The following is a 55105-nucleotide window of genomic DNA, read 5'->3' on the forward strand; positions in this document are numbered from 1 at the left end:
AAGAGTGCGGCCTCCGGTTAACCGGACGCGCGCTGCAATTCGGCGGAGCTGGCGGCTTCGAAGTTGCCGGGCGCGGTCGTCGCGGCAGTCTTGCGGACCAACGGCACCTCGAGCCGGCACAACAGACCCTCGGCGCGCCAATCGAATCGCGCCTGCCCGCCGAGCTGGGACTCGACGCTCGCAAGCAGGCTCCGCGTACCAAAGCCGCGGGATTTCGGCGTCATGACGAGCGGGCCGCCGGACTCCTCCCAGGTCAGCGTGAGCAGCTCATCCTTGACCTGCCAGCCGATCGCGAGCCGTCCCGTTCGCGTCGAGAGCGCGCCATACTTCGCCGAGTTGGTGAAAAGCTCATGCAGGGCCAGCGCCAGCGTCTGGGCGGTTGCCGGCAGCAACTGAACTTCAGAGCCTGCCAATTTGATCTGGCCGCCGAGGGAATAGGGCGCAAGCTCCTCGTCGATCAGCTTCGAGAGTTCGGCGCCCTGCCAGCTCGACAGCGACAAGATCGTATGCACGCGCGCCAGTGCATTGATGCGTCCCTCTACGGCGCTGACATAGGCTTTGACTTCGTCGGCGCGGGTGAGGCGCACGATCGATTGCGCCAGCGCCAGCGCATTCTTGGCGCGATGATCGACTTCCCGCGCCAGGAGAGTCTGCCGTTCCTCGGCGCGCTTGCGTTCGGTGATGTCCACCGTCACGCCGCTGACGCGCATCACCCGACCGCTCTCGTCAACCGTGGCGGCGGCCGTGCCGACACACCAGCGCACATCGCCGTCGGGCCGCACGATGCGGAACTCCGTTTCATAGGAGCGTGTGCCCTTGTTGAATTCGGCGATCGCCTTGCGCAACTGATCGACGTCGTCCGCATGCAACAGCGCCTGAACGTTGGCCGGATTCACCTCGAAGCTCTCCGGGCCAACACCAAAGATGCGGTATTGCCCCTCGTCCCACATCCAGTCGCCGGTGATCCAGTCCCAGTCCCACGAACCCATCTTGCCGGCGGCGATCGCCATGCTGCGCCGCTCTTCGCTCTCGCGGAGCTTTGCGGTGGAATTCTCCAGCTCGGCGGTGCGTGCACGCACGCGGTCCTCGAGATCCTGGTTCAGCCGTTCGAGTTCGCGCGTCTTGCGATAGAGCTCTGCAAACACCTTGACCTTGGCGCGCAGCACCTCCGGCACGACCGGCACCGGGACGTAGTCGACAGCGCCCATCTCGTAGCCGCGCAGGCGGTCGATGTCGCTGACTTGAATAGCCGAGATGAAGATCATCGCGGTCTTCTGGAAGCGCGGGTGCTCGCGGATCATCGCGGCGAGCTCGAAGCCGTCGAGCTCGGGCATGCAGACGTCGACCAGGATCACCGCGATCTCGGTCTTGAGCAGCACCTCCAGAGCCTCGCGACCGGACGAGGCGATCACGAGGTTCTGGCCGAGATCCTTCAGGATCACCTCATAGGCGAGCAGCTTGGCCGGCTGGTCGTCGACGAGGAGGATGTTGACCTTTTCGTGGTCCATACGGGCATCCAACTCAGCGGTGCAGCCACATGCGGATTGCAAGCAGCAATTGATCGGTGTTGACGGGTTTGGCGAGGTAGTCGGACGCGCCGGCCTCGAGGCATTTCTCGCGGTCGCCTTTCATGGCCTTGGCCGTCAACGCAATGATCGGAAGACGGGCGAAGGTCGGATTTTCACGAATGACGCCGATGGTTTGATAGCCATCCATCTGCGGCATCATGATGTCCATCAGCACGATGGCGATCTCCGGATTGGATTCAACCAGGGCCACCGCCTCGTTGCCGGTCGTGGCCGTCAGCACCTTCATGCCGCGTCGCTCCAGCACGCTCGACAGCGCGAAGATGTTGCGGGCGTCGTCGTCGACGAGCAGGGCGGTCTTGCCAATCAGGTCTTCGTCGGAACTGTTCAGCTTCTCGAGCATGCGCTGCTTCTCGACCGGCAACTCCGTGATGACGCGGTGCAGGAACAGCGCGGTCTCGTCAAGAAGGCGCTCCGGCGATTCCACACCCTTAACCACGATGCTTCGCGCCATGGTGTGGAGCTCCGCATCTTCCTCGGCCGACAACTCGCGGCCGGTGAAAACGACGACCGGGACATTCGACAGCGCCTCGTCGTTGCGGATCTGGTCCAGCACCTCGAAGCCGGTCATGTCGGGCAGGCGCAGGTCGAGCACGACGCAATCACAGGGGTTCTCACGCAGCATCGAGAGCGCGTCGGCACCGGTGCCGGTCGTCACGATCTCGATGTCGTCGTGGTGCAGGAGCTCGCGGATCGAGAGCTGCTCGGCCTCGTTGTCCTCGACGATCAGCAGCCGCTTGCGCCGCGGCCGCGCATATTCCTTGATCTGCGTCAGCGCGGCCGAGACGCCCTCGGTCGTCGTCGGCTTGTTGACGAAGGAGAAGGCGCCGCGCGCCAGCGCATGCTGGCGGTCCTCGTCGAGCGTGATGATCTGCACGGGGATGTGGCGGGTCAGCGGATTGTGCTTGAGCTGGCTCAGCACGGTCCAGCCGAGCATATCAGGCAGGAATACGTCGAGGGAGACGGCCCGCGGCTGGTACTGCTTTGCAAGCTCCAGCGCCTCCGCGCCGCGGGCGGCGACCAGCACCTTGAAGCCCTTGTCGCGCGCGAGATCGACCAGCACACGCGCGTAATGCGGGTCGTCCTCGACGATCAGGAGGATGCTGTCGCCGGGTTCGAGGTTGAGCCGGTCGTCGGGAAGCTGCTCGATCACGCGCTGCGGTTCGGCTGTCGCGGGCTGCAGCGCCGGCGGCTGGCTTTGTTGAGGCGTCGCGCGGGGCGCGAGCGTCGGTCCGGAATATTTCAGCGGCAAGTAAAGCGTGAAGCACGAGCCCGTGCCCGGCAAGCTGCGCAGGTGGATCTCGCCGCCGAGCAGGCTTGCGAGCTCGCGGCTGATCGCGAGGCCGAGGCCGGTGCCGCCATATTTGCGGCTGGTGCCGGCATCCGCTTGCTGGAACGCCTCGAAGATCAGCTTCTGCTTCTCCAGGGGAATGCCGATGCCGGTGTCGGACACTTCGAATGCGATCACCGCCGGCGCCGAGTTCAGCACGGGATGATCCGTGCCCCAGCCGCCGACCGCGGCGGCGACCTTGAGGCGCACCTCGCCCTCGGCGGTGAACTTGAAGGCGTTGGAGAGCAGGTTCTTCAAAACCTGCTGCAGGCGCTTGGAGTCGGTGACGAGGCTGCGCGCGAGGTTCGGATCGACGTCGATCTTGAACGAAAGGTTGCGGTTCTCCGCCTCGTGACGGAACGGCCGCCCGACCGTTTCGAGCAGGTTCGCGGTCAGGATTTCCTCGGCGTCGACCGTCACCGTACCGGATTCGATCTTGGAGAGATCGAGAATGTCGCTGATGAGATTGAGCAGGTCGGTGCCGGCGCCGTGGATGGTGCGGGCGAATTCGACCTGCTTGCCGGTAAGATTGCCGTCCGGATTGTCGGTGAGCTGCTGGCCGAGGATCAGGATCGAGTTCAGCGGCGTGCGCAGCTCGTGGCTCATATTGGCCAGGAACTCGGACTTGTACTTCGAGGTCAGCGCGAGCTCGGTCGCCTTTTCCTCAAGTGCGCGGCGGGCCTGCTCGATCTCCTGGTTCTTGCGCTCGACTTCGACGTTGCGCTCGGCGAGCTGCTGCGCCTTCTGTTCGAGCTGATCGTTGGTCTGCTGCAATTCGCGCTGCTGGGTCTGGAGCTCGCCAGCGAGCTGCTGCGACTGCTTGAGTAGGCCTTCGGTCTGCATCGTCGCCTCGATCGAGTTGAGCACGATGCCGATCGAGTCCGTGAGCTGCTCCAGGAAGGTCATCTGTGAGGTCGTGAAGGAGGTCAGCGAGGCGAGCTCGATGACCGCCTTGACTTGGCCTTCGAACAGCACCGGCAGCACCACGAGGTTCTTCGGCGCGACGCGAAGCAATGCCGAATTGATCGGCACCACGTCGGGCGGAATGTCCGCAATCACGCGCGGGCGCCGGTCGAGCGCGCATTGGCCGATCAGGCCGTCGCCTAATGGCAGCACGCGCGGATACGGATAGACGCCGTCGCCGGCATAGGAGGCAAGCAGCAGGAGCCGCGGACTGTCTTCGTTCTCGACCTGATAGATCACGCCGGTATGCGCGTTCACCAGCGGCGACAATTCGGTCAGCAGCAGGCGACCGACGGTGGTGAGGTCGCGCTGGCCCTGAAGCATGTTGGTGAATTTCGCCAGATTGGTCTTCAGCCAATCCTGCTCGGTGTTCACGTCCGTCGTGAGACGGAGGTTCGTGATCATCGTGTTGATGTTGTCTTTCAGCTCCGCGACCTCGCCGCGGGCGTCGACCTGGATCGACCGCGTCAGGTCGCCCTTGGTCACGGCGGTCGCCACTTCCGCGATCGCGCGCACCTGCGAGGTGAGGTTGGCCGCCAGCAAATTGACGTTGCCGGTGAGATCCTTCCAGGTGCCGGCGGCGCCGGGCACGTCGGCCTGACCGCCGAGCCGGCCCTCGACGCCGACCTCGCGCGCCACCGACGTCACCTGGTCGGCGAACGTCGCGAGCGTCTCGGTCATGTTGTTGATGGTATCGGCGAGCGCCGCGACCTCGCCCTTCGATTTCACGGTGAGGTTCTGCTTGAGGTCGCCATTGGCGACCGCGGTCACCACCTTGACGATGCCGCGGACCTGCTCGGTCAGGTTCGCCGCCATGAAGTTGACGGTGTCGGTGAGATCCTTCCAGGTGCCGGCGACGCCGGGCACCTGGGCCTGGCCACCGAGTTCGCCTTCGGTGCCGACCTCGCGCGCAACGCGCGTGACTTCGCCGGCGAACGCATTGAGCTGGTCCACCATGGTGTTGATGGTGTTCTTGAGCTCGAGAATTTCGCCCTTCACGTCGACGGTGATCTTGCGCGACAGGTCGCCGCGCGCGACGGCGGTGGTGACTTCGGCGATGTTGCGGACCTGGGTGGTGAGGTTCGCGGCCAGCAGGTTGACGTTATCGGTGAGGTCCTTCCAGGTGCCGCCGACGCCGGGCACGACGGCCTGGCCGCCGAGCCGGCCCTCGGTGCCGACCTCGCGCGCGACGCGCGTCACTTCCGCGGCGAAGGAGCGGAGCTGCTCGACCATGGTGTTCAAGGTATCCTTGAGCAGCAGAATTTCGCCGCGCACGTCCACCGTGATCTTCTTCGACAGGTCGCCGCCGGCGATCGCGGTTGCGACCTCGGCGATGTTGCGGACCTGCGCGGTGAGGTTCGATGCCATGAAGTTGACGTTGTCGGTGAGATCCTTCCAGGTGCCGGCAACGCCGGGCACTTCGGCCTGGCCGCCAAGCTTGCCTTCGGTGCCGACCTCGCGGGCGACGCGCGTGACTTCACCGGCAAAGCCGTTGAGCTGGTCCACCATGGTGTTGATGGTGTTCTTCAGCTCCAAAATCTCACCCCGGACGTCGACGGTGATCTTGCGCGAGAGGTCGCCGCGCGCCACGGCAGTGGTGACTTCGGCAATGTTGCGGACCTGGGCGGTGAGGTTGCCCGCCATCGAGTTGACGCTGTCGGTGAGGTCTTTCCAGGTGCCGGCGACGCCGGGCACGTTGGCCTGACCGCCGAGCCGGCCTTCGGTGCCGACCTCGCGCGCGACGCGCGTCACCTCGCCCGCGAAGCGGTTGAGCTGGTCGACCATCGTGTTCAGCGTGTCCTTGAGCTGAAGGATCTCGCCGCGCACGTCCACGGTGATCTTGCGCGACAAGTCGCCACCGGCGATCGCAGTCGCGACTTCGGCGATGTTGCGGACCTGGGCGGTGAGGTTGCCCGCCATCGAGTTGACGCTGTCGGTGAGGTCCTTCCAGGTGCCGGCGACGCCGGGGACTTCGGCCTGGCCGCCGAGCTTGCCTTCGGTGCCGACCTCGCGCGCGACGCGTGTGACTTCGCCGGCGAAGGCGTTGAGCTGGTCGACCATGGTGTTGAGCGTTTCCTTCAGCTGAAGGATTTCGCCTGACACGTTGACGGTGATCTTCTTCGACAAATCGCCCTTGGCCACCGCGGTCGCGACTTCGGCGATGTTGCGGACCTGGCCGGTCAGGTTCGAGGCCATCGAGTTGACGCTGTCGGTGAGATCCTTCCAGGTGCCGGCGACGCCGCGCACCTGGGCCTGGCCGCCGAGCTTGCCTTCGGTGCCGACCTCGCGGGCGACGCGCGTGACTTCGCCGGCAAAGGCGTTGAGCTGGTCCACCATGGTGTTGATGGTGTCTTTCAGCTCCAGGATTTCGCCGCGGACATCGACGGTGATCTTTTTCGACAAATCGCCACCCGCGACCGCGGTCGTCACCTCGGCGATGTTGCGGACCTGTGCGGTCAGGTTCGAGGCCATCGAGTTGACGCTCTCGGTCAGGTCCTTCCAGGTGCCGGCGACGCCGAGCACGTTGGCCTGACCGCCGAGCCGGCCCTCGGTGCCGACCTCGCGCGCGACGCGCGTGACTTCGCCGGCGAAGGCGTTGAGCTGGTCGACCATGGTGTTGAGCGTTTCCTTCAATTGAAGGATTTCGCCCGAGACGTTCACCGTGATCTTCTTCGACAGGTCGCCGCTCGCGATGGCGGTGGCAACATCGGCGATGTTGCGGACCTGCGCGGTGAGGTTCGACGCCATGAAGTTGACGTTGTCGGTGAGGTCCTTCCAGGTACCGGCCACGCCCGGCACCTGGGCCTGGCCGCCGAGTTTGCCTTCGGTGCCGACCTCGCGCGCGACGCGCGTCACTTCCGAGGCGAACGAGTTGAGCTGGTCCACCATGGTGTTGATGGTGTCTTTCAGCTCCAGGATTTCTCCCCGTACGTCCACCGTGATCTTGCGCGACAGGTCGCCGCGCGCCACGGCGGTGGTGACGTTGGCGATGTTGCGCACCTGCGCGGTGAGGTTGCCGCACATGGCGTTGACGCTGTCAGTGAGATCCTTCCAGGTGCCGGCGACGCCGGGCACGATGGCCTGGCCGCCAAGCTTGCCGTCGGTGCCGACCTCGCGCGCCACGCGCGTCACTTCCGATGCAAAGGAACGGAGCTGGTCCACCATCGTGTTGATGGCTTCCTTGAGCTGAAGGATCTCGCCGCGGACGTCGACCGTGATCTTCTTCGAGAGGTCGCCGTTCGCAACTGCGATCGTCACCTCGGCGATGTTGCGAACCTGGTTGGTCAAATTGTTCGCCATCGAGTTGACGCTCTCGGTCAGATCCTTCCAGACGCCGGTCACTTCCGGCACCTGGGCCTGGCCGCCGAGCTTGCCTTCGGTGCCGACCTCGCGCGCCACGCGCGTCACTTCGGAGGTGAACACGCCGAGCTGCTTGATCATGGTGTTGACGATGGTCGCCGACTGCAGGAATTCGCCGCGCAGGGGACGCCCATCGACGTCGAGCTTGACGGTCTGGAGCAGGTCGCCCTGTGCCACGGCTGCGACCGCGCGCGTCACCTCGCGGGTCGGCCACAGCAAATCGTCGATCAGCGTGTTGACCGAGCCTTCCATGTCGGCCCAGGAGCCGGAGGCCAGCCCGAACTTCACGCGCTGGCGCGTCTTGCCCTCGCGGCCCACCACCTGGCCGACCAGCTCGAGCTGCTGCGCCATGCGCTGATTGGCGGCGATGATGTCGTTGAAAGTGTCGGCGAGCTTGCCGTCGATGCCGAGATAGTCGCCGCTCATGCGCACGGAGAAATCGCCGTTGCGCATGGCCTGCAGGGCGAGCAGCAATTCTGCCCGGGAATCGGGCTCCGACATGCCGTTGGTTTTTGGCTTTGGAACGCGACGACCGGAACGTGATGCAGATCCGGGATCGAGGTCGCTCATAATTTGTCCCCCGCAGGCGTCGGCCGATTCCCAGGCAAGACGCGATTGTCAAAATAGAGCGTCAGCCAAATTCGAAATCAAGCGCCAACGTGACGGCGCCAGGAAGTGGAACCTGCTTTGCTCAGCCCGATTAACACAAGTGCGATCCCTCGGAATGGTTCCATCCGGTTCCCAGTTTTTCCGGGCGGAAGAGAAGATACGAGGCCGCTTTTGGGCCACCGTCATCTGCCTTCCGGAACGGAGCGCCGGGCGTGCCGTTAGCCCGCAGATACAGGGAGAGCGCACATGAAAGCAGGATTCGCCGTCATCGGCACAGTGATGTTGTTGGCTGGATCGGCGTTGGCGCAGGGCGGCGCGCCCAGCGGCCGTGGTGCCGTGACCGGCGATCCAGCCGCTAGCTCCGCCACCCCACGCGCGGACACACCAACCACGGGTACGTCGAGCCGGTCCAATCCTAGCGGTAGCGGCACGTCGAGTTCGGGCGGCAAGGATGACAATGGGGATGCCGGCCGAGACAAGATGCTGGAGGGTAACCGCAGCGCGCAGCCGGAGAGCCGGCAAAAGTAAGGGGCTACTTGGCAGTCCTACTTGTCTGCCATGGTGCGCTCGGCGTCCCTGACCTGTGAACGCAACATCGGGAGCTGCTCCCGCGCGAAGGCTGCAAGCGCGGCATTGTCGGGCGCCTTGAGATAGCGTTCGAGCAGCTCGATCACAGATTCATACTCGGGAATTTGCGCGGCATAGAAGCTTCTGACGAAAGTCGGTCCGTCCGAGGTTTCGGGCTCGACCAGGCTCGCGCTCGCCGGGGTTGTCTTTGTGACGCGCGGTTCGGTGCCGATCGCCTCCTGAATCTCCTTCAGGGCTTTGTCCCGCCGGGCCGCTTCTTCGGCGCGCAGGGCGGCGAGGTTCTTGACCTCGGCATTACCCTTGAGGTCGGTGCTCTCCAGCAGACCCTGCTGGAAGCGGCTGAAGCTGTAGAGGTCGCTGATGGTCTCGGTTGCGGTCGGCGTGCGGCCGGCCGGCCTTCGCTCCCCGGTGCTGTCGGCAAGCGCTGCAGTGCTGATGAACGCCAAAACTACCGCGAGAAGAATCCGCATGGATATCCAATGGCGGATGGCGGGCGAAGTTCCGCAGATGTTACGATCCGGTAAGGGCGGTTGCGACGCGACGGTTCCGTCCCCAATTCATATTGATGAAACAGTCCGAGATCTTCAGAGATAACGCCGATAACTGCCTCCAGCTCGCTGAGCGAGCTGAAGGACAGCCGTCACACAATCGTTTTTTGCGCATGGCGAACGCGTGGACGGCACTCGCCAACGAGCAGGATTGGCTCGATGGCGAGGTGCCGCCCGTTCCAGCCCGCATCCGTCAAAAGCAGGATGCGTAACGCTCTCGTTTCGTGGATCTGCGTGTGAGACTGCTCACGGACGGCAAGCAGGATCATTCATAATAGTCGATCGCGTTGATTTCCTATTCCGGGAGGTTTTTGCAATGGCTCCACGTCTGGCTCTTCTCTCGCTCATTCTCGCCTTTGGCGTGTCGGTCGCGTTCGCCACCGTGACGACGGTGCGGCAGGTGCATCATGAAAATGCATCGGGCCCGGTGCACTCGGCGCACAGTTAGCAGTCTGATCTCGCGGGTCGGAACCTTCGACGCTCCGGCGCGTAAGCGCTTCGAGACAGCAAAGAGGCGAGAGCTATCATGGCCCATTCCGACCAAGGCATCATCAGAGATCAGCGCGGTGAACAGCAGCCGCGGGACAAGCAGCGCGCGCAGACCGTACACAAGTCGGAGCCAAAGGGCTCGCCCTCTCGTGAGGCCACGCGCGATCCCAAGCTGAACGACAATAGCAAGACGCCCGGCTCCGGCATGGCGCCGGATGATTCCGGCGACGCGCCGAGCGGCTAATCCATAGGAACGAAACCGCTCGCAAAGAGTCGAGAGATTGCTTCCGGTTGTCATGCCCCCGGTGATCCGGAAGTAATCTCCAAGGACGGCCCCGGCACCCCGTGCCGGGGCCGTTTGCTTGAGCATCAGGCTGGACTAATCCTCGGCATCGCGCTGCGAATGGGGTTGCGTATGGCCGTCCGGGCCGCGGCCGAAAACTCCGAACCTGCTCGATTTGACATTCGCCCCTGCATCGACCGCTGCGGTGGCGAGTCCGAGCTTCAGGAGCTCGCGCACGGCTGCGGCTCGCGTCGGCATGCGATGTTTGAACCGGAAGTCATCCACCGCGGCCAGTTCTTCCGGTGATAGCATGACCTGAAGCCGCTCGGCGCGAAGGTCGTTCATGATCAATCACCCAAAATGAGCAAGTTGAGTAGTTTACTCAACGAACTCATTCGCCCGCGGTTCCACAAGATGCGGCTATGGCGCCAAGTTAGCAAAAAAATATAACAGAATCAATAAGTTATATGATGCAAAAGCCATTGGGCAGGGGTATGCTCCCGGCAAATGGGAGAGACGTCATGACGAGCGAAGTCAGATTGCCCCGCATACATATCGAAGACAGCGAGGCACCCAAGCCGGTGCGCCTCAGCCACCAGAAGGTCATCGAGCAGGTCGAGCGCTGGGCCAACAGCCCGGGCCTTCAACCGCCGAGATTGCAGCCGTCAACGCATGCCAAGGCGGGCTAGCGCTTCGCAAGGGAAGAGCCCTTGGCCGATAGCGAATGGGCTGACCGGTGCGGTTTGCGAGAGACGATGCGCAGCTTCCGCCTGAGCCACCAGGCCAACACCGAAACGAAGGCCCAGGCTATCAACGCGGCAGCGAAGGTGCCCGGAACGCTCGCAGCCACGGTGAAGTGAAAGACGGCGGCGAATGCTAGGAGACCGATGCTTCCCCAGGCGGCGCCGGCCGCGTCCAGCGCGGCGGCCTCTTGCCCGCGGCGCGTGCCGCTGAGGCCGGCCTTCTCCTTGGTGCGGCGTTCATGGCTTTCGACCAGCGTGGCGCTCGCGCAGAAGATAGCGGGAAGCGCAAGGAAGAGTCCGCCGACGGACACACCGAAGCGCGCCCCCAGAAACCCCGTGAGCACGGTCGCGAGGCCGCCGAGCAGGAAACGAATGCCGTATTCGTACCAGCGTGTCTGCTTCAGCGCGGAGAGCGACAGCTTGACCGGCATCAGGCCGCACCTCCAAAGCCGGCGAGCAGGCCGAAGGCAACCGCCAACCACACGATCACAGCGAGGACGGTCGCGGGCAGCGCGGACACACGGTATCTGATCAGCAGATGGCAGACGACGACGCTGTAGCAGCCGAGCGCGACCGCGCCATAGATCATCGTCCAGCTTTCGGCCGCAGCATATTGCAGGCCGTGCTGGACAACGGCGATGCCGAGCGTCGCCAATGCGACCGACGGTGCCGCGCCGAGCAACCCCGCAAAGCTTTTGGGTTTGAGCATATCCCCCAAGATCGCAAAGGCCGAGACGATGATGCCACCGGCGATGAAGCGCACGATATATTCGGTCACGGCTTTTCTCGTCGATTGACTTGCTTGCGAAACGATTGCGTCAGTGTCCATGGCCGCACGAGTCTCTCTACGGCCGCGCCCAGCGCAAAGCCTGCGACCACGTCGCTTGCCCAGTGCGCGAACACCGCAATCCGTGTCAGCGACAGCGCGATCGCTGCCGTGCGCAGCAATCGGCGCGGCGTCTTCGGCAGCAAGCCCGCCGCCGAGGCAAGTGCGCCCATATGGACCGCGTGACCGGACGGGAAGGCGTCGCGCGCCTGTCCTGAGATGGGTACTCCATGTCGGTGTCCGCGTATGGTCAGCCGGTCTGGCCTGGTCTGATCGAATACGGATTTCAGGACATGCGGCAGGACGGCCGTCGCCAGCGACACGGCCAGAATGTGATTTGCCACGGGCCGCTGTTGCGCCTGCCGAATGTGAGTATAGAGCCATCCTATTGCGGCCAGCGCGAGCAGCACGTGCTCGTCGGCGGCCCAGGTCAATGTCTGCGCCGTGTGCTCGACGCCTGAATTGGTGTGATCAGCGATCGTATCCGCGATCGCGGTATCGATCCGGCTGGGTTTGACCTCTACTAATGCCATCGGTCTGCAAGCGTGATGTCCTTTGTGACAGGTTTGTAAAGCCGGGAGACAAAGAAGGTTCCTGGGCTTTGCCTCGTGGCATCAACCTGCAGCGCCGGACTACGGCTGTCCCGATCCACCCGCTGACCCATACACCTGGCCGGTCGCATAGCTCGCGTCGGCTGCGGCAAGCTGCACGTAAATGGAGGCCAGTTCGGCGGGCTGGCCGGGACGGCCGAGCGGCGTCATGCCGCCGAATTTTTCGAGCTTCTCCATAGTGGCGCCGCCGGAGACCTGGAGCGGCGTCCAGATCGGTCCCGGTGCGACGCCATTGACGCGGATGCCCTTCGGACCCAACTGCTTTGCCAGCGATTTGACATAGTTCATCGTCGCTGCCTTGGTCTGCGCGTAGTCGTAGAGCTCCGGCGACGGGTCGTACGCCTGCTCCGATGTCGTGCCGATGATGCACGAACCGGGCTTCAAATGCGGCAGCGCCGCCTTGATGATCCAGAACGGCGCATAGATGTTGGTCTTCATCGTCGCGTCGAAATCTTCGGAGGAGACGTCGAGGATCGATTCACGGCTCTGCTGGCGTGCGGCATTGCAGACGATGATATCGAGGCCGCCCAGCCCCTGCGTGGCCTGCTCGACCAGCTTCTTGCAGAAAGCCTCATCCTTGAGGTCGCCGGGGATCGCGAGCCCGATACGCCCTTCCTTCTTGATCAGCGCGATAACGTCCTGCGCATCGGGCTCTTCCGCCGGAAGATAGTTGATGGCGACGTCGGCACCTTCGCGTGCGTGGCTATCGCGGCGGCGCGGCCCATACCGGAATCGCCGCCGGTGATCAGCGCCTTGCGGCCGGCGAGCCGGCCGGAGCCCTTGTAGCTGGTCTCGCCGTGATCCGGAGGCGGCTCCATCTTGCCGGCGAGGCCAGGCCAGGGCTGCGACTGTTTTTTGAACGGCGGCTTTGGAAAGCGAGTGACGGGATCGACCAGTTTCTGCTCGGCCATTTTCTGCTCGGCCATGGAGGCGTCTCCTTTCGCTGTCGAAGAGGCCAGCGAAGCAGCAGCAAGCGTTGCGCTCGCCGCTTGGACGACGTGCCGGCGGGATACTGAAGTCTTGTCTGGATGCGTCATGACGGTCTCCGCGATATCGCGATCTCAATGCGCGGAGAGAGGCATCGTTGCAAACGGGAGGACGCCGACCAGGAGGCCGGCGTCCTCGGAAGATGTTTACTTGGTCTGGCCGACGCTCGGCGCCTTGCCGAGCTCCTTGGCCATGTCGAGATGGTGCTTGAGCGCGGGCAGCGTCTTGCCGGCCCAATCCTTCAGGTCGGAATTGTCGCCGCCCTTGGCGTAACGCTCGAACAGCGAGACCGCGTCCTCGTGGGCACTGACCTGGTACGAGTTGTAATCCGAGCTGAAGTCCTTGCCATTCGCGCTCTTGAGCTTGTCGAGCTTGCTCTGATGCGAGCTGTCGAGCGCTGTCGGCAGGGTCGCCTGCACCTTGCCGCCGCTGACCAGGCCCTTCAGTTCGCTGCTGGTCTTGGTGTGGTCAGTCACCATCTGCTGCGCAAAAGTCTTCTCCTGCGCGTTGCCCTTCTGCTCCGCAAGTTTGCTCGATTCGATCTCGAACATGTCGCTGATGGCGACTTCCTTGACGAAGTCGGCGGTGGCAGGCGCGACGCCGAGCGCCGAGTTGACGCCGGTTTTCTCGCCGAGCGACTGGGCGAGTGCGGGGCCTGCGAGCAGCACGCAGGCAGCTGCGATGATGGTACGTTTCATGGTCCGATCCCTTTGAATGGGCGCGCAGCCTCTGGCCGCGCGACGTTGCGCCCACCAACACGCTGCAGGGGCCGGGGTTCCTAACGGTTAATCCGTCGGTCTCCTCCCGGTCCGTGGATTGATCGGATCGGTCGGTTTGCGCCGAAGCCGTTCGGGCAGAAACGGCTCGGTCGGCGTGGCGGTCGCCTCGGCACGTACGTCTGCATGGCGTTGTGCCCGCTCATGCGGCGTCCGGTTGTCGTTGATCTGCCGCTTCACGTCGAGACCATCGACGGGATCGTTGACGCCGTGCTGGATATCGCGGAAATCGCTCATGCTTCACCTCATTCGCTTCCAGGCAGGATCTTTGCCAGCACCTGCCGCGCCGCGCCCTTGATCACTCCGCTCTCGTTGGGATCGCCCTTCATCAGCGCAAGAGAGAAGTTCTTGGCCTGCTGCAAGGTGATGTGCGGCGGCAGCGGCGGCACTTCGGGGTCGGTCTTCACCTCCAGCACCACCGGCATCTGGCTCGCGAGCGCTTGGTCCCAAGCCGAGCCTAGTAGCTGCGGGCTGTCGACGTAGATGCCGGAGAGGCCGATCAGCTCGGCAAACCGCGAATAGGACACGTTCGGGATGCGCTGCGATGCCTCGAATTTCGGATCGCCGTTGATGATGCGTTGCTCCCAGGTCACCTGGTTGAGGTCTTCGTTGTTGAAGACGCAGACGATGAAGCGCGGATCCGTCCAGTCGCGCCAATACTTGGCGGCGGTAATCAGCTCCGCCATGTTGTTCATCTGCATCGCGCCGTCGCCGACGAGGGCGATCACCGGCCGGTCGGAATGGGCGTATTTCGCGGCGAGCGCATAGGGCACCGCGGCACCCATCGAGGCGAGGCCGCCTGAGAGCGAGGCCGTCATGCCGCGGCGCATCTTCAGGTCGCGCGCGAACCAGTTGGCGCAGGAGCCGGAATCGCTGGTGATGACGGCACGGTCCGGCAGGCGCGGAGACAGCTCCCAGGCGACGAGCTGCGGATTGACCGGTGCCGCAGGCTGATGTGCACGATCATCCAGCGTCTTCCACCATTTCCCGACGTCGTCCTGGATGCCCTGACGCCAGGCACCGTCACTCTTCGGTTTCAGTCGCGGCAGCAGGGCGCGCAGCGTCTCGGCGGCATCGCCGACGAGACCGACCTCCATGGGAAAGCGGATCGACATCATGCTGGCGTCGATGTCGATCTGCACGCCGCGCGCCGCGCCTTCCTTCGGCAGGAATTCGGCATAGGGAAAGGCGGAGCCGACCATCAGCAGCGTGTCGCATTCCATCATCATGTTGTAGCTGGGCTCGGTGCCGAGCAGGCCGATCGAGCCGGTGACCCACGGCAGATCGTCCGGGAGCGCTGCCTTGCCGAGCAGCGCCTTGGCGCAGCCGGCGGACAAGCGGTCGGCGACCGCGATCACCTCCTCGGTGGCGTGGAGCGCGCCGGCGCCGATGAGCATCGCGACCTTCTTGCCGGCGTTGAGCACCTGGGCGGCGCGGTCGAGGTCAGCGTCACGAGGCTTGATGCTTGGCGCGCTATAGCCGATGCCGGAGTGCAGGGTGCCGTGAGCGCGCGGCGGATCCTCGTAGGGCTCCTCCTGGATATCGTTGGGCAGGATGATCACCGTTGGCGTCCGCCGAGCCAACGCGATCCGGATCGACCGATCGATCAGATGCCGGATCTGCGCCGGCGAGGATGCTTGCATGACGTAGGCGCCAGCCACGTCCTTGAACATCGAGACGAGGTCGAGTTCCTGCTGATAGTGCCCGCCGAGCGCATTGCGTGCCTGCTGACCGACGATCGCGAGCACCGGTTGGTGATCCAGCAGGGCATCATAGAGCCCGGTGATCAGATGCGAGGCGCCGGGGCCCGAAGTTGCGATACAGACCCCGATCTGGCCTGAGAACTTCGCATAGGCCGTCGCCATGAAGGCGGCCATTTCCTCGTGCCGCGCCTGGACGAAACCGATCTTGCCCTCAGCGCGCTGGAGGGCGCCGAATACGCCGTTGATGCCGTCGCCGGGATAGCCAAAGAGGTGGCGCACGCCCCATTGATGCAGACGTTGAACGATGAAGTCGGAGACGGTCTGGGACATCGAGGGCGGCCCTTGGTTTTCCGGTATTTGGTTTCCGGGATTGGAAGTTGAGAGAACCGCCCGTTTCCGGCGATGTTCCTCAAGTCTCTGGGAACATGCCGGAACGATCGCGCACCTCTTCGGGTTGTCTCCACACTGGCTGAGTGGAGAATTGAGATGTTGAATCAGGGTGAACTGGACCAAGACGAGATGGGTCGGTTGATCGGTAGCGACAAGGTCGAGGGAACATCGGTCTACGGCGCCGATGGCAACAAAATCGGCTCGATCGAACGCGTGATGATCGACAAGGTCAGCGGCAAGGTGTCCTACGCCGTGCTCGGCTTCGGCGGATTTCTGGGCCTCGGCAACGACCATTATCCGCTGCCGTGGCAGTCGCTGAAATACGACACGGAGCTCGGCGGTTACGTCACGGGCATCACTACCAAGGAACTGGAAGGCGCGCCGAGATACGGCGAACGGAGTGATTGGAACTGGGGTGATGACGCCGCGGTTCGCGGCATCAACTCCTATTACGGCGTCCCCTTCGCGTAAGCGTTTCCACCGAAAGGAAGCTCGATGAGCAAGGAACGGCCTAACGACGATCCTCGGCAGCAGAGCGACTGGGGTTCGCACAAGCAGACGGACAAGCCCTGGAAGGGCACTCCGGAAAAGGAGCAGGGATCGGACGAGGTGAAGCCCGATCTCGAGAAGTGGCACGCGACGAAGACGCACTGACTCCAGGTGCATTCCCACGAGATATGGAGGCGGGCGCGGCACCCGGTGCCGCGCTCGCTTTTTGGGCAGGCGTTCACGAACGCGATGGTGCCCGCGACAAGCGGAACCATGATCAGGAGTTGCAGTTGGGCTCGCGGCGCGTGTGTCGGCTTTGGCGGCTCTGCCGCCAGTTTGATCCCCGAGAAAGGTGTTCACCGTGGATGCTCAAACACGGGAGCGTGGACCGTCCGCGGAGCAGCCGCAGAGGGCGAAGCAAGCTCCGAAGACATCTCCTGATCAGGCCCCCGACGCCCAGGACGCGAAGCCGGCGCAGGCGCCGTCGCTGCGAGACCGGATTCGCGAGCATTGGTTGGTGGCAAGCGTTGGCGCGATCGTCTTGTTCGCGGCGCTGATCGGCGGATTGCTCTATTGGCTTCAGATACGCCACTATGAATCCACCGACGATGCCTTCGTCGCCGCGCGCAGCTTTTCCGTGGCCTCCAAGGTCGGCGGCTACGTGACCGACATCCCGGTCACGGACAACCAGCATGTCAACGCCGGGGACCTTCTCGCCAAGATCGACGAGCGCGACTATCGCATCGCCATCGATCAGGCCAATGCGCAGGTCGCGGTCGCCAGGGCGAACATCGCCAATGTCGAGGCGCAGATCGTCTCGCAGCAGGAGCAGATCAAGCAGGCGGAGGCGCAGCTCGAACAGGCCCAGGCCCAGCTTCAGTTCTCGCAGGAAGAATTCGCGCGCGCCCAGGATCTGGTCGAGAAGGGCGCCGGCACCGTGCAGCGCCAGCAGCAGACCCGCTCCGATCTTCAGGCGCAGCAGGCCAACACTGAACGCGCGAAGACCGCTGTGACGGCCGCGCAGGTCGGCATCAAGACGCTGCAGGCGCAGCTCGAGGGCGCCCGGGCGCAGCTCGAGCAGTCGCAGGCGCAGCTCGATCAGGCCAAGCTGAACCTGCAATACACCAGTGTCGTTGCGGCGCAGTCCGGCCGCGTCGTCAAACTCAGCGGCGCCAAGGGCACCTTCGTCAACGCGGGCCAGAGCCTGATGATGTTCGTGCCCGACGAGGTCTGGATCGTCGCCAACTACAAGGAGACGCAGCTCAGCGACATGCGGCCGGGCCAGCCGGTCGAGATCCGCATCGACGCCTATCCCGGGCACAAGCTCACCGGCCATATCGAGTCCGTGCAGCCGGGCTCCGGCACCGCGTTCAGCCTGCTGCCGGCAGAGAACGCCACCGGCAATTACGTCAAGGTGGTACAGCGCGTGCCGGTGAAGATCGTGGTCGACAGCTGGCCGGCCGATTTGCCCGTTGGTCCCGGCATGTCGGTCGTACCCTGGACCAGGGTGCGATGACCGACACGGCGCAGGGCGGCGCGTCCGCGGGCGGCTGGTCGCCCGAGCGCTCGGCGGCGGGCGGTCATAATCCCTACCTCATCGCATTCGTCGTCTCGATCGCGACCTTCATGGAGGTGCTCGACACCACCATCGCCAACGTTGCCTTGCGCCACATCGCCGGTGGGCTCGCCGTCGGCATCGACGAGAGCACCTACGTCATCACCAGCTATCTCGTCGCCAACGCCATCGTGCTGTCGATCTCGGGCTGGCTGTCGACCGTGATCGGTCGCAAGCGCTTCTACATGATCTGCGTTGCGATCTTCACGGTCTCCTCGCTTTTGTGCGGCTTCGCCTGGAATTTGCAGGCGCTGGTGCTGTTCCGCATCCTTCAGGGCCTTGGCGGCGGCGGCATGGCGACCAGCGAGCAGGCGATCCTCGCCGACTCCTTCCCGCCGCACAAGCGCGGCCAGGCCTTCGCGATCTACGGCGTCGCGGTCGTGGTCGCGCCCGTGGTCGGTCCGACGCTCGGTGGCTGGATCACCGACACCTACACCTGGCACTGGGTGTTCCTGATCAACGTTCCCATGGGATTGCTGTCGCTGTTCCTGGTCGGCACACTGGTCAAGGAGCCCTCGAGTGCGGAGGAGGAGAGGGAGAAGCTGCTGAGCAAGGGCCTGCGGGTTGACTATGTCGGCTTCCTGCTGGTCGCGATCGGGCTCGGCTCGCTCGAATACGTGCTCGACGAAGGCCAGCGCAGCGACTGGTTCGGCTCGAACATGATCGTGTTCTTCGCGATGCTTTCAGCCATTTCGCTTCTTGCGCTGATCCCGTGGGAGCTGACGCGCGAGGATCCCATCGTCGATCTCCGCCTGCTCGGCCGCCGCCAGTTCGCCGCCTGCTTCCTGGTCATGCTTGCGACCGGCGCGGTGCTGATCTCGACGACGCAGCTTTTGCCGCAACTGCTCCAGAGCGATTTGAACTACACCGCCATGCTGGCCGGTCTCGCACTGTCACCGGGCGGAATCGCGACCTTGGTGCTGATGCCGGTGGTGGGGCGTCTCGTCAGCAGCGTGCAGCCGAAATACCTCATCATGTTCGGTGCTACCATCGTCGCGTTCTCGATGTGGCATCTCACGGGTCTCACCGGCGACATCACCTATGGCTACGCCGCGATGTCGCGCATCTTTCTCGCCCTCGGTCTACCTTTCCTGTTCCTGCCAGTCACGACCGCATCCTATGACGGCGTGCCGCCCGACAAGACCAACCAGGCCTCGGCGCTGATCAACGTCGCCCGCAATATCGGCGGCTCCATGGGCGTCGCGCTGGCGCAGACAATTCTGGCGCAGCGCCAGCAATTCCACCAGAGCCGCTTGATCGAGCACGCCGCGCCATCGGATCTCGGCTACCAACAGACCATCGAGACGATGACCCGCTTCTTCCAGGCTCAGGGCTCGAATGCCAGCGATGCGGCCTCGCAGGCGGTCGCCTGGGTCGGCCGCACTTTGCAGCACCAGGTCGATTTGCTCGCTTATATCGACGTGTTCTGGACGCTCGCGATCATCGCGGTGCTGATGATCCCGACCGCCGCGGTGCTGCGCCCGATCAAGCTGGGCGCTCCCGCGCGGGGGCATTGAGCAACGGCCGTTCGGAGAGAAGGGGTGACCGCGGCGCAAAAGTCCGGCTAGACTGGTTCAAGCGTCAAGCAAAAGCCCGGGAGGTAATTTAAGTGAAGACCGCGATCACCGAACTGTTCGGCATCGAGCACCCCATCATCCAGGGCGGCATGCATTTCGTCGGCTTTGCCGAGCTGGCGGCTGCCGTCTCCAATGCCGGCGGGCTCGGCATCAACACCGGTCTCACGCAGAAGACGCCGGAGCTGCTGGCAAAAGAGATCGCACGCTGCCGCGACATGACCGACAAGCCGTTCGGCGTGAACCTCACCTTCCTGCCGACCTTCGCCGCGCCGCCTTATCCGGAATACATCGCGGCGATCGTCGAAGGCGGCATCAAGTCCGTGGAGACCGCCGGCCGCAGCCCGGAAGCCTACATGCCCGCGCTGAAGGCCGCCGGGATCAAGGTCATCCACAAATGCACCTCGGTGCGCCACTCGCTGAAGGCCGAGCGCATCGGATGCGACGCGGTCAGCGTCGACGGTTTTGAGTGCGGCGGCCATCCCGGCGAGGACGACATTCCCAACATGATTCTGCTGCCGCGCGCGGCGGAGGAATTGAAGATTCCGTTCGTCGCATCCGGCGGCATGGCCGACGGCCGCAGCCTCGTCGCGGCGCTGTCGCTGGGGGCGGCCGGCATGAACATGGGCACGCGCTTCATCGCCACCAAGGAAGCGCCGGTGCACCAGAACGTCAAGAATGCGCTGGTCGCGGCGACCGAGCTCGACACCCGCCTGATTATGCGCAGCCTGCGCAACACCGAGCGCGTGCTGAAGAACGCCAATGTCGACCGCCTGCTCGAGATCGAACGCGAGAAGGGCGACAAGCTGAAGATCGACGACATCCACGATCAGGTCGCGGGCGTCTATCCCAGGATCATGCTGGACGGGCAGATGGACGCGGGCGCCTGGAGCTGCGGCATGGTCGCGGGCCTTATCCACGACATCCCCACCTGCGAGGAACTCGTCGACAGGATCATGGCTGAGGCGGAAACCATCATCCGCACCCGTCTGATGGGGTTTCTTGAAGAGACGGGTGCACCGCGAAAGGTCGCCTGAGACCGCCAAACTTCTTAACCACGGCGGCAGTTGAGCGCTGGAATTGCGCGCGACGCCCCCTAAATAGAGGTAAATTACCTCTTAACAATCAATTTCAGGAGGCGTCCGTGATTCCAAAGAGCGCTCCTTTTGCAATGGCTGTTGCCCTCGTGCTCGCATGGGGCGCCGTCGCGCGCGCTGACGACTACAAACCCAGTGAATATCTCGGCCTCGATCTTTCGAAGGCGGTGTTGTCGCCGAAGCGGCTCGGGCCCGAAACCCAGTTCGCGCCGGTCGCGCTGGAGGCGCGCGGCGGCAACGAGGCGCAGGCGCGCGCCGAGCCGGTCGACGTGCCGAAGAAGGTGGCCGCCGAACGCGTGCGCGTGTCGGAGCCGAAGGTCGCGCACGCCAAGCCCGCGCAGCCACGCGGCGCGGCGCGCACCAAGCTCGCGCATCGCCACGGCAATCCGCTCGACGCGCAGGCGATGGACACCCGTATCCAGACCTGGCCGTGCCGCAGCGGCGGCATCTGCAACTGGAAGCATTAGGTTCAGCTCCGAGCCGTCATCCGCACGTCGTAAAACCGTAGGCCCGCGGTCAAGAAACCGTAAGCCGGGGGTCAAACGACGCAGGCACCTTCCGTCGCTAGTCGACGAAGGTTTCCTGAATGGTAGCGCTCCGCGCCTCGCGCGCCTGGACCCGGCGGCAATTCCTGGTCCGTTCCACCTCGAGCCTCGCCGTTGCCGCGCTCGCAACGCCGCATCTCAGCCGCGCCGCGGATCGTCCGCAGATCGCAGGCGGCATCCAGTCCGGCGACGTCTCGGATGGCTCCGCCGTGATCTGGGCGCGCGCCGACAGGCCGGCGCGGATGCGGGTGGATTATTCGTCCGTGGAAAGCTTCAAGACCGTCATCGCGTCGGCTTTGCGCGATGCGTCGCCCGATGCCGACTTCACCTCGAAACTGCTGCTGGACGGTCTGCCGCCCGGGCAGGACATCTTCTATCGTGTGCGCTTCGACGACATCGCGACCGGCATCGCCGGCGAAAGCCGCATCGGCCATTTCCGCACTGCGCCGGCTGCCGGCCGGTCGATCTCGTTCCTGTGGTCCGGTGATACTGCGGGGCAGGGCTGGGGCATCGACACATCGCGCGGCGGCTACCGCAGCTATCGCACCATGCTCGGCAATCGCCCCGACTTCTTCATCCACTCCGGCGATCACATCTATGCCGACTGCACGATCCCCTCCGAGCAGAAGCTGCCGAACGGCGAGATCTGGCGCAATGTCGTGACCGAGGAGAAATCCGAGGTCGCGCACACGCTGGCGCAGTTCCGCGGCAACTACAAATACAACCATCTCGACGAGCACTTCCGCGCCTTCCACGCCGAGGTGCCGATGCTCGCGCAATGGGATGACCACGAGGTCACCAACGACTGGTCGCCGACCGGCAGTTATGACGGGGCAGGTCATGAGGATGACGGCACCCCGCGCCTGGTCGCGCGCGCCCGCCGCGCGTTCTTCGACTTCATGCCGATCCGCGACATCGGCGCGCGAAAGGGGCGGGTCTATCGCAAGATCGCCTATGGCCCGCTGCTCGACGTCTTCATGATCGACATGCGCAGCTATCGCGACGATAGCTGGAACAAGGGCGACGATCACCGCGGCTGGATCCTGGGCGCAGAACAGCTCGCCTGGCTGAAGCGTGAGCTCGCGGCGTCGCGCGCGACCTGGAAGATGATCGCGGCCGACCTGCCGATCGGGCTGGTCAGTCTCGATGCGGTCGCGCTGGGTAGTGGGCCGCCCGACCGGCGCGAGCACGAGATCGCCGATCTTCTCGCGTCCATCAAGCACGCCGGACTCCGCAACATCGTCTGGCTCACCGCCGACATGCATTACACCGCCGCGCATTATTACGATCCGAACAGGGCGCAATTCCAGGAGTTCGAACCGTTCTGGGAGTTCGTCTCGGGGCCCTTGCATGCCGGCACCTGGGGGCCGGGCGAGCTCGACGATACCTTTGGTCCGGTCGCGATGTACCAGAACGGGTGCAGCGAGGCGCAGGGGGAAAACCTCGCGCCCTGTTTCGGACTGCAGTTCTTCGGCAAGGTCGACATCGATGGCCGGACCGGCGTGATGACAGTGACGCTGAAGGACGTCGACAACCGGGACCTCTGGTCGGTCGATATCGAGCCGCAGCCGCAGGCGCGTCCAGCCGTCGTGGCGCAGCATTCCTGAGGGACGCTAACCCGATCTTGATTGGCCGCATTGCGCCTGCCGCGCTATGCTGTCCATTCCCGCCACCTCTCTTCCATCCCCAAAGAGTCTGCTCACGCAGCATTGCTGCTGGCCTCCGGCGGGCTGAACGATATCAGGAGCCTTTTCATGGATACTCTCAAGACACAGGGCATGAGCATGCCCAAGCTCGGCCTCGGGACCTTCCGCATGCAGGGCGATGCCTGCCGCGCGGCGGTCGAGAGCGCCCTATCGATCGGCTATCGCCATATCGATACCGCCGAGATGTACGGCAACGAAGAATCGATTGGCGCGGCGCTCGCCGCGGCCCGGCTGTCGCGGGGCGAGCTGCACGTCACGACGAAAGTCTGGCACGAGAACCTCAGCCCCGACGCCATTCGCCGCGCCTTCGACGCCAGCCTGAAGAAGCTGCGGCTCGACCATGTCGATCTCTATCTCGTGCACTGGCCGTCCAAGGCGGCGAACTGGGGCGCGGTGTTCGAGACCCTGATGAAGCTGAAGGAGGAGGGGCGCACGCGGGCGATCGGCGTCGCCAACTTCACCACGGCGCTGCTGAAGATCGCGGTCGAGGACATCAAGGCGCCGATCGCGTGCAATCAGATCGAATACCACGCCATGCTCGATCAATCGAAGGTGCTGGCCTATCTCAAGGCCAAATCGATCCCGCTGGTCGCCTATTGCCCGCTGGCCCAGGGGCGCGTCGCCTCCGATCCGGTGCTGGCCGAGATCGGCGCGAGGCACAATGCAACCGCCGCGCAGGTCGCGCTGAAATGGCTGCTCGACCAGGACGGTGTTGCCGCGATCCCGAAAGCCGCACGCCGAGAGAGCCAGCAGGCCAATCTCGACGCGCTGAAGATCACCCTCGATGATGCCGACCGCAACAAGATCGCCGCGCTGCCGAAGGACAGGCGCTGCGTCAATCCCGGCTTCGCGCCGGCATGGGACTGACCTCGCCGAACGTTTCGTGCACGCAAAGAAATGGCCCCGCGAGGGGCCATTTCCATATTGCGTTGCGCATTAGTCCCAATGATGGCGGTGACCACGCTTGATCACGACGACGCGGTCGCGATGGCGCCAGCCGCGATGCCAGCCGTGATCGCGATGCATGCCGTATTCGGCGCGGGCGCCATACATGCCGTGATGATGACCTCCGCGCTTGATCACCACCGTCTCCGCGCTGGCGAGCGTCGGCAGTGCAACCGCGAGCGCGCCGACAGCGGCAAGCACATAACCAAACTTCTTCATGATGTCCTCCTCCAATGGAATGCAAATCTAAACGGCGCATTCGCGGGAACGTTCCGGACGAATCGCAGGAGATTTCTGAACGCCTGTTCAGGTGGGTTAATCGCAGCGCTGTTGTGGAGGTGTTGACGCGCCGGTCGCGACGTATTTGCCGTCCCTGATCGTGTACTCGCCGCGCTCGCTGCGATTGTAGATTGCGCGCAAGCTGCCTTGCTTCGAAAGGAGCAGGCCAAACTCGCGCGTCTGCTGCAGCGATGGGAAGTACACCATCACATTGAGCATGCCGTCGGCGCTGACCGTCGCCGATACCACTTCGTTTTCGTCCTTGGTCTCGCCGAAATTGCGCCGGTACATCACCCTTCCGTCCTTGCGGATCTCGTAAATCAAGAGCGCGCCCTTGTCGCGGTCGGGCCGGACCGCGCAGTCGATCGCCCATGAGCCGAGCAGACCCCATTGCTCAACGGTCGCCGCGAGCGACTCGGCACCAGCCGCCGGCTCGAACGCAACCCACAGCACTGCTGCCGCGATCCAGCGGTTCAAACAACGCCTCATGTTCTGAAAAGCCCCACCTCCGAATGATTCCGAAGTGTAGCATCCTGCGAGCAATCGTCCACGCTGACCACCAATCGCGCGCGAATTTGATCCGCGTCAATGAGGCCGGCCGCTTCCGGGGTAGGATGGCGCTCCCGAAGTCGAAATTGGATAGACCGATGCTGAATCAAGTCAGGGATTTCGCAGGCGAGGTGCTGCCCGGGAGCTGCGCCGTGCCGCCTTATTCCGAGAGCGCGTTTCTGGCCGAGCTGGGCGACCGCTTGAAGTCCTCACGCATGCGCTGCGTCCTGTCGCGCCGGGAGCTGGCCCGCCGCTCCGGGATTTCCGAGCGCTACATCGCCCAGATCGAGGCCGGCAAGGGCAACGTCTCGATCGTGCTGCTGCTGCGGCTGGCCTCCGCGATCCACGGCAGCCAGCCTCAGATCGTCTGAAGGCTCAGGCTCGCTTCTCCACATTGGCGCTGCGGGGCGGCACGCCGAACTCCTTGCGGCAGATTTCGGCCAGCACGGCGACGCCCTCGCGAATCTGCTGATGCGAGGGGCTCGCAAAGCACAGCCTCAGTCGCGATCTGGAATGGTTCTTGTCAGTCGACCATTCCGGCCCCGGATTGATCGAGACGCCGGCGGCAAGCGCGGCCTGATACAGCTTTAGCGTATCCACCTGATCGGGCAGCTTCACCCACAGGAAGATGCCGCCCTTCGGCTCCTCGAACTCGGCTGCCGTCCCGAACTGCTCGTTGACGGCTTCCATCAGCGTGTCGAGCTTGGTGCGTAGCGCCTTGGTCAGCGCCGGCACGTGGGTCGAGAAATGCGGCTTGCAATAGGCGGCGAGCACCATCTGCTCCAGTGCGCCGGAGCCGGCGTCCGTCTTCAGCGCCAGCATCCGCGACATCACATCCCAGGGCGCGACGATGAAGCCGACGCGCAGCGCGGGCGCGATCGACTTCGAGAACGAGCCGATATGGATCACGCCGCCGTTCGGGCTCATCGCATAAATCGCCGGCGGCCGCTGTCCTGACCAGACCAGATCGGCATAGCAATCGTCCTCGAAGATGGGCACGCCGTAGTCCGCTGACAGCCGCAACAGCTCGGTGCGGCGGCCCTCCGGCATGATGCTGCCGGTCGGGTTCTGCACGGTCGGAATGGTGTAGATGTATTTCGGCCGGATGCCGCGGCCCTTGAGGTCGGCCAGCGTCGTGGCCAGCACGTCCATGCGCATGCCGTCCTTATCGAGGGGAATGCCAACAACGTTGACCCCGAGCCGTGCCAGGCGGGTCAGCGAGCCCTGATAGCTATCCTGCTCGAAGATCACGGTATCGCCGCGCGTCAGCAGCGTGGCGTTGACGAGGTCGAGCGCCTGCAGCGAGCCGGAGACGATCAGGAGGTCGTCGACCGTGCAGTTGATGCCAGCATCGCGCTTGAGTTTTGTCACCAGGAATTCGCGCAAGGGCAGATAGCCCTGGGGACCATGTGCCAGCCCGTAAGTGGCGAGCGAGCGGCCTTCGCGTTGCAGAGCCAGGTTGGCCGCCTCGATCAGATGATCGAGCGGCACCTGCTCGGAGTCGTTATTGCCGCCGACAAAACTGTATTTGGCAAGGCCCGTCCAGCGCGCAGAGGGGGCCGGCAGCCCTGCGGGAAACAGGGGCGCAAAATCGAAGCTGGACGTCATGGGAGCGTTCCTCGTTCTATTCTTGTCAGGCTGCCGGCTTTGCGCCGGTCAGTCGTGCTTCTTGCTTATTTCTTGCCGACCGTCCGGGTCGGACGGCCCTGGCTGATGAAAGCGTAATGCGCATTGGCGACGCCGCCAACCATCAAGGCCTCGACGGCAGGCTCGGCGATCTCGCTTGTTGCGGCCCAATCGACGAGGAAATTGGCTCCGGTCCCGCCGCGTACGTCGTCGGTCGGAATGAAGATCGAGACGGTGGCGAGGGGCTTCACCGCGACGGGTGCCTTCAGATAGCTCTCGACCTGCTTGCCTGCGGTGTCGAAATAGGCGATGCGTTTGACCACCAGTGCTTGCGTCTCGGAGGCGTTGTGCACGCTCAGGGTCACCGAGAAGTCGACGCGCAGCTTGCCCTGGCTCATCGCGACGCTGGAATAGGCGGGCACGTAGAACCCGCCGGAGACGGCGAGTTCTTCTTTTGGCAGTGCGGTGAGGGAATCGGCAAAGCTTTGTTCGATATTGACCTTGGATTGAGCGGCCGCGGGGACGGAGCAGGCGAGGGGACATAGCAGCATTGCGATGGCGAGCCCCATCCGCATGTGACGAATTGCTCGCTTGCCGCGCCGCACTCGATCACTAGGGTGCGGCAAAACGGACCAATCTGGCATGCACGAGCTCATTCGCGACATCACTCTCTGTATCCTGTTTGCCTGGATGCTGGGCTTGCTTGCCCACTTCTCCAGGCAACCGCTGATCCTGGCCTACCTTATCGCCGGCTTCTGCATTGGTCCATTTGGCGCCGGCTGGGTCAAGTCGCAGGAATCGATCAGCGTCATCTCCGAACTCGGCCTGATCTTCATGCTGTTCATGATCGGCCTGGAGATCGACCTGAAGAAGATCGTGCGGGCGGGAAAGGTCATCCTGTTCGCGGCGGGCGGCCAGCTTCTCGGCGGCTGCCTGCTCGGGGCGCTGTTCTTCGTCGGCATCGGCCTGTCGCTCGGTGGGGGCCAGTTCGACGCGGTTTATCTCTGCGTCGCCTGCGCGCTGTCGAGCACCGTCATCATCGTCAAGGTGCTCTACGAGAAGCGCGAGCTCGACACCCTGCCGGGCCGCATCACCCTCGGCGTGCTGGTGCTCCAGGACATCTTCGCGATCCTGTTCCTGGCGGTGCAGCCGAGCCTCGCCAATCTGGAAATCAGCGTCATCCTGCTCTCGATCGGCCGGGTCGCGGTGCTGGTCGCCGCGGCACTGCTGGTGAGCCGCTACGTGCTGCCGCGCCTGTTTCACCAGATCGCCCGCCGCCCCGAGCTGATCCTGCTCGGCGCGCTCGCCTGGTGTTTCCTGGTCGCCGAGACCGCCGAGCGGCTGTCGCTGTCGCGCGAGATGGGCGCCCTGATCGCCGGCGTCTCGCTCTCGACCTTTCCCTACGCGCTCGACGTCACGGCCAAGGTCACCACGCTGCGCGATTTCTTCATCACGCTGTTCTTCGTCGCGCTCGGCATGACCATTCCCGTGCCCGGCCTCTCCGTGATCGGGCTTGCCCTGATGATCGCGGCGTTCACGGTGGTGAGCCGCCTCGTCACCACCTTCGCCCCGCTCTATCTGATGAAGCAGGGCCTGCGCGCCAGCCTGTTGCCGGCCCTGAATCTCGCGCAGATCTCCGAATTCTCGCTGGTGGTGATCCAGACCGGCGTCGCCGACCATCACATCGCGGCGGAGACTGCGAATGCGGCCTCCTTCGCCTTCGTGGTGCTGGCGGTGCTCTCGACCTTCGTGATGACCCGCAGCGACGAGATCACCCGCTGGGCGATCGGTCCCCTGAAGCGGATCGGCCTACGCGATCTCGACCACGGCAATGGCCAAGGCGAGGAAGGGCACGAAGGCCATGGCGAGGCGCGCCGCATCGTCATCCTCGGCTTTTTCCGTGCGGCGAGCGCGCTGCTGGCCGAGATCGAACGGCAGGCACCGGTGCTGCTCGAGCAGATCACCGTGATCGACTTCAACCCCAATGTGTACCAGACGCTGCTTTCGCGCGGCCTGCATGTGATCTATGGAGATATCAGCAGCGCCGACACGCTGCTCCATGCCGGCGTCGGCAAGTCCGAGATGATCATCCTCAGCGTACCGGATGCGCTTCTGAAGGGGGCCAGCAACGAGAAGCTGGTCCGCCACGTCCGCACCCTCAACCCGACCGCCATGATCATTGCCACGGCCGATCTGTTGTCGGATGTGGACGAACTCTACGCGGCTGGCGCCAGCTATGTCACCGTGACCCGGCTCAGCGACGCCCACGAGTTGTTCACGGTGATCGAGGCCGCCCAAGCCGGCCTGTTGGCCGACAAGCGTGCCGAACTCGATCAGCGGCTTGGCGAGCGGCGCGAGGTGCTGCCCTGACCGCGCCAGGCCCGCTTCTCACCGGGGCTTTTCCTCGCCCATATCCCTGATCTGCCCGGTGCAAGCCGCCCGTCGGGCAGGGCTGCGGTCCGGCATATGTGGTTGCGCCGGGGACACTAGCGCCCCGGCCCAAGTCCGGCTAAGCCTCCGGGCCATAACCGATAGAGATTGGGAAATGCCGGATAACGTCCAGGAAGTCTTGCAGGCCTTTGCCCGGGGTGAGCTCGTGGTCGTCACCGACGACGATGACCGCGAGGGCGAGGGCGATCTGATCGTCGCCGCCTCGTTCTGCACCGCGGAGAAGATGGCATTCATCATCCGCCACACCTCCGGCATCGTTTGCGCGCCGATCACCACCGAAGATGCGCGCCGCCTGCGGCTCGATCCGATGGTGGCCCACAACGATTCCGCGCACACCACCGCATTCACGGTCTCGATCGACTACAAGCCCGACGGCGGCACCGGCATCTCGGCCGAGGAGCGCGCCTCGTGCTGCCGCGCGCTGTCCAATCCCAACGCTGGTGCCAACGATTTCGCCCGTCCCGGCCACATCTTCCCGCTGATCGCCAAGGACGGCGGCGTGCTGCTGCGCTCCGGTCATACCGAGGCCGCGGTCGATCTGTGCAAGCTCTCCGGCCTGCCGCCGGTCGGCGTCATCAGCGAGTTGATGAATGACGACGGCAGCGTAATGAAGGGCGAGCAGGTCGCCCGCTTCGCCGCCCAGCACAAGCTCAAGCACGTCACCATCGCCGACATGATCGCCTACCGCCAGGTGCGCGAGAAGCTGATCGAGCGGGTCTCGACCTTCGTCACCGAAAGCCCGATCGGGCCGCTTCAGGGCTATGCCTACCGCTCGCCGTTCGATTCCATCGCCCACGTCGCCTTCGTCTATAACGGCGTCGGCGACGGCAAGAACGTCCTGACACGCTTCCACAAGCCGAACATCGTCAAGGACATCTTCACCGGCCACAAGCGCATGGCGGCGGTGCTCGAGCACTTCAAGAAATCGGGCCGTGGCGTTCTGGTCTATCTGCGCGACGGTGCTGCCGGTGTCCCCGTGGCGCCGCTGCCCGATGAGAGCTCGACCGAGGCTGACCGCAACCGCCAGTGGCGCGAAGTCGGCGTCGGTGCACAGATCCTGCGCGATCTCGGCGTCACCTCGATCCGGCATCTCACCTCCTCCGTGCACGACTACAAGGGCCTTTCGGGCTTCGGCATCGAGATCGTCGCCAACGAGCTGCTCGAAAGCTAGCGCTGTCATCCCGGGGTGCGCGAAGCGCATCCCCCGAGGCGCGCCTCGCAGGTCCCCGGGATTCACGCAGACCCGATCATCTGCAACGCAATTGCACTTGTTGCCGCGGCGCTTTACGTTGTCGGGCAAATTTTGACGGAACCAGACGAAAGGACGTTTCATGACCGCGCGCCCTCAGGCCAAGGACAAGCCGGCTTCGGCTTCTTTCCAGTGGGACGATCCGTTCCTGCTCGACGAGCAGCTCACCGAAGACGAGCGCATGGTGCGCGACACCGCGCGCGCCTACGCCCAGGACAAGCTGCTGCCGCGCGTCGCCAAGGCCTATCTCGAAGAGAAGACGGATCGCGAGATCTTCAACGAGATGGGCGAACTCGGCCTGATCGGCATCACGTTGCCGGAGGAATATGGCTGCGCCAATGCAGGCTATGTCGCCTATGGTCTGGTCGCACGCGAGATCGAACGGGTCGATTCCGGCTACCGCTCGATGAACTCGGTACAGTCGTCGCTGGTGATGTATCCGATCTACGCCTATGGCGACGAGAACCAGCGCAAGAAGTACCTGCCGAAGCTCGCCAGCGGCGAGTGGGTCGGCTGCTTCGGGCTGACCGAGCCTGACGCCGGCTCCGATCCAGCCGGCATGAAAACCCGCGCCGAGAAGGTCTCGGACGGCTATCGCCTGACCGGCAGCAAGATGTGGATCTCGAACGCGCCGATCGCCGACGTGTTCGTGGTCTGGGCCAAGTCGGCCGCGCACGACAACCAGATCCGCGGCTTCGTGCTGGAGAAGGGCATGAAGGGCCTGTCGGCACCGAAGATCGGCGGCAAGCTGTCGCTTCGCGCCTCCATCACCGGCGAGGTCGTGATGGACGGCGTCGTGGTTCCGGAAGACGCGCTGCTGCCCAACGTCTCCGGCCTGAAGGGCCCGTTCGGCTGCCTCAACCGCGCCCGCTACGGCATCTCCTGGGGCGTGCTCGGCGCGGCCGAGGACTGCATGCACCGCGCCCGCCAGTACACGCTCGACCGCAAGCAGTTCGGCAAGCCGCTCGCTGCGACCCAGCTCGTGCAGAAGAAGCTCGCGGACATGCAGACCGAGATCGCGCTGGGCCTTCAGGGCTCGCTCCGCGTCGGCCGCCTGATGGACGAGGGCAAGTTCGCGCCCGAGATGATCTCGATCATGAAGCGCAACAATTGCGGCAAGGCGCTCGACATCGCCCGCGTCGCGCGCGACATGCACGGCGGCAACGGCATCTCGATCGAGTATCACGTGATGCGCCACGTCCATAACCTCGAGACCGTCAACACATACGAGGGCACCCACGACGTCCACGCCCTGATCCTGGGCCGCGCGATCACGGGCATTCAGGCGTTTTTCTAGGCACGTATTCCGTGGCCGTCGTTTTGCTCAGCTGTCATCGTCCGCGAAAGCGGACGATCCAGTATCCCAGAGACCTCGCCTTCGCCACCGGCGCCACGGCGTACTGGATACCCCGCCTTCGCGGGGTATGACGGCGAGGGTTGGGGCTGCAGTGCACAGGAAGTCCCATGTCCGACAACGACGACGTCCCGTTCAACCGCGACTTTCCGCTGAAGCCCGGCATCGTCGAGGAGGTCCGCCCCGGTGTGCGGCGCGTGCTCTGTAACAATCCGAGCCCGTTCACTTTCACCGGCACGGTCAGCTACATCGTGGGCCGAGGCAATGTCGCGATCATCGATCCCGGTCCGGATGACGAGGCGCATGCGGCGGCGCTGCTCGATGCTGTCAGCGGCGAGACGGTGAGCCATATCTTCGTCACCCACACCCACCGCGACCATTCGCCGAACACCGCGCGGATCAAGCGGGCGACCGGCGCGGCTGTTTACGCCGAAGGCCCGCACCGCGCCTCGCGCCCGCGTTTCGAGAGCGAGAAGCACAACCCGGAATCCGGCGCCGATCGCGACTTCGCGCCCGATATCAGGATCGCCCATGGCGACGTGGTCGAAGGCGACGGCTGGCGGCTCGAGGCCGTGGCGACACCTGGCCATACCGCCAATCACCTTGCGTTTGCCTGGCCCGAGCGGAAATTCAACTTCGTCGGCGATCACGTGATGGGGTGGTCGACCTCAATCGTGGCGCCGCCCGACGGCTCGATGATCGATTACATGGAATCGCTGGATCGTCTCGCCGCGCGCGAGGAGGATGTGTATTTCTCCGGCCACGGCCCCGAAATTCCGGACGGTCCGCGCTTCGTGCGCTTCCTGATCCGTCACCGCAAGGCGCGCGAGGCCTCCATCCTGCACCGCCTTGCCAAGGGCGAGACCGATATCCCGACCATGGTCCGGGCGATCTATATCGGCATCGATCCAAGGCTCACCACCGCGGCGGGCTACTCCGTGCTGGCGCATCTGGAGGACCTGGTCGCCCGCGGCGTGGTGGCGACGGATGGCGATCCCGTGATCGGCGGGACCTATCGGATGGCGAACGCCTAGCGTTCCGTCACTTCTTCACAGTTTTCGCCGGCGCCTTCGGCGGCGCCACCGGCGTCTTCTTCACCGGCTTGAGTGCGTCGGCATCGGCGGCGGTGTTGAGATCGTCGATGAATTTCTTCACCCGCGCGGCGTTGCTGCCGAGGTCGCTCTCGAAATAGCGCGAGGCGGAGCGGATATCGACGCGGGAATCCTCGCCGTCGGGCACGACGCGGATCGCGATGTCCTCGCGGAACCCCATGATCGGCGAGCGCGCCACCGCCTCGATGCGGCCGATGCGGCGCGGCGGCTGCGGCGCGCGCTCGTCGATGACAAGCCATTTGCGCTTGTTGACCAGCTGAAGCGCGATCGCATAGGCGCGGTCGACTGAAATCTCGAGCTCGATCGGCTCGATATCAGGATAGAACTGACGCTGCTGCTCGGCCGAATAGAGGCCGGCATACACAGCGGTATTGGCACCATCGCCGGTGCGCAGGCGGGCCAGCGCGTCGAAGCGCGGCGGGTCGATCGGGTCGGTGGTGATGTCGTGGATCGCCGGCAGCTTGCGGTATTGCAGGCCGAGATAGGCGGGATAGGCGAGGATCGCGCCGTCGATCAGGAAGGCAAGCAGGATGCGCGCCATGCCGCGCGAGCCGTTCTGCCAGATCGCGGCAAAGCCGGCGAGCCCGAACAGGATCGAGAGCGCCGCAATCCCGAGCCCGCCGAAGAAGGTCGCGAGTGCCGGCTTCATCTCCAGGAAGCCGAACCGGACGATGATGATCGAGACCACCACCGCCACCACCGCGAACACGGCCAGATTGCGCGCCCAGCTCGCGAGACTGGACACGGGCTCCGACTGATAGGGAGCGGAAAACCTGCGGGCCATCGGGTGAGCTCTGCCGGGGTCTTGAGGGCGATGCCGGCCGATCGGGCACGACGATGGGCCGTTGAGACCACGGCCCCGAGGCAAATTCAAGGGTTCCCGGGATGTTACGGCCTGTCATTCCGGGGTCGATGACGTTGGCATCGCCCGGAATGACGGTTTGGTTTGGCCGCCTACGCCGCTGCGTTCGGGAAGCGGTATTCTTTGAACTGGTCGCGCAGCGCGGTCTTCAGGATCTTGCCCGTCGCCGTGTGGGGGATGCCTTCGACGAAGGCAACGTCGTCGGGCATCCACCATTTGGCGATCTTGCCGTCCATGAACTTCAGGATGTCCTCGCGGCTGGCCTGCTGGCCCTGCTTGAGCTGCACGATCAGCAGCGGACGCTCGTCCCATTTGGGATGGAACACGCCGATCACGGCGGCTTCCGCCACGGCGGGATGGCCGACGGCGAGGTTTTCCAGCTCGATCGAGGAGATCCACTCGCCGCCGGATTTGATCACGTCCTTGGAGCGGTCGGTGATCCGCATGTAGCCGGCTTCGTCGATGGTCGCGACGTCTCCGGTGTCGAAGAAGCCGTCCTCGTCGAGAATATCAGTGTCGACCCGGTAATAAGCCTTGGCGACGGCCGGGCCGGCGACCTTGAGGCGGCCGAAGGTCGTGCCGTCCCACGGCAATTCCTTGCCGGCATCGTCGGTGATCTTCATCTCGACGGCGAACGGCGCGTAGCCCTGCATCTGGAGCACGTCGAGCCTGGCCTCGCCGGTCGCGTTCTGGAACGGCGGCTTCAGCGCCGCGACGCTGCCGATCGGGCTCATCTCGGTCATGCCCCAGGCGTGGCGGACGTTCGAGCCCATGTCGAGGAAGGCCTTGATCATCGAGCGCGGCATCGCCGAGCCGCCGCAGATCACCATCTTCAGGTCCGGCAGCTTGAGATTGTTGGCGGTCATGTGCTGGAGCAGCATCAGCCACACCGTGGGCACGCCGGCGGTATGCGTCACCCTCTCGGTCGAGAGCAGCTCATAGACCGAGGCGCCGTCGAGCTTGGCGCCGGGCATCACGAGTTTGGTGCCCTGCGAGGGCGCGGAGAAGGCGATGCCCCAGCTGTTGGCGTGGAAGAGCGGCACCACGGGAAGCATGGTCTCGGAGGCGCTGGTACCGAGCGCGTCGACATTGTTGGCCATCAGCGCGTGCAGCACGTTGGAACGATGCGAATACAGCACGCCCTTGGGGTCGCCGGTGGTGCCCGATGTGTAGCACATCGCGGCCGCCGTGTTCTCGTCAAAGTCCTTCCATTTAAACTTGCCGTCGGCCTCCGCAATCCAGTCCTCGTAGGCGACCACGTTCTTCAGCGCCGTCTGCGGCATGTGCGCCTTGTCGGTGAGCACGACGTAGCGTTCCACGCTTGTCAGCTTGTCGGCGATCTTCTCCAGGACCGGAATGAACGTGATGTCGGTCATCACGATGCGGTCCTGCGCATGGTTGATGATCCAGGCAATCTGCTCGGGGAAAAGGCGGGGATTGACGGTATGGCAGATGGCGCCGATCCCCATGATGCCGTACCAGACCTCGAGATGGCGCCAGGTGTTCCAGGCGATCGTTGCGACACGGTCGCCGAGCTTGATGCCGTCGCGCTCCAGCATCTGCGAGACCTTGAGCGCCCGCTTGTGGATATCGGCATAGGTGGTGCGATGGATCGGTCCCTCGACCGATCGCGTCACGACCTCCTGCTTGCCATGAATCTTGGCGGCGTGTTCGATGATCCGGTGGCAGAGCAGGGGCCAGTCTTGCATCAAACCAAGCATTCCGTCGTTCCTCCGAGAAGCCGCTGGGCGGATTGTCGCTCTCAGCGTTGGGCCAAAGAATTGTCATGAGTCTTAGCCTGCCCGCCTTTCGCCGCAAATGGTCTTGTCGCGGCTATATGTCCGTCGGCGCGGCAATGGTTACCGTCGTGCTCGGGTTCGCGGATGGGGCGGAGGCGCGCAAATATGGGTCCCCGCTGGACATCTTTGGTATTGCTGCACCACGGCCCCGCGCGACGGTTCATTCCGCCAATGTCTCTGGCAAGATTCCGCTCCCGAGGCCTCGCCCCGAGGAGGCCCCCAAGGCATCGGCCAAGGCATCGGACGAGGCTCCTTCGGAGACCGACGACAAGCCTTCCGCGGACAAACCTGGCGCCCCGAAGCCCGCCGAGGCGGCGCCGCCGCCCGAGAAGCAGGCCTCGGCGTGCCGCCTCGCGCTGACCGAGGAGATCGCGATCGCGCCCTCGATTCCGGATATCCGCGGGCCGGGCGCCTGCGGCGGTGAGGATCTGGTGCGGCTCGAAGCCATCGTGCTGCCGGACAAGCGCAAGGTGGCGGTCAAGCCGGCGGCGATCCTCCGCTGCACCATGGCGTCCGCAATCGCCGATTGGGTGCGCAAGGACGTGGTGCCGCTGGCCGCGAGCCTCGGCTCGACCATCAGCGATCTCGACAATTTCGACAGCTTCGAGTGCCGCGGCCGCAACCGCGTTGTCGGCGCCATGCTGTCCGAGCACGGCAAGGCCAACGCGATCGACGTGCGCGCCATCAAGCTCGCCAACGGGCAGTCGATCGGCCTGACCGACCGCACCATGCCGCGCGAGGTGCGCGAGCGCGTGCTGCATTCGGTCTGCTCGCGCTTTTCGACCGTGCTCGGCCCCGGCTCGGATTGGTACCACGAGGACCATATCCATCTCGACCTCGCGCAGCGGCGCAACGACTATCGGATATGTCAGTGGAACGTCTGGGATCCCCTGCCGCAGGTTGCCCCGCTCCTGCCGGCGGAACGGCCCGAGGAGGCGCCGCCGCGTGAGGTCGCGGCCAAACCCGAAGCGAAGCCCGAGGCCAAACCCGAAGCCAAGCAGGGAGTTAATGACGAGGCGGCGGAGAAATCTCCAGCGCCCGCGGACAAGCCTGCGGCCGATGGCAATAAAACCCAGCCGCACAAGCCGGCAACAAAAAAGCGCCGGTGAAACCGGCGCTTTTGAATGTCTGAGATCAGGAACCTGATCAGTAGCTGCCCGCCTGGCCGGTTTGGCTGCCGCCGAGTGCGAGGCGCGAATTGTAGGGCGAGTCGCCGTGCTTGGGCTCGAGCACCACAACGAGGGTGCCGACCTTGACGCGATCATAGAGGTCGATCGCGTCCTCGTTGGTCAGGCGGATGCAGCCCGACGAGATCGAGGCGCCGATATATTCCGGCTGGTTGGTGCCGTGAATGCGGAACAACGTGTCCTTGCCGCCGGAGTAGAGATACATCGCGCGGGAGCCCATCGGATTGTCCGGACCGGGGGCGACGAAGGTGGGCACGCCCAGACGCGAAATTTCGCCGGGGGTGGGGTGCCAGGCCGGCCACTCGGTCTTGCTGCCTACCTTGGCGATGCCCGACCAGGCCATGGCTTCTTCACCGACGGTGATGCCGTAGCGGATCGCCTTGCCGCCATCCATGACGTAGTAGAGGTAATGGTTGTCGGAATCGACCACGATCGAGCCCGGCGATTCCTTGCGGTGGTAATCGACGATAGCGCGGCGGAACGGCTCTGCGACCGCAGTTTTCTCGTACCTGACCTTGGCGAGGAGTTCCTTGTCTTTCGGCTTGAACGCCTTGGTGTCGGTCGCCTCGTAATGTGTGGCCTGCATGCAGCCCGACAGCATCAGGCCAGCGGCCAAAATACCAAGCGTAACTTTCAGCGACGACATGATTTGGTTCCAATCAACAACAACAAGCTTTCGCAGGGCTTGAGCAAGCCCAATTCCACGATTCCGTTGGCTCCATTATCGTTGAAATCTGCCACAATTCCAGCCTTTCGAAGCTTCTCCCGCGCTGCAAGACCTTACCTGTGGCTTTTCTGCCGCAAGTTTTGCGGGTCAGAGTCGGTTTCTAGGCAAAACCGTCGTAAGTGTCGATTCCGTGCCACAGTTGGGCCACGGCGTCGCCACAAATGCAAACGTTCCGTTAATGTGCTTGTCATCATCAACTTGTCAGAATCGCGCTAAGGGCTGTCAGTCTGTCGCAGGCCCCTGCTGGAGTTGTGCATGTTTTCTGTGTTCGTTCCTTCCGACTCCTCCCTCAAGAAAGCCATCGTCGAGGATCTCGCGGCAGTCCCGGAGCATGCGGTCTGGATCGACCTCGTCAACCCGACCGCGGCCGAGGACAAAGCCGTCGAGAGGCTCTCGGGGATTGCGATCCCGACCCGGGAAGACATGCAGGAGATCGAGATCTCCAGCCGCCTCTATATGGAGAACGGCGCGCGCTACATGACCGCGACGCTGATGTGCCACTCCGATACCGATATGCCCCGGACCACGGCGGTGACCTTCATTCTCGGCGACCACCGCCTGGTAACGGTGCGCTATGACCAGCCCAAGCCCTTTGCGCTGGTCGAGGCCAAGCTGGCGCGTTCCTGCACCCCGGCCATCACCGGCGAGATGGTGCTGATGGAGCTGCTCGATGCCGTGATCGACCGCTGCGCCGACATCCTGGAGCGCTGCGGCGCCGAGATCGATCAGGTCTCGCATGACATCTTTGAGCCGGAGAGCGAGCGCCACGGTCACGCCAAGCAATATTCGCAAATCCTGATCTCGATCGGCCGCAAGGGCGATCTGACCTCCAAGGTTCGCGAGAGCCTGGTCTCGATCGGCCGCGTCGTCGCCTTCCTCTCGGCGGTGGTGGAGGGCGTGAAATGGTCGAAGGACATGCGTGAGCAGCTCAAGACCATGCAGCGCGACGTCGTCTCGCTGACCGACCACGCCTCCTACCTCTCCAGCAAGATCACCTTCGTGCTCGACGCCATGCTCGGCGTCGTCAATCTCGAGCAGAACAACATCATCAAGCTGTTTTCGGTCATGGCGGTCGTCCTGATGCCGCCGACGCTGATCGCCTCGATCTACGGCATGAACTTCAAGTCGATGCCGGAACTCGAATGGGCGCACGGTTATCCGTTCGCGCTGGTCTTGATGCTGATCGCGGCGATCGTTCCCTACTGGATCTTCAAGTGGAAGAAGTGGCTGTAATAGCTACCGAGACCTTACGCCGGACGCAGAGACACGGTGTCTGGTGTCGCAGAATAGAGCGGGATTGCGGCCGCACGGCGATGTATGCTCGCCGCCCCAATTCCTCCGGTAAAATTTGAGCGGTGGGCTGAACGTTTGCGCGAAACTTGTCTGCGATAAGCAGAGTGTTAGCCGCGAGGAACAGCCATGGTTGAAAAACAAATAACGTCGCCCCGCAACGTCATCAATCTGGCGAACTATCGTCAGGTCCTGGCGAGCGGCAAGGCGTCGTCGATGTCGGCGCGCATGTGCCGACACTGTGGTGCTCCGCTGCTCGACGGCGAGAACGACGACGATTGCTCGACTGCAATCAGCACGGCCGCTCCGCAGCCACGCGAGAGGTCACGTCGGATTCGACTCGATTGAGGAACGGAAGCTAAGGGCGATCCAGGTCTTGCGGCGGCGTTGTCTGGATCGCCTTGCTTCCCCGGCGTTGTTTCCAACATCATCATTGCGAGGAGCTCGCGACGCAGTTGCGAAGCAATTTTGCGCTGAAGCGACGAAGTAATGACGAGGTAGCCTACACGTGCTGGCCGCCGTTGATGTGGATCTCGGCGCCGTTGACGTAAGAACTGGTGTCCGTGCACAGCACGTAGATGATCTTGGCGACCTCGTCCGGCGTGCCGAGGCGGTGCATCGGGATCTGCTGGTCGACGATCTTCTCGGTGCCCGGCGACAGGATCGAGGTGTCGATCTCGCCGGGTGCGATCGCGTTGACGCGCACGCCGACGCGGCCGAAATCGGAGGCCATCTCGCGGGTCAGGGATGCGAGCGCAGCCTTCGAGGTGGCGTAGGCCGCGCCCGCGAAGGGATGCACGCGCGAGCCCGCGATCGAGGTGACGTTCACGACAGAGCCCTTGGCCGTCTTCAGTTCCTCAATCAGTCCGCGCGCCATCATGATCGGGGCGAAGAAGTTGACGTTGAACACGTGCGTCCAGGTGTCGAGGTCGGTGTCGATCGAGCCGAGCCTGGAGCCGCCGGCGCCCTTCGGTGAGATCGCGGCGTTGTTGACCAGCGCATGCAGCATGCCGCCTTCGAGCCGGTCGCGGATGTCGGAGATCGCGCGGGTGGTATCGGCGGGCGTGGCAAGATCGACCTGGATATGGTCCTCAGGGCCTGCGTCCCACGGACAATCCTCCGGGAACGGATGTCGCGAGCAGGTGATCACGCGCCAGCCGGCCGAGGAGAAACGGATCACGGTGGCATGGCCGATGCCGCGGCTAGCCCCGGTCAGGAGCAGCGTGCGGCGCGGCGCATTGGAAGGCTGCGGCATGAAGGTCTTTCAGGTTGGAGCATGATCCGGACCCGGAGGGGCTTTCCGAAAGGATCATGCTCGAACAAAACACTAGGGATACATCCGCGTCTTGGACCATTTCTGGCCGGCCGCGTCACGGCGAAATTCGATGCGGTCGTGCAGGCGGAATGGGCGGTCGTGCCAGAACTCGATACGAGACGGCGTGATACGCCAGCCGCTCCAGCCCGGCGGACGCGGCACCTCGCCGATGATGTGCTTGGCGGCGACCTTGGCGATCGCCTGCTCGAAGGCGAAGCGGCTCTCGAGCTCCTGCGACTGCTTGCTCGCCCAGGCGCCGATCTGCGCCTGCTTCGGGCGGGTGGCGAAATAGGCGTCGGCCTCGGCCTCGGTCACCGGCGTCACGTTGCCGCGGATGCGGACCTGACGGCGCAGCGACTTCCAGTGAAAAAGTAACGCGGCCTTAGGATTTGCGGTGAGTTCGCGGCCCTTCTGGCTGGCGATGTGGCTGTAGAAGACGAAACCATCGGTATCGAAGCCCTTCATCAGCACCATTCGCACGTCCGGCAGGCCGTCGGCATCGACGGTGGCGAGCGCCATGGCGTTCGGATCGTTCGGCTCGCTCTTGATGGCTTCGTTCAGCCAGGCCTCGAACAGCGCAAAGGGCTCGTCGGCGGCGGTGAAATCACCGGATGTTAAGGGTGTCTGGTGTTTCATCGAGGTCGTGTCGGTCATGTCTGGGGTCCGAGTTGCGTCCTGCGGTCCAAAACGCGTCGTTGTCTGCTACCGCCCTATATAGGGTATGGGGACGCGTTGGCCTATCGGCGATCCGGCCGTCCGGCTTCGTCATGACGATCATTCTGATCGGGCTCGGCGCCGGCGGCTGCAGCTTTTCCCGCAACGACAAAAGTGCCTACGCCAAGGCCGACGACAGCGACCTCACCGGCTCGATCGCGATGCCGGCCAAGGCGCCGACCGACACCGATCTCGCCTTCGCCCGCAACGCTGCCTCCGACGTCCTCAGCAAGAACGACAAGGATTCCAGCCAGCATTGGGAGAACCCGGAAACCGGGGCGCGCGGTTCGGTCACGCCGATCGCGCAATCCTATGCCGCTGAAGACGGCCGCAAGTGCCGCGACTTCCTGGCGAGCTACGTCAACGGCAGCACCGAAAGCTGGCTCCAGGGTGCGGGCTGCCAAAGCAGCCGTGGCAGTTGGGAGATTCATACGCTAAAGCCGTGGCGGAGCTAGGAATCGCTTCACCAGGCTAGTTGCAAAAATACCACTCGCCCCCCACATGAGGCTCAAGTGGGGCGGGGAGCCCTTTGAACAATTCGATTTCTTGAAGGAGACGTGACGGATGCGCGACCCCTATGAGGTCTTGGGGGTGCCGCGGAGCGCCAACGCTGCCGCGATCAAGAGCGCCTATCGTAAGCTTGCCAAGAAGCACCATCCCGACAGCAACAAGAACGACCCGAAGGCGGCCGAGCGCTTCGCTGAGCTCAATACGGCCAACGAGATCCTCGGCGACGAGGACAAGCGCAAGCAATTTGACCGCGGCGAGATCGACGCCGACGGCAAGCCGCGCTTCCAAGGGTTTCCGGGCGGCGGCGGTGGGCCGCGCGGGCGCGCGGGTCCCGGCGGGTTCGAGAGCTATACGTTCCGCGGCGGCGGCGCGGGCCCTGGTCCGGGCGGCGGCGCGTTCGAGGACATCCTCAACAGCATGTTCGGCGGTGGGCCGCGTCCGCGGCCCGGGGCCGGCGGCGGTGCCCAGTTCGAATTCGACACCGGCGGGATCGGGCTCGATCTCGACGTTAATGTCGCCATGACCGTCTCGCTGGAGGAGGCGGTCAAGGGCGGCGAGAAGCGCGTTCGGCTGCCGAATGGCAAGGAACTCAACGTCAAGATTCCGGCCGGCGTCACCGAGGGCCAGCAGATCCGGTTGCGGGGACAGGGCGAGAGCGCTCAGGGCCATCCGCCGGGCGATCTCCTGATCACGATCGGCATCGCCCAGCATCCGTTCTTCAAGATCGAGGGCGCCGATCTCAGGATCGACCTGCCGGTCACGCTTTACGAGGCGGTGCTTGGCGGCAAGGTCCGCGTGCCCACCCTCGGCAATGCCGTGGAACTGTCGGTCCCGCAAAACACCTCCAGCGGCCGGACCTTCCGCCTTAAGGGCAAGGGACTGCCAAAAGCTGGCGGAACCGGGGATCTCTTCGTCACCATCAGGATTATGTTACCGGACGGGAACGACGCCGAGCTTGAAGCATTGATGGAGAAGTGGCGGGACCAGCACCCCTACAATCCGCGTAGCGGGCTTGGTTAAGCGTGATCCGGAAAGTGTGAAGGGGTTCTCCTAAAGACTGAGAGCGTTGTCCATCGAGATGATGCTCATCATATGCCCGAGGCGTGGTAGCCCTTCTTGGCTCACGTGCTACGTGTCGGCTGTCCGGCGGGGCAGCCGATAAAAAGGTGCGGCCTCGAGAGGGGGACCAGCGCGGTACCAAAAACCCCAATCGAGGCCGCCCGCGTCGATCGGCGGATCGAACGCTGCTCATTTTCGCGTGATCATCCGGTGCGATAATGAGACGCGCCGATGTCTTCATTCCAAATTTTCAATGTCGGAATCGAGGCACCGCGTTTGCGTGGTTGTCTAGGTGCCGCTTTTCTCTGCCTGGTCGTAGACCGCCTGCGCCACTTTGGTCAGCCGATCCCGGTCGCCGCCACCGCTGACGACGTAGCCGACGCCGCGCTCCGACCAGAACAGCGCCCCGTCCTTGTCCGTTCTGGCGTAGCGCATCTGCGTCGCGCCATTCTCGGTCTTGGCGGTGTAGATCGTGTACCGCTCGCCCGAGGCGCCCTCATACATCAGGAACGACGCCGGCCCGTTCGGCCCCGGCAAAAGCCGGCCACCGACGAGCTTCAGTCCACTCGCCTCCAGGTTCGGTGCAAACACGGTCCAGCCGCAGCGTCTGGTCAGCCAGGCCTGGAGGTGGTCGCGCTCGTTGCCGCCGACCTCGACCGGATGGCGGACCTCGACGACATAGAGCCGGTGGGCGTCGAGCGCGTCAGTCGTAAAACTCTGGAAGGTCGACGGCGCGTTGGCGGCGCCATGCCCCAGCCAGCCGGCGGCGCCGCCGGCGACGAAGGCCACCAGCACGGCCGCGGCGGCGCCATAGAGCCAGTGCCGCGGGCGGCGCTCCAGCCGTTCGAGCTCGAGCCGCGCCGGCACCGGCTCCTGGGCGACCGAATCGTAGCGGGCGTGCAGCATCTCGGCCATGGCGCGCCAGGACTGCACGCGCTCGCCATCCTCAGGCTGCGCGGCAAGCCAGGCCTCGACGTCGGCGCGGCGTTCGGCCGGCAGCTCGCCGTCGACATAGGCGTGCAGTTCGTCCTCGGTCACTGGGATCTTGCGGTCGTTCATATCGATCGTCTCTGGCTCTGCGGCCCAAAATGTTCTTCGTGGTTCAACTGCGCCGCTTCCCATGCCATGCAGGAGGAACGACCGGCGCGATGCATCAATCCTGCCATCATTTCACCCGCCTGAGCGCCGGGCGCTCACCCTCCAGCGAGGCTTTGACGTGGGCGCGGGCGCGTGCCAGGCGCGACATCACCGTGCCGATCGGCACGCCCTGGATGTCGGCGACCTCGCGGTAGCTCATGCCCTCCAGCATCACCAGGAGCAGCACCGAGCGTTGCTCCTCGACGAGCGTCGCCAGCGCCCTCTCGATATCGCGCCCTTCGGCTTCGGTCCCGCTGGCATCCGGATTGTTCTCCGTCAGCTGCATGAATTGCGGTCGCCGTGCCAGCGAGCGCCGCCGGTTCTTGTTGAGGTTGGTCAGGATCGTATAGAGCCAGCTCCTGACGTCGCCCCCGAGAAACAGGCGCTCCGAACGCAGCGCCCGCACCAGTGTATCCTGCACCAGATCGTCGGCCGCATCCGCCTCGCGCGTGAGCGCGCGGGCGTAGCGGCGCAATGCCGGGATCATGGCTTCAACGCTTTGGCGAAACGCACTCATTGCGGTCTTGACGTCCTGATGTTCGGCGCGAGCGCCACAACGATCATAACACCCGAGCGGAACGGCTATTCCGGCGCTTGAAACAGCGTTAACGCCGCGTATTAGGACTGTACCGCAACGGAGGGCTGGTGTACCTCCAAACCTCACCGGGAGCTCGACGGGACGTTAGCAAAATGGCGCAGAATTCAGGTCTGATGCAGGGCAAGCGGGGCGTGGTCCTCGGCGTTGCCAACAACCGCTCGATCGCCTGGGGCATTGCCAAGGCATGCCACGCGGCCGGCGCCGAGCTTGCCTTCACCTACCAGGGCGATGCGCTGAAGAAGCGCGTCGAGCCGCTCGCCGCCGAGATCGGCGGGCTCGTGCTCGGCCATTGCGACGTCACCGATGCCGCAACCATCGATGCGGCCTTCGCGGTGCTGAAGGAGAAGTGGGGCAAGATCGACTTCCTGGTGCATGCGATCGCCTATGGCGAGCAACTCGACGGCCGCTACGTCGACACCACGCAGGAGAATTTTTCGAAGTCCCTGCTGATCTCCTGCTATTCGTTCACGGCCGTGGCGCAGCGCGCCGAGAAGCTGATGACCGACGGCGGCTCGCTCATCACGCTCAGCTATTACGGCGCCGAGAAGTGGATGCCGCATTACAACGTCATGGGCGTCGCGAAAGCGGCGCTCGAAGCGAGCGTGCGTTATCTCGCCGCCGATCTCGGCGAGAAGAACATCCGCGTCAACGCGATCTCGGCGGGGCCGATCAAGACCCTCGCGGCGTCCGGCATCGGCGATTTCAGATATATCCTGAAGTGGAACGAAGCCAACGCACCGCTGCGGCGCAACGTCTCCACGGAAGACGTCGGCGGCAGCGCGCTGTATTTCCTCTCCGACCTCTCGCGCGGCGTCACCGGCGAGGTGCACCACGTCGATTCCGGCTATCACGTGCTCGGCATGAAGCGCCCGGACGCGCCGGACATTTCGTTCGGCGGGAAGGACTAATTTTTCAGCCAGCAATGCCCGTGCCCACGATCTATTATCTGCGCCACGGCGAGACCGAGTGGAACGCGCTCGGGAGGCTTCAGGGCATCAAGGACATTCCGCTGAACGCGCGCGGTCGCGGTCAGGCCGTGCAGGCCGGCGGCATTCTCGCCGATCTGTTCAAGCGCGAGGGCCGCGACAAGGCTGCATTACCCTACGTGTCGAGTCCGCTTGGCCGCGCGCGAGAGACCATGGAACTGGCGCGGAGCAAGCTCGAACTGCCGACTGCGGACTATACGCTCGACGATCGCCTGCGTGAGATCGGCTACGGCACCTGGGAGGGACTGACGCTGGCCGAGAGCGAGGCCTCCGATCCCGACATCTACGCCCGGCGCCTCGCCGACAAATGGACGGTGGGCCCCGCGGGCGGGGAGACCTACGCCGATGTCCAGGTCCGCGTGCGCGCCTGGTACGACCAGCTTCGGACCGACACCGTCGCGGTCGCCCATGGCGGGACCTGCCGGGCCCTGATGGTTTCACTCGGCCTGGAGACGCCGGCGAGCGCCGCCGAACTCTACATCGAGCAGGGCGCCGTCTACGTGTTCCGCGACGGGCTGCTGGAGAAGTTTAGTTAAGCCGGCTCGCCGTCTCCGTGGCGGCTGCGGGTTTGACCCCCGGCGCCCCGCGCGTTACCACACGCGGGAACCGAGCCTGCGAGCAGCGATGTCCTTCAACACCTTCGGCCACATGTTCCGCGTCACGACCTTCGGCGAGAGCCATGGGGTGGCGATCGGCTGCGTGGTCGACGGCTGCCCGCCCATGATCCCGCTCGTCGAAGCCGACATCCAGGGTGATCTTGATCGCCGCCGGCCCGGCCAGTCGCGCTTCACGACCCAGCGTCAGGAGCCGGACCAGGTCAAGATCCTCTCCGGCGTGATGGCGCATCCGGTGACCGGCGTGCAGGTGACGACGGGCACGCCGATCGGGCTCCTGATCGAGAACACCGACCAGCGCTCGAAGGACTATTCCGAGATCAAGGACAAGTTTCGCCCTGGTCATGCCGACTTCACCTATGAAGCGAAGTACGGCCTGCGCGACTATCGCGGCGGCGGCCGCTCGTCGGCGCGCGAGACCGCCACTCGCGTTGCCGCCGGCGCGATCGCGCGAAAGGTGCTGCCCGACGTGAAGGTGCGCGGCGCGCTGGTGCAGATGGGCCCGCACAAGATCGACCGCGCGAAGTGGGACTGGGACGAGATTGCGAAAAATCCGTTCTTCTGTCCCGACAAGGACAAGGCCGCGTTCTTCGAGACCTATCTCGACGGTATCCGCAAGAGCGGCTCCTCGATCGGCGCGGTGATCGAGGTCGTCGCCGAAGGTGTGCCGGCAGGCCTTGGCGCGCCGATCTACGCCAAGCTCGACGCCGAGCTCGCCGCCGCAATGATGAGCATCAATGCGGTGAAGGGCGTCGAGATCGGCGCCGGCTTTGCCGCGGCCGAACTCACCGGCGAAGAGAACGCCGACGAGATGCGCACCGGCAATGACGGCACGCGTTTTCTGTCCAATCACGCCGGCGGCGTGCTGGGCGGCATCTCCACGGGGCAGCCGGTGGTGGTGCGTTTCGCGGTCAAGCCGACCTCGTCGATCCTGCAGCCGCGTCTCACCGTCGATCGCAACGGTGCCGACACCGAGATCATGACCAAGGGCCGCCACGATCCCTGCGTCGGCATCCGCGCCGTCCCCGTCGGCGAAGCCATGATGGCCTGTGTGCTGGCGGATCATTTCCTGCGCGACCGCGGCCAAGTCGGGCGCTAGCGTTGCGCGAGGCGCTTGTACCGCGCCACTAGCCCACCGCGCAGCTTGACGATCCCACAACTTCGTCAGCAAATGCAGCCATGGAAAGCTCCGATCTCCAACGTATCACCAGCTGGCTGATCGACGGCGCCTGGTCGTCCAAGGCCCCGGCCGAGATGACGGCGGAAGCCTGCGAACGGATGGTCGCAGCCGGTCTGCCGCTATGGCGGTTCGGCATCTTCATCCGCACGCTGCATCCCGAAATTTTCGGTCGCAACTTCATCTGGCGGGAGGGCGAGGAGGTCGAGATCGGCACGGTCGATTTCGAGATACTGGAGACGCCGGAATTCGCCAGAAGTCCGCTGCGGGTCGTGTTCGAGCAGGGACTTGAGGTGCGGGGACGCATGGACGATCCCGGCAGCAAGCATTTTCCGTTTCTCGACGACATGCGTGCCGAAGGCGTAACCGACTACGTCGCGATGCCAATGCCGTTTCTCGACGGCTCGGTCCACGCGACGAGCTGGACCACGCGCCATCCAGGCGGCTTCACCGATGACCACATCGCTGCGATTCACGCTATCGTCAAGCCGCTCGCGCGCATCACCGAGATCATCAGCCTGCGCCGCACTGCCGAGATGCTGCTCGACACCTATGTCGGCAATCGTGCCGGCGCGCGCATCCTTGGCGGTCAGATCCGCCGCGGCCACAACGACACTATGCAAGCTGCGATCTGGCTCTCCGATCTGCGCGGCTTCACCGCACTGTCGGACCGGCTGCCGGCCGAGACCGTGGTCGAGATCCTCAACCATTATTTCGACTGCCAGGTCGCCGCGATCCGCGGCCATGGCGGCGAGGTGCTGAAATTCATGGGCGATGGCCTGCTCGCGGTGTTCCCGATCGACGAATATGTCGGCGATGCCGCGCATGTCTGCACGCGGGTGCTGGAGGCGGCGCGCGAATCCCGCGCCAGCGTCGAGGCGCTCGCGTATCCTGTCGGCGACGTCATCGAGCGCTTCCGTTTCGGCGTGGCGCTCCACGTCGGGAATATCCTCTACGGTAATATCGGTGGCGGCAACCGCCTCGACTTCACCTGCATCGGCCCGGCCGTGAACCTTGCCGCCAGGCTCGAGAAGATAACGGGTCGCCTGGGGCGGACCGTCGTGGCCTCGGAAATGTTCGCCAATGTCTGCCGCCACGACTGGCACGAGCTCGGCGAATTCCCGATCGCGGGCTTTTCAAAGGCGCAGCGCGTGTACGGGCTGACGGAGGAGAGGCCGGTGGCGATGGCCTGAGGTCGTCCTCGGAGGTCCGCCGCCGCCAACCCGGTGAGCAGAATTCAGGCGTTCGACGCCATCACCGACTTCAACGGTACATCCAGCTGATAGACAAATCCGGACGGTTCGTAGGCCAGCCGCACCTGTCCGTTCAGTTGCTGGCCGAGCGACTCGATCATCCGGGTGCCGTAGCTCCGTCGTGTCGGCGGCGCCACCGCAGGGCCGCCGCTTTCGCTCCACTTCAGGCGCAGCCTTTGCTCGGTCTCGTCGACCGTCCATACGATCTCGACATGGCCGGAGGAACTGGACAGCGCGCCGAACTTCGTCGTGTTGGTGCAGAGCTCGTTGAATGTCATCGCGAGCGCTATCACGGCACCGGATGTGATCCTGAGGTCCGGCCCATTGAAATGGAATCGTCGGCCCCCCTGACTGTCATAGGGATCGGTGGCGCCGCTCAGGGTATGAGTGAGGCTCGCATTTGACCAGCTGACCTGTATCAACAGGTCGTGGGCACGCCCTAACGCCAGCAAGCGGCCATCCATGGCTTTTTGGCCTTGCTCCAGACTGATTGCGGTCCGGAAGCTCTGGGCTGCGATTGCGCTCACCGTCGCAAGCGTATTCTTGATGCGATGATGCAGCTCTCCGAGGATGAGCTTTTGCAACTTGTCGGCAGCCTCGCGTTCGTGGGCTTCGATGCCGGCTTGAGCGAGCAGGACCTTGGCGTCGGTGTCGGCCTGTTCCAGCAACAGGCGCAGATTGTCGTTTTCCGCTACCAGAACCGATTCCTGTGGCGATCGAGCAACCTCAAGGTTGTCCCCAGGATCCGTCGTTGTGGTCGGAAGGATTTTTAGCGCGCCCGCTCCGATCATGGTTTGCAACTGCGAGATCATTTCGTCGACGGCGAGCGGCTTGCGAAAGAAGCGGCTGTCGGCCGGCGTTTCGTTTTCAGACGGCTTTACCTGACCGGAAACCAGCACGATCTTGATGGCAGGCCAGCGATCGTGCACCGCGTGGGCCAGCTTCAAGCCGTCCATGGTCCCGGGCATCTGGATGTCGCTGAACAGAAGCGAGATGTCTGACCGCGACTCGAGGATCGCGATGGCTTCGTCGGCGTTGACGGCCTGCACAGGGCAGAAGCCTGCATCCTCCACGATATCGACCGCGCGCATGCGCAGGATCATCTCGTCTTCGACGACGAGAACATTCGGCAAGGAGGTTGGAGGTGTTGACATCTGTGCACGATACTTTCCTGGACATCCGACAAGCTCGGCCGGCGCTTTGCGATTGTTGGTTTAGCGGCGCGCCGTCACCAAACGAGCTTCATGAACCCTGACACCGGATTCACCTCGGCGCAGACACGACGCTTCGAAGTCCGGCCAGACCTGGCCCAGGCAGTTCCGGGTCACCGGGTGGCTCGCCAGCCGGTCCGCCTTCGCCAAAGCAACGGTTTCGCGCGCTTTCACTTGCGGAGCGAAGCCGGGCAACACCATTACGGACACTCCGAGGAGCGCGAACATCGCGAACGCGATAAAAGATTTCATCATGGGGGCTGCTTTGGCTGTTGACCGCCCCGTTTCGTTTGGGGACGCTGTTACAACAACCAAAATGAAATATAGTTCATTTCATACAACTTATATTTGAGGTGTGATTTGCAGGCGGATGCCGCCCTCGGCCCGGATCGTCACTCGACGTGAACAGGCCGCCGACCAGGTTGGCTTGCCACTACCTCGGTGTTTTGGGACCAGGCAGGCTTATCCAGTCATGAATATGCGAGGCCGTTTCGCTCAATCGCGCCGCTCTGAGCAGCGCTTCCCGCTGGACGCCGGGCGGGGCAATCTCTGCGCGACGACGAGCCTCGGCTGCCAATTGGGCAAGGCGATTGCTCAGCGGGATGGTTCTCTTGGTTGTGTCTTGCATAGGACGCTCCGCATTGGGCGGGAGCGCAAAGACTCTCTCAGTCACCGACGGATGCCGTGACGGGCCGGTGATGGCTTACCATGCGCCTGTTGACGGCCAATAGATACATTATTCGGCAGGGCAGATTCGGCGCCGAAATCGAAAGAGGGCGCCAAAGCACCAAAGCCGGACCGGTGCCGCTACTCCTCCGGCTCCGTCGTGAACAGCAGCGGATAGCCCTTCGTGCGGCCGGCATCCGTTGCGCGGGTAGCCTTGGTCTCGGCGACGTCCTTGGTGAAAACGGCGACCACGCAGGCGCCGAGCTTGTGGGCGGTGATCATCACCTTGTAGGCCTGATCCTCGGTCATGCGGAATTCGGCTTTGAGGATCATCGTGACGAATTCGCGGGGCGTAAAGTCGTCGTTGATCAGGATGACCTTGTGCAGCTTCGGTCGCTCGACCTTGGTCTTCGTCCTGGTTTTCGGTTTGGCAACAGTGTCGGCCATCGCTTCTGAAACGCCTTGGTGCAGTTGAGCTTCCAGCCAACCGATCATATTGCAGGACGCCGTCCTTCTCCAAGATGCTAGGCGCGCTTGTCATATGCGGCTCCGGATGAGCAGGAATGCGCCGCTGCGCTCGGCTCTTACGGAAGCGCGCGGACGAGTTGCATTGCGGCGATGAGGGCTGCAACGGACAACACTACCGATCCAATCATGTAGGCGGCCGAGGCCCATGTCTGTCCACGCTCGACCAGAGACCAGGCATCCAGTGAGAACGTCGAGAATGTGGTGTATCCGCCACAAATCCCCACCGTCAGAAATATCCGGGCGGCTTGCGGCAGGTTCCACCTCGTCGCGAACATCGCGGTGAAAACCCCGATCAGGAACGATCCCGTCACGTTGATGATCAGGGTGCCCCAGGGGAAATCGGTGCCGAACGCTCGGCCTGAACCGATCGCAACGAGATAGCGCACGATTGCGCCAAGCGCTCCACCAGCGGCGACCGCCAGAATGAATTGGACGTTCAACGTCTCGTTCCCCCGTTTGCCATTTCCATCATGTATCCTCCGTTACCAGCCCGCCGCCGACGGCAAATAGTCCCATCAGCGCGATCAGCGCAAAGCCGAGCCCGGCCAGGAAGGTGCCGGCCGGACCATAACTATCCCACAGCGCGCCGGCGATCACGCTTGCGGCCAGCAAGGCAAGACCGGTGAACAGGTTGAAATAGCCGAACGCGGTGCCGCGCAGGCTCGGTGGCGCTGCGTCAGCGACGAGGGCCGAGAGCAGGCCTTGCGTCAATCCCATATGCAGTCCCCACAGCGCGACGCCGAGGGCGAGGCCGCCAAGGTTTGGCAGCAGTGCGAGCGCGAGATCGGCGCCGGCGAGGAAGACGAGGCCGAGCGCGAGCAGGCCGGTGCGGTTGATCCGGTCCGAGAGCACGCCGGCCGGATAGGCCGACAACGCATAGACGATGTTCATCAGCACCAGCACGGCCGGCACCCACATCGCATTGAGCCCGATGTTCTGCGCGCGCAGAATCAGGAAGGCCTCGCTGAAACGCGCTAGCGTGAACACGACGCCAACCGCGACGACACGCCAGTACACGGATCCAAGCTGGCGCATCGCGGCCATGTTGAGCGGATTCTTTGACGGCTCCCGGCCTGGGTCAGGCTCCGGCTCGCTCACCGCGAACACGATCAGTCCGAACGACAGGAACGCCGGCAGCACCGCCACCCAGAACACCAGCGTAAAATTGTCCACCGTCCACCACATCAGGCCGATCGCGATGAGCGGCCCGACGAACGCACCGATGGTGTCGAGCGACTGCCGCAGGCCGAAGCTCGCGCCGCGCAGGCCGATGGGCGCGATATCGGCGATCAGTGCATCGCGCGGCGCGCCGCGAATGCCCTTGCCGACGCGGTCGATGAAGCGCGCGGCAACCAGCCATCCGACGCTGGGGGCAAGCGGGAACAGCGGTTTTGTCAGCGCGGCGAGCCCGTAGCCGAGCGCGGCGAGCAATTTGCGCCGGCCGAGCCAGTCGGACAACGCGCCGGAGAAGATTTTCGTGATCGAGGCGGTCGCCTCGGCAATGCCCTCGATGAAGCCCACGGTGAGCGTGGAGGCGCCGAGCACGGTGACGAGATAGACCGGCAGCAGCGCGTGGATCATCTCGGAAGAGACGTCCATCAGCATCGAGACGAAGCCGAGCACCCAGATCTCCCTGGGCAGGCCCGCACGTGCAGCATTCGGTGTTGTCGTCGTCACGTCCAGGACTTCTCCTCGGCCTCTGCTTGACCTCTCCTTGGCCTTCGCATCCGGGCAACAAAAAACCCGCCAGCGGCGGGTTTGTCCATGCTCCCGCCGAAGGCAGAGGCCTGAAAATTGCCCCTCCTCAAGCAGGAGTCATCAGCCCACTACGGTCACAGGCCGCCGGGCGGTTGTCGGGGGACTCCATCCCCATCTGTCCGGCCAGCCTAACATGGAAATCGCGCCGGACAAGTGGGCGAGGGTGCGCTGTCCAGTGGCCCGTCGGTCCGGGAGCGCACCGCGCGTGACGGCGCCAGTCCAGCGGCGCGAGCGCGGCAACATCGCGGCAGCTTTGCGCAATGCTTCGCAATTCCCGCCCCGCAAATGCCTGACTGGCAAATGCCTAACCGGAATGTGAAGCGCGAGCGATCTTCGGACTTTGCGGCAAGGCGATTGCATGTCACCATCACGTCATACGACGGGAGGCTGCGATGCGCTTGCTGTTCTCGATCGGGGCTGTGCTGGTGACCGGCATGTTCGCCGGAGGGGACGTCGCGGGCATCGCGGCACCAGGACCCAAATTTGAGTCGCCCAGACTGGCGCTGCTCAAAAATCAGCCGCAGCGGCAAGCAGCCGACAGAGACGCGCAGACGGTCGATGTCGAGCTGATCCTCGCTGTCGATGTCTCCTACTCCATGGACATGGACGAGCTCGCGATCCAGCGCGAAGGCTATGCGCAGGCGATCCAGTCGAAGGAATTCCTGCAGGCGCTGAAGCTGGGTCCGAACGGCCGCATCGCGGTGACCTATTTCGAGTGGGCCGCCTCGACCGACCAGAAGATCATCATTCCCTGGCGCCTGATCGACGGACCGGAGACCGCCGATGCCGTCGCCGCCGAAATCATGAAGACGCCGATCCGGCGCGCCTCGCGCACCTCGATCTCCGGCGCGATCAGTTTCGCGATGCCGCTGTTCGATGAGGATCCCTATCGGGGGCTGCGCCGCGTGATCGACATTTCCGGCGACGGTCCCAACAACAATGGCACTCCGGTCACGATCGCGCGCGACGCGGCGATCGAGAAGGGCATCGTCATCAACGGCCTGCCGATCATGGTCAAGGAGCCCTCCTATTCGACCATGGATATCGACAATCTCGATTTCTACTATGAGGATTGCGTCATCGGCGGTCCCGGTTCCTTCGTCATCACGATCAAGGACCGCGACAAGTTCAAGGAAGCCATCCGCACCAAGCTCTTGATGGAGGTTGCGGGCCGTATGCCGGAGCGCCCCGTGATGCGGGTTGCGGAGAAGGACAAGGAGCCGCGTGTGAACTGCATGATCGGCGAGAAGATCTGGTCGGACCGCTGGGGTCGCTGAGCGCTGCACCCGAACGAGACCTTTTGCCCTATTTGCCCGCGATGGAATTTTAACCATGCGTTAACTGTTGCGTGGCCCTAATCGGCTGCTTCCAATTGTTTCCGGATACTGTTCTGACGTTCCTGTCGGGGCGCGAACCAAGCGGGCCCGTCAGACAAATCCGCCGAGCAATCCAATGGCCATCGTCTCCTCGAGCACCAGCCAGATTTCTCCCGCTCTCGAGCGGGTGTATCACCAGAGCTCCCTGCTCGGTGAGTGGAAAGGCAATTGGGCTGGCAACAACCAGCCCGTCAGCTTCAAGGTCGTGAACATCCGCGGTGCCCGGGCGCAGGTCGAGTACACCCATAACGGGCGTACGGAGCGCGGTTTTGGCGAGGTCGCCGGTTCGCTTCTTACCTTCGGCACGGTCACGGTCGGCACCAAGGACGGCAAGAGTCTGGTGCTGTTGTCATCTGCAGGCGCGGGCAAGCAGACCGCGACTCTCGAGAAGCAGGCGCCGCCGGCCTCCGACAGCCGCCTGATGGGAAGCTGGGGCGGCTATTCCAGTGACAATGGCAAGAGCGCGAGCTTCAGGGTGCTCGCTGTCAACGGCAACGAAGCGCAGGTCAGCGTCACCACCGATGGCGTCACCCGTCAGGGCACCGGCACCGTCTACAAGAACGTCATCATGTTCGGGCAGGCCCAGATTGCGACCGACGACGGGCAGAACGGCAAGATCATCTACCAGGTCCGCAATAAGTCCTTCGTCGTGCCCGTGACGAAATATCCGCCGTCGGATACATCGTCCTCGGTGGACAGAACGGCGTAACGCCTCGCCGTGGTTTGCCGCGGCCTGATGTCGGCGCCGCCACAGTACCGCAATCGAACGCTTCGAGTTACCTGGCACGAGCGGTGGCGGCGGCGGAACGCTCTCGACCTTTTTGTCGCCGTGGGAACCGTGCAAGACCTCGGAAACGCGTGCGGGAGTTGATTGAAACGACGCTCCGGGCCGACTCCACTGGCCTTCGGGGCATCCGTCGCGTATAATTTCCGCACTTCCTTGACGGTCATCTCAATGTCCAGCCTCACAGATTCCCGCGCCTTCGCAATTCTCTTCGCCGTGCTTTGCCTCGGCGGAGCATCGGCTCATGCGCAGGTGGCGCCCGTGAGGTATTGGATACCGGGCGGTCCTTTCGGTTGGGGCGGCAGTGTCGGCCAGAGTGCCGACGCCTACGGCAACTTTCCAAGCTTGAAGGCCGGCGATGCCGACGGAAGCTACAGTTTTCGTCCCGGGTTCTTTGTCGGAAGCGAGCGCGGCAATCTCGGTTTGAACGGTTTCAGCCAGAGCGGGCCCGTCGGCAATTTCAGCGCGCTCTCCTACGATGGCACGCAATTTGGTTACAACACCAAGACCGCTGGCGGCATGCCCGTCACGTTCTTTGCCGGTTTCGACACGCTGAAATACGGCGGCGGCATCGGCAGCTCGCTTGCGCCGCTCACCTCCAACGCCTCGCCCGGCTATGGCGCATTTGCGGGTGTCGAGTTCAAGCCGACCTCCAACCTCAGCCTGTCGTTCGGCGCCGGCTTCACCCAGCAGCAATCCGGGCGCATGGACAGCGACATCAACTCGTCGATACTGCCCGGCGAGTCACCGGCGCTGGGCGGTCTTCGCCGTTAGCGCGTGAACTTCGCCACCAGTTCGACATGCGGCGTATGCCGGAACTGGTCGACCGGCACCACGGCATCCATCTTGTAGCCGCCGTCGATCAGCAGCCGCGCGTCGCGGGCAAATGTCGCGACGTTGCAGGAGACCGCGACCACCACAGGCACCTTGCTCGCGGCGAGCTTCAAGGCCTGCGCCTGCGCGCCCTGGCGCGGCGGGTCGAACACGACGGCGTCGAAATCGCACAGCTCCGGCGCCACCATGGGACGGCGAAACAGATCGCGCGGCTCGGCCTTGATCGGCTTGAGGCCCGGTGTGCGCGCGGCTTTTTCAAGCGCTGCAATGGCGCCGGCGTCATTGTCATGGGCGGTGACGCGGGCCTTTTCGGCGAGGCGCAACGCGAACGGACCGA

General features: G+C 64.1%; 58 protein-coding genes, 1 pseudogene and 1 riboswitch (2 of these 60 running past the window's edge). Of the genes and pseudogenes, 31 read left to right on the forward strand and 28 right to left on the reverse strand.

Annotation, left to right across the window (positions count from 1 at the left end):
- Positions 1-21 carry the end of a hypothetical protein gene (locus IVB45_RS09395; protein ID WP_018456200.1) on the forward strand. The gene continues 201 nt to the left of window position 1, outside the view, so 21 of the gene's 222 nt are visible here — the last part of the coding sequence; the start codon falls outside the window, past its left edge; its stop codon occupies positions 19-21.
- Here the strand turns inward: IVB45_RS09395 and IVB45_RS09400 are convergent.
- Both IVB45_RS09400 and IVB45_RS09405 read right to left on the reverse strand, forming a co-directional pair.
- Entirely contained in the window at positions 18-1508 is a 1491-nt protein-coding gene (locus IVB45_RS09400) for an HWE histidine kinase domain-containing protein (RefSeq protein ID WP_247356937.1), read from the reverse strand. The two genes, IVB45_RS09395 and IVB45_RS09400, sit on opposite strands and share 4 nt — an antisense overlap.
- 13 nt (positions 1509-1521) lie before the next feature.
- Complete coding sequence (locus IVB45_RS09405) at positions 1522-7809, reverse strand: HAMP domain-containing protein (protein WP_247356936.1); 6288 nt, start codon at positions 7807-7809, stop codon at positions 1522-1524.
- A gap of 285 nt (positions 7810-8094) precedes the next feature.
- On the opposite strand from IVB45_RS09405, the gene IVB45_RS09410 reads away from it, so the two are divergent.
- Entirely contained in the window at positions 8095-8376 is a 282-nt protein-coding gene (locus IVB45_RS09410; protein ID WP_247356935.1) for a hypothetical protein, read from the forward strand.
- A gap of 17 nt (positions 8377-8393) precedes the next feature.
- Here IVB45_RS09410 and IVB45_RS09415 read toward each other — a convergent pair whose 3' ends face one another.
- Complete coding sequence (locus IVB45_RS09415; RefSeq protein ID WP_247356934.1) at positions 8394-8906, reverse strand: DUF4142 domain-containing protein; 513 nt, start codon at positions 8904-8906, stop codon at positions 8394-8396.
- Between the two features lie 95 nt (positions 8907-9001).
- Between IVB45_RS09415 and IVB45_RS09420 the strand changes: the two genes are divergently transcribed.
- The 3 genes from IVB45_RS09420 to IVB45_RS09425 all read left to right on the forward strand — a co-directional run bounded on the left by IVB45_RS09420 (position 9002) and on the right by IVB45_RS09425 (position 9717).
- Positions 9002-9196, forward strand: coding sequence for a hypothetical protein (locus IVB45_RS09420; protein ID WP_027516515.1), 195 nt, complete (start codon positions 9002-9004; stop codon positions 9194-9196).
- Positions 9197-9300: 104 nt separating this feature from the next.
- A complete protein-coding gene (locus tag IVB45_RS38895; RefSeq protein WP_256467934.1) occupies positions 9301-9432 on the forward strand; it encodes a hypothetical protein in 132 nt (43 codons plus the stop codon).
- A gap of 78 nt (positions 9433-9510) precedes the next feature.
- Positions 9511-9717 carry a hypothetical protein gene (locus IVB45_RS09425; protein WP_007594775.1) on the forward strand — a complete coding sequence of 69 codons (207 nt, stop codon included), beginning with the start codon at positions 9511-9513 and terminating at the stop codon, positions 9715-9717.
- Positions 9718-9852: 135 nt separating this feature from the next.
- Here the strand turns inward: IVB45_RS09425 and IVB45_RS09430 are convergent, their stop codons facing one another.
- Positions 9853-10101: a hypothetical protein gene (locus tag IVB45_RS09430; RefSeq protein WP_247356933.1), complete on the reverse strand. Its 249-nt coding sequence runs from the start codon at positions 10099-10101 to the stop codon at positions 9853-9855.
- Positions 10102-10277: 176 nt separating this feature from the next.
- Here IVB45_RS09430 and IVB45_RS09435 point away from each other — a divergent pair, with 176 nt between their 5' ends.
- Positions 10278-10445, forward strand: coding sequence for a hypothetical protein (locus IVB45_RS09435; protein ID WP_247291039.1), 168 nt, complete (start codon positions 10278-10280; stop codon positions 10443-10445).
- Here the strand turns inward: IVB45_RS09435 and IVB45_RS09440 are convergent.
- From IVB45_RS09440 to IVB45_RS09470, 7 genes and pseudogenes are all read right to left on the reverse strand, one after another.
- Positions 10442-10930, reverse strand: a complete 489-nt coding sequence (locus tag IVB45_RS09440; protein WP_247356932.1) for a hypothetical protein — start codon at positions 10928-10930, stop codon at positions 10442-10444. The two genes, IVB45_RS09435 and IVB45_RS09440, sit on opposite strands and share 4 nt — an antisense overlap.
- Positions 10930-11277, reverse strand: coding sequence for a DUF3147 family protein (locus IVB45_RS09445; RefSeq protein WP_247356930.1), 348 nt, complete (start codon positions 11275-11277; stop codon positions 10930-10932). Before IVB45_RS09445 ends, IVB45_RS09440 begins: the two co-directional genes overlap by 1 nt.
- Positions 11274-11858, reverse strand: coding sequence for a phosphatase PAP2 family protein (locus tag IVB45_RS09450; protein WP_247356929.1), 585 nt, complete (start codon positions 11856-11858; stop codon positions 11274-11276). The genes IVB45_RS09445 and IVB45_RS09450 overlap by 4 nt, the downstream gene beginning before the upstream one ends.
- 99 nt (positions 11859-11957) lie before the next feature.
- A pseudogene (locus IVB45_RS09455) lies at positions 11958-12847 on the reverse strand (SDR family oxidoreductase).
- Between the two features lie 222 nt (positions 12848-13069).
- Entirely contained in the window at positions 13070-13621 is a 552-nt protein-coding gene (locus IVB45_RS09460) for a DUF4142 domain-containing protein (protein WP_027516522.1), read from the reverse strand.
- An 87-nt stretch (positions 13622-13708) separates the two neighbouring features.
- Complete coding sequence (locus tag IVB45_RS09465; protein ID WP_007607330.1) at positions 13709-13936, reverse strand: hypothetical protein; 228 nt, start codon at positions 13934-13936, stop codon at positions 13709-13711.
- An 8-nt stretch (positions 13937-13944) separates the two neighbouring features.
- Positions 13945-15732 carry a thiamine pyrophosphate-requiring protein gene (locus IVB45_RS09470; RefSeq protein WP_247356928.1) on the reverse strand — a complete coding sequence of 596 codons (1788 nt, stop codon included), beginning with the start codon at positions 15730-15732 and terminating at the stop codon, positions 13945-13947.
- A 156-nt stretch (positions 15733-15888) separates the two neighbouring features.
- Here IVB45_RS09470 and IVB45_RS09475 point away from each other — a divergent pair, with 156 nt between their 5' ends.
- The 8 genes from IVB45_RS09475 (at position 15889) to IVB45_RS09510 (ending at position 23685) form a co-directional block, all read left to right on the forward strand.
- Positions 15889-16263, forward strand: coding sequence for a PRC-barrel domain-containing protein (locus IVB45_RS09475; protein WP_247356927.1), 375 nt, complete (start codon positions 15889-15891; stop codon positions 16261-16263).
- 24 nt (positions 16264-16287) lie between these two features.
- The gene (locus IVB45_RS09480) at positions 16288-16446 is read left to right on the forward strand and encodes a hypothetical protein (protein WP_007594751.1); all 159 of its coding nucleotides are present in this window, start codon (positions 16288-16290) and stop codon (positions 16444-16446) included.
- A 196-nt stretch (positions 16447-16642) separates the two neighbouring features.
- Positions 16643-17797: an HlyD family secretion protein gene (locus IVB45_RS09485; RefSeq protein WP_247356925.1), complete on the forward strand. Its 1155-nt coding sequence runs from the start codon at positions 16643-16645 to the stop codon at positions 17795-17797.
- Positions 17794-19413: a DHA2 family efflux MFS transporter permease subunit gene (locus IVB45_RS09490; protein ID WP_247356924.1), complete on the forward strand. Its 1620-nt coding sequence runs from the start codon at positions 17794-17796 to the stop codon at positions 19411-19413. Before IVB45_RS09485 ends, IVB45_RS09490 begins: the two co-directional genes overlap by 4 nt.
- A gap of 92 nt (positions 19414-19505) precedes the next feature.
- Entirely contained in the window at positions 19506-20507 is a 1002-nt protein-coding gene (locus tag IVB45_RS09495) for a nitronate monooxygenase family protein (protein ID WP_247356923.1), read from the forward strand.
- A 107-nt stretch (positions 20508-20614) separates the two neighbouring features.
- Positions 20615-21034 carry a hypothetical protein gene (locus IVB45_RS09500; RefSeq protein ID WP_247356921.1) on the forward strand — a complete coding sequence of 140 codons (420 nt, stop codon included), beginning with the start codon at positions 20615-20617 and terminating at the stop codon, positions 21032-21034.
- Positions 21035-21153: 119 nt separating this feature from the next.
- A complete protein-coding gene (locus IVB45_RS09505) occupies positions 21154-22719 on the forward strand; it encodes an alkaline phosphatase D family protein (protein WP_247356919.1) in 1566 nt (521 codons plus the stop codon).
- A 147-nt stretch (positions 22720-22866) separates the two neighbouring features.
- The gene (locus tag IVB45_RS09510) at positions 22867-23685 is read left to right on the forward strand and encodes an aldo/keto reductase (protein ID WP_247356917.1); all 819 of its coding nucleotides are present in this window, start codon (positions 22867-22869) and stop codon (positions 23683-23685) included.
- Positions 23686-23754: 69 nt separating this feature from the next.
- Here IVB45_RS09510 and IVB45_RS09515 read toward each other — a convergent pair whose 3' ends face one another.
- Both IVB45_RS09515 and IVB45_RS09520 read right to left on the reverse strand, forming a co-directional pair.
- On the reverse strand, positions 23755-23982 hold the full coding sequence (locus tag IVB45_RS09515; RefSeq protein ID WP_027516531.1) for a hypothetical protein: 228 nt from the start codon (positions 23980-23982) through the stop codon (positions 23755-23757).
- 96 nt (positions 23983-24078) lie between these two features.
- A complete protein-coding gene (locus tag IVB45_RS09520) occupies positions 24079-24531 on the reverse strand; it encodes a hypothetical protein (RefSeq protein ID WP_247356916.1) in 453 nt (150 codons plus the stop codon).
- 158 nt (positions 24532-24689) lie between these two features.
- Between IVB45_RS09520 and IVB45_RS09525 the strand changes: the two genes are divergently transcribed.
- Entirely contained in the window at positions 24690-24962 is a 273-nt protein-coding gene (locus IVB45_RS09525) for a helix-turn-helix domain-containing protein (protein WP_018456224.1), read from the forward strand.
- Between the two features lie 4 nt (positions 24963-24966).
- On the opposite strand, the gene IVB45_RS09530 is transcribed toward IVB45_RS09525, so the two are convergent.
- On the reverse strand, positions 24967-26199 hold the full coding sequence (locus tag IVB45_RS09530; protein WP_247356914.1) for a PLP-dependent aminotransferase family protein: 1233 nt from the start codon (positions 26197-26199) through the stop codon (positions 24967-24969).
- A gap of 65 nt (positions 26200-26264) precedes the next feature.
- The gene (locus tag IVB45_RS09535; protein ID WP_247356912.1) at positions 26265-26792 is read right to left on the reverse strand and encodes a DUF3124 domain-containing protein; all 528 of its coding nucleotides are present in this window, start codon (positions 26790-26792) and stop codon (positions 26265-26267) included.
- 67 nt (positions 26793-26859) lie between these two features.
- Between IVB45_RS09535 and IVB45_RS09540 the strand changes: the two genes are divergently transcribed.
- From IVB45_RS09540 to IVB45_RS09555, 4 genes are all read left to right on the forward strand, one after another.
- Positions 26860-28587, forward strand: coding sequence for a cation:proton antiporter (locus IVB45_RS09540; protein ID WP_247356906.1), 1728 nt, complete (start codon positions 26860-26862; stop codon positions 28585-28587).
- A 175-nt stretch (positions 28588-28762) separates the two neighbouring features.
- The gene (gene ribB / locus IVB45_RS09545; RefSeq protein ID WP_247356904.1) at positions 28763-29839 is read left to right on the forward strand and encodes a 3,4-dihydroxy-2-butanone-4-phosphate synthase; all 1077 of its coding nucleotides are present in this window, start codon (positions 28763-28765) and stop codon (positions 29837-29839) included.
- A 160-nt stretch (positions 29840-29999) separates the two neighbouring features.
- A complete protein-coding gene (locus IVB45_RS09550) occupies positions 30000-31214 on the forward strand; it encodes an acyl-CoA dehydrogenase (RefSeq protein ID WP_007594720.1) in 1215 nt (404 codons plus the stop codon).
- A 167-nt stretch (positions 31215-31381) separates the two neighbouring features.
- On the forward strand, positions 31382-32305 hold the full coding sequence (locus tag IVB45_RS09555) for an MBL fold metallo-hydrolase (protein WP_247356901.1): 924 nt from the start codon (positions 31382-31384) through the stop codon (positions 32303-32305).
- 7 nt (positions 32306-32312) lie between these two features.
- On the opposite strand, the gene IVB45_RS09560 is transcribed toward IVB45_RS09555, so the two are convergent.
- Positions 32313-33167 (reverse strand): DUF1499 domain-containing protein, encoded by an 855-nt coding sequence (locus tag IVB45_RS09560; RefSeq protein WP_007594716.1) that lies wholly within the window; start codon positions 33165-33167, stop codon positions 32313-32315.
- A 170-nt stretch (positions 33168-33337) separates the two neighbouring features.
- Positions 33338-34966 (reverse strand): fatty-acid--CoA ligase, encoded by a 1629-nt coding sequence (locus IVB45_RS09565; protein ID WP_247356899.1) that lies wholly within the window; start codon positions 34964-34966, stop codon positions 33338-33340.
- A gap of 65 nt (positions 34967-35031) precedes the next feature.
- On the opposite strand from IVB45_RS09565, the gene IVB45_RS09570 reads away from it, so the two are divergent.
- Positions 35032-36153, forward strand: a complete 1122-nt coding sequence (locus IVB45_RS09570; RefSeq protein WP_247356898.1) for an extensin family protein — start codon at positions 35032-35034, stop codon at positions 36151-36153.
- 37 nt (positions 36154-36190) lie between these two features.
- On the opposite strand, the gene IVB45_RS09575 is transcribed toward IVB45_RS09570, so the two are convergent.
- On the reverse strand, positions 36191-36877 hold the full coding sequence (locus IVB45_RS09575) for a L,D-transpeptidase (RefSeq protein WP_027568704.1): 687 nt from the start codon (positions 36875-36877) through the stop codon (positions 36191-36193).
- 336 nt (positions 36878-37213) lie between these two features.
- Between IVB45_RS09575 and IVB45_RS09580 the strand changes: the two genes are divergently transcribed.
- Positions 37214-38191 carry a magnesium transporter CorA family protein gene (locus tag IVB45_RS09580; protein WP_247356897.1) on the forward strand — a complete coding sequence of 326 codons (978 nt, stop codon included), beginning with the start codon at positions 37214-37216 and terminating at the stop codon, positions 38189-38191.
- Between the two features lie 186 nt (positions 38192-38377).
- Positions 38378-38596, forward strand: a complete 219-nt coding sequence (locus IVB45_RS09585) for a hypothetical protein (RefSeq protein ID WP_027568706.1) — start codon at positions 38378-38380, stop codon at positions 38594-38596.
- A 154-nt stretch (positions 38597-38750) separates the two neighbouring features.
- Here the strand turns inward: IVB45_RS09585 and IVB45_RS09590 are convergent, their stop codons facing one another.
- On the reverse strand, positions 38751-39503 hold the full coding sequence (locus tag IVB45_RS09590) for an SDR family oxidoreductase (protein ID WP_007607375.1): 753 nt from the start codon (positions 39501-39503) through the stop codon (positions 38751-38753).
- A gap of 72 nt (positions 39504-39575) precedes the next feature.
- A complete protein-coding gene (gene pdxH / locus IVB45_RS09595) occupies positions 39576-40217 on the reverse strand; it encodes a pyridoxamine 5'-phosphate oxidase (protein WP_247356896.1) in 642 nt (213 codons plus the stop codon).
- Between the two features lie 113 nt (positions 40218-40330).
- On the opposite strand from pdxH, the gene IVB45_RS09600 reads away from it, so the two are divergent.
- Together IVB45_RS09600 and IVB45_RS09605 are read left to right on the forward strand one after the other, a co-directional pair.
- The gene (locus IVB45_RS09600; RefSeq protein WP_247290981.1) at positions 40331-40732 is read left to right on the forward strand and encodes an RT0821/Lpp0805 family surface protein; all 402 of its coding nucleotides are present in this window, start codon (positions 40331-40333) and stop codon (positions 40730-40732) included.
- Positions 40733-40841: 109 nt separating this feature from the next.
- A complete protein-coding gene (locus IVB45_RS09605) occupies positions 40842-41807 on the forward strand; it encodes a J domain-containing protein (protein ID WP_027568708.1) in 966 nt (321 codons plus the stop codon).
- A gap of 327 nt (positions 41808-42134) precedes the next feature.
- Here IVB45_RS09605 and IVB45_RS09610 read toward each other — a convergent pair whose 3' ends face one another.
- Positions 42135-42905, reverse strand: a complete 771-nt coding sequence (locus IVB45_RS09610) for an anti-sigma factor (protein ID WP_027568709.1) — start codon at positions 42903-42905, stop codon at positions 42135-42137.
- Positions 42906-43011: 106 nt separating this feature from the next.
- Positions 43012-43500, reverse strand: a complete 489-nt coding sequence (locus IVB45_RS09615) for a sigma-70 family RNA polymerase sigma factor (RefSeq protein WP_007594679.1) — start codon at positions 43498-43500, stop codon at positions 43012-43014.
- 173 nt (positions 43501-43673) lie between these two features.
- Between IVB45_RS09615 and fabI the strand changes: the two genes are divergently transcribed.
- The 4 genes from fabI (at position 43674) to IVB45_RS09635 (ending at position 47551) form a co-directional block, all read left to right on the forward strand.
- Positions 43674-44489, forward strand: a complete 816-nt coding sequence (fabI, locus tag IVB45_RS09620) for an enoyl-ACP reductase FabI (protein WP_027568710.1) — start codon at positions 43674-43676, stop codon at positions 44487-44489.
- Between the two features lie 14 nt (positions 44490-44503).
- Positions 44504-45103, forward strand: a complete 600-nt coding sequence (locus IVB45_RS09625) for a histidine phosphatase family protein (RefSeq protein WP_247356895.1) — start codon at positions 44504-44506, stop codon at positions 45101-45103.
- A gap of 88 nt (positions 45104-45191) precedes the next feature.
- Positions 45192-46280 (forward strand): chorismate synthase, encoded by a 1089-nt coding sequence (aroC, locus tag IVB45_RS09630; protein WP_247356894.1) that lies wholly within the window; start codon positions 45192-45194, stop codon positions 46278-46280.
- Between the two features lie 80 nt (positions 46281-46360).
- Entirely contained in the window at positions 46361-47551 is a 1191-nt protein-coding gene (locus IVB45_RS09635) for an adenylate/guanylate cyclase domain-containing protein (RefSeq protein WP_247356893.1), read from the forward strand.
- Positions 47552-47595: 44 nt separating this feature from the next.
- Here the strand turns inward: IVB45_RS09635 and IVB45_RS09640 are convergent, their stop codons facing one another.
- The 5 genes from IVB45_RS09640 to IVB45_RS09660 form a co-directional block, all read right to left on the reverse strand.
- The gene (locus IVB45_RS09640) at positions 47596-48765 is read right to left on the reverse strand and encodes an HWE histidine kinase domain-containing protein (protein WP_247290974.1); all 1170 of its coding nucleotides are present in this window, start codon (positions 48763-48765) and stop codon (positions 47596-47598) included.
- A gap of 60 nt (positions 48766-48825) precedes the next feature.
- Positions 48826-49077, reverse strand: a complete 252-nt coding sequence (locus IVB45_RS09645) for a hypothetical protein (protein ID WP_247356891.1) — start codon at positions 49075-49077, stop codon at positions 48826-48828.
- Positions 49078-49629: 552 nt separating this feature from the next.
- Positions 49630-49935: an ATP-dependent Clp protease adapter ClpS gene (gene clpS / locus IVB45_RS09650; protein WP_027568716.1), complete on the reverse strand. Its 306-nt coding sequence runs from the start codon at positions 49933-49935 to the stop codon at positions 49630-49632.
- Between the two features lie 137 nt (positions 49936-50072).
- Positions 50073-50456 carry a fluoride efflux transporter CrcB gene (gene crcB / locus IVB45_RS09655; RefSeq protein WP_247356889.1) on the reverse strand — a complete coding sequence of 128 codons (384 nt, stop codon included), beginning with the start codon at positions 50454-50456 and terminating at the stop codon, positions 50073-50075.
- A 28-nt stretch (positions 50457-50484) separates the two neighbouring features.
- A complete protein-coding gene (locus IVB45_RS09660) occupies positions 50485-51693 on the reverse strand; it encodes an MFS transporter (RefSeq protein WP_247356886.1) in 1209 nt (402 codons plus the stop codon).
- Positions 51694-51818: 125 nt separating this feature from the next.
- Positions 51819-51896: riboswitch (Fluoride riboswitch) on the reverse strand.
- 270 nt (positions 51897-52166) lie between these two features.
- Here IVB45_RS09660 and IVB45_RS09665 point away from each other — a divergent pair.
- The 3 genes from IVB45_RS09665 to IVB45_RS09675 all read left to right on the forward strand — a co-directional run bounded on the left by IVB45_RS09665 (position 52167) and on the right by IVB45_RS09675 (position 54708).
- Entirely contained in the window at positions 52167-53051 is an 885-nt protein-coding gene (locus tag IVB45_RS09665; RefSeq protein WP_247290966.1) for a DUF1194 domain-containing protein, read from the forward strand.
- 175 nt (positions 53052-53226) lie between these two features.
- Positions 53227-53859, forward strand: coding sequence for a hypothetical protein (locus tag IVB45_RS09670; RefSeq protein ID WP_027568720.1), 633 nt, complete (start codon positions 53227-53229; stop codon positions 53857-53859).
- Positions 53860-54105: 246 nt separating this feature from the next.
- Positions 54106-54708, forward strand: coding sequence for a hypothetical protein (locus IVB45_RS09675; protein ID WP_247356883.1), 603 nt, complete (start codon positions 54106-54108; stop codon positions 54706-54708).
- Here IVB45_RS09675 and IVB45_RS09680 read toward each other — a convergent pair.
- Positions 54705-55105, reverse strand: the final stretch of a protein-coding gene (locus tag IVB45_RS09680; protein ID WP_247356880.1) for a methyltransferase. 847 nt of this gene lie beyond the right edge of the window; the window shows 401 of its 1248 coding nt (coding positions 848-1248); its start codon lies off the right edge, out of view; its stop codon occupies positions 54705-54707. The two genes, IVB45_RS09675 and IVB45_RS09680, sit on opposite strands and share 4 nt — an antisense overlap.

Origin of the sequence: Bradyrhizobium sp. 4 (assembly GCF_023100905.1) — a bacterium.
In the GTDB taxonomy this organism is placed as follows: domain Bacteria; phylum Pseudomonadota; class Alphaproteobacteria; order Rhizobiales; family Xanthobacteraceae; genus Bradyrhizobium.

Bases quoted from the DNA above. Each gene is read 5' to 3' on its own strand.
- IVB45_RS09615 (WP_007594679.1), bottom strand. From the start codon at position 43,500: ATGAGTGCGTTTCGCCAAAGCGTTGAAGCCATGATCCCGGCATTGCGC.
- IVB45_RS09440 (WP_247356932.1), bottom strand. From the start codon at position 10,930: ATGCCGGTCAAGCTGTCGCTCTCCGCGCTGAAGCAGACACGCTGGTAC.
- IVB45_RS09675 (WP_247356883.1), top strand. From the start codon at position 54,106: ATGTCCAGCCTCACAGATTCCCGCGCCTTCGCAATTCTCTTCGCCGTG.
- ribB (WP_247356904.1), top strand. From the start codon at position 28,763: ATGCCGGATAACGTCCAGGAAGTCTTGCAGGCCTTTGCCCGGGGTGAG.
- IVB45_RS09400 (WP_247356937.1), bottom strand. From the start codon at position 1,508: ATGGACCACGAAAAGGTCAACATCCTCCTCGTCGACGACCAGCCGGCC.
- IVB45_RS09565 (WP_247356899.1), bottom strand. From the start codon at position 34,966: ATGCTTGGTTTGATGCAAGACTGGCCCCTGCTCTGCCACCGGATCATC.
- IVB45_RS09405 (WP_247356936.1), bottom strand. From the start codon at position 7,809: ATGAGCGACCTCGATCCCGGATCTGCATCACGTTCCGGTCGTCGCGTT.
- IVB45_RS09420 (WP_027516515.1), top strand. From the start codon at position 9,002: ATGAAACAGTCCGAGATCTTCAGAGATAACGCCGATAACTGCCTCCAG.
- IVB45_RS09480 (WP_007594751.1), top strand. From the start codon at position 16,288: ATGAGCAAGGAACGGCCTAACGACGATCCTCGGCAGCAGAGCGACTGG.
- IVB45_RS09605 (WP_027568708.1), top strand. From the start codon at position 40,842: ATGCGCGACCCCTATGAGGTCTTGGGGGTGCCGCGGAGCGCCAACGCT.
- IVB45_RS09635 (WP_247356893.1), top strand. From the start codon at position 46,361: ATGGAAAGCTCCGATCTCCAACGTATCACCAGCTGGCTGATCGACGGC.
- pdxH (WP_247356896.1), bottom strand. From the start codon at position 40,217: ATGACCGACACGACCTCGATGAAACACCAGACACCCTTAACATCCGGT.
- IVB45_RS09640 (WP_247290974.1), bottom strand. From the start codon at position 48,765: ATGTCAACACCTCCAACCTCCTTGCCGAATGTTCTCGTCGTCGAAGAC.
- IVB45_RS09525 (WP_018456224.1), top strand. From the start codon at position 24,690: ATGCTGAATCAAGTCAGGGATTTCGCAGGCGAGGTGCTGCCCGGGAGC.
- IVB45_RS09665 (WP_247290966.1), top strand. From the start codon at position 52,167: ATGCGCTTGCTGTTCTCGATCGGGGCTGTGCTGGTGACCGGCATGTTC.
- IVB45_RS09530 (WP_247356914.1), bottom strand. From the start codon at position 26,199: ATGACGTCCAGCTTCGATTTTGCGCCCCTGTTTCCCGCAGGGCTGCCG.
- IVB45_RS09540 (WP_247356906.1), top strand. From the start codon at position 26,860: ATGCACGAGCTCATTCGCGACATCACTCTCTGTATCCTGTTTGCCTGG.
- IVB45_RS09410 (WP_247356935.1), top strand. From the start codon at position 8,095: ATGAAAGCAGGATTCGCCGTCATCGGCACAGTGATGTTGTTGGCTGGA.
- IVB45_RS09550 (WP_007594720.1), top strand. From the start codon at position 30,000: ATGACCGCGCGCCCTCAGGCCAAGGACAAGCCGGCTTCGGCTTCTTTC.
- IVB45_RS09510 (WP_247356917.1), top strand. From the start codon at position 22,867: ATGGATACTCTCAAGACACAGGGCATGAGCATGCCCAAGCTCGGCCTC.
- IVB45_RS09535 (WP_247356912.1), bottom strand. From the start codon at position 26,792: ATGCGGATGGGGCTCGCCATCGCAATGCTGCTATGTCCCCTCGCCTGC.
- IVB45_RS09475 (WP_247356927.1), top strand. From the start codon at position 15,889: ATGTTGAATCAGGGTGAACTGGACCAAGACGAGATGGGTCGGTTGATC.
- IVB45_RS09415 (WP_247356934.1), bottom strand. From the start codon at position 8,906: ATGCGGATTCTTCTCGCGGTAGTTTTGGCGTTCATCAGCACTGCAGCG.
- IVB45_RS09490 (WP_247356924.1), top strand. From the start codon at position 17,794: ATGACCGACACGGCGCAGGGCGGCGCGTCCGCGGGCGGCTGGTCGCCC.
- IVB45_RS09625 (WP_247356895.1), top strand. From the start codon at position 44,504: ATGCCCGTGCCCACGATCTATTATCTGCGCCACGGCGAGACCGAGTGG.
- IVB45_RS09515 (WP_027516531.1), bottom strand. From the start codon at position 23,982: ATGAAGAAGTTTGGTTATGTGCTTGCCGCTGTCGGCGCGCTCGCGGTT.
- IVB45_RS38895 (WP_256467934.1), top strand. From the start codon at position 9,301: ATGGCTCCACGTCTGGCTCTTCTCTCGCTCATTCTCGCCTTTGGCGTG.
- IVB45_RS09585 (WP_027568706.1), top strand. From the start codon at position 38,378: ATGGTTGAAAAACAAATAACGTCGCCCCGCAACGTCATCAATCTGGCG.
- clpS (WP_027568716.1), bottom strand. From the start codon at position 49,935: ATGGCCGACACTGTTGCCAAACCGAAAACCAGGACGAAGACCAAGGTC.
- IVB45_RS09555 (WP_247356901.1), top strand. From the start codon at position 31,382: ATGTCCGACAACGACGACGTCCCGTTCAACCGCGACTTTCCGCTGAAG.
- fabI (WP_027568710.1), top strand. From the start codon at position 43,674: ATGGCGCAGAATTCAGGTCTGATGCAGGGCAAGCGGGGCGTGGTCCTC.
- IVB45_RS09450 (WP_247356929.1), bottom strand. From the start codon at position 11,858: ATGGCATTAGTAGAGGTCAAACCCAGCCGGATCGATACCGCGATCGCG.
- IVB45_RS09505 (WP_247356919.1), top strand. From the start codon at position 21,154: ATGGTAGCGCTCCGCGCCTCGCGCGCCTGGACCCGGCGGCAATTCCTG.
- IVB45_RS09590 (WP_007607375.1), bottom strand. From the start codon at position 39,503: ATGCCGCAGCCTTCCAATGCGCCGCGCCGCACGCTGCTCCTGACCGGG.
- IVB45_RS09460 (WP_027516522.1), bottom strand. From the start codon at position 13,621: ATGAAACGTACCATCATCGCAGCTGCCTGCGTGCTGCTCGCAGGCCCC.
- IVB45_RS09575 (WP_027568704.1), bottom strand. From the start codon at position 36,877: ATGTCGTCGCTGAAAGTTACGCTTGGTATTTTGGCCGCTGGCCTGATG.
- IVB45_RS09520 (WP_247356916.1), bottom strand. From the start codon at position 24,531: ATGAGGCGTTGTTTGAACCGCTGGATCGCGGCAGCAGTGCTGTGGGTT.
- IVB45_RS09430 (WP_247356933.1), bottom strand. From the start codon at position 10,101: ATGAACGACCTTCGCGCCGAGCGGCTTCAGGTCATGCTATCACCGGAA.
- IVB45_RS09570 (WP_247356898.1), top strand. From the start codon at position 35,032: ATGAGTCTTAGCCTGCCCGCCTTTCGCCGCAAATGGTCTTGTCGCGGC.
- IVB45_RS09465 (WP_007607330.1), bottom strand. From the start codon at position 13,936: ATGAGCGATTTCCGCGATATCCAGCACGGCGTCAACGATCCCGTCGAT.
- aroC (WP_247356894.1), top strand. From the start codon at position 45,192: ATGTCCTTCAACACCTTCGGCCACATGTTCCGCGTCACGACCTTCGGC.
- IVB45_RS09670 (WP_027568720.1), top strand. From the start codon at position 53,227: ATGGCCATCGTCTCCTCGAGCACCAGCCAGATTTCTCCCGCTCTCGAG.
- IVB45_RS09600 (WP_247290981.1), top strand. From the start codon at position 40,331: ATGACGATCATTCTGATCGGGCTCGGCGCCGGCGGCTGCAGCTTTTCC.
- IVB45_RS09425 (WP_007594775.1), top strand. From the start codon at position 9,511: ATGGCCCATTCCGACCAAGGCATCATCAGAGATCAGCGCGGTGAACAG.
- IVB45_RS09470 (WP_247356928.1), bottom strand. From the start codon at position 15,732: ATGTCCCAGACCGTCTCCGACTTCATCGTTCAACGTCTGCATCAATGG.
- IVB45_RS09610 (WP_027568709.1), bottom strand. From the start codon at position 42,905: ATGAACGACCGCAAGATCCCAGTGACCGAGGACGAACTGCACGCCTAT.
- IVB45_RS09435 (WP_247291039.1), top strand. From the start codon at position 10,278: ATGACGAGCGAAGTCAGATTGCCCCGCATACATATCGAAGACAGCGAG.
- IVB45_RS09645 (WP_247356891.1), bottom strand. From the start codon at position 49,077: ATGATGAAATCTTTTATCGCGTTCGCGATGTTCGCGCTCCTCGGAGTG.
- IVB45_RS09580 (WP_247356897.1), top strand. From the start codon at position 37,214: ATGTTTTCTGTGTTCGTTCCTTCCGACTCCTCCCTCAAGAAAGCCATC.
- IVB45_RS09560 (WP_007594716.1), bottom strand. From the start codon at position 33,167: ATGGCCCGCAGGTTTTCCGCTCCCTATCAGTCGGAGCCCGTGTCCAGT.